This is a genomic window from Paraburkholderia sp. (assembly GCF_004298475.1).
GTDB lineage: Bacteria > Pseudomonadota > Gammaproteobacteria > Burkholderiales > Burkholderiaceae > Paraburkholderia > Paraburkholderia denitrificans.
Genome location: NZ_SCRP01000029.1, coordinates 1 through 57,096, shown reverse-complemented (window position 1 = coordinate 57,096; position 57,096 = coordinate 1). Strand labels below are relative to the sequence as shown.

Annotated in this window: 48 protein-coding genes and 2 pseudogenes (1 of these 50 only partly in view); 28 read left to right on the top strand and 22 right to left on the bottom strand. The window is 64.7% G+C overall.

The annotated features are described in order from the left end of the window. From prpC to prpF, 3 genes are all read left to right on the top strand, one after another. On the top strand, positions 1 to 1,052 hold the 3' portion of the coding sequence (gene prpC / locus EPN59_RS14490) for a 2-methylcitrate synthase (protein WP_293046268.1). The gene continues 115 nt to the left of window position 1, outside the view; only the last 1,052 of its 1,167 coding nucleotides appear in the window; the start codon falls outside the window, past its left edge; it ends in the stop codon at positions 1,050 to 1,052. A 115-nt stretch (positions 1,053 to 1,167) separates the two neighbouring features. Next, positions 1,168 to 3,765 carry a Fe/S-dependent 2-methylisocitrate dehydratase AcnD gene (acnD, locus tag EPN59_RS14485; protein ID WP_293036376.1) on the top strand — a complete coding sequence of 866 codons (2,598 nt, stop codon included), beginning with the start codon at positions 1,168 to 1,170 and terminating at the stop codon, positions 3,763 to 3,765. A gap of 82 nt (positions 3,766 to 3,847) precedes the next feature. After that, positions 3,848 to 5,032, top strand: a complete 1,185-nt coding sequence (gene prpF / locus EPN59_RS14480; protein WP_293036378.1) for a 2-methylaconitate cis-trans isomerase PrpF — start codon at positions 3,848 to 3,850, stop codon at positions 5,030 to 5,032. Positions 5,033 to 5,176: 144 nt separating this feature from the next. Here prpF and EPN59_RS14475 read toward each other — a convergent pair whose 3' ends face one another. Further along, a complete protein-coding gene (locus EPN59_RS14475) occupies positions 5,177 to 6,073 on the bottom strand; it encodes a peptidoglycan DD-metalloendopeptidase family protein (RefSeq protein WP_293046266.1) in 897 nt (298 codons plus the stop codon). A 654-nt stretch (positions 6,074 to 6,727) separates the two neighbouring features. Between EPN59_RS14475 and opgC the strand changes: the two genes are divergently transcribed. From opgC to EPN59_RS14460, 3 genes are all read left to right on the top strand, one after another. Continuing rightward, positions 6,728 to 7,825: an OpgC domain-containing protein gene (opgC, locus tag EPN59_RS14470; RefSeq protein WP_293034607.1), complete on the top strand. Its 1,098-nt coding sequence runs from the start codon at positions 6,728 to 6,730 to the stop codon at positions 7,823 to 7,825. 105 nt (positions 7,826 to 7,930) lie between these two features. Further along, positions 7,931 to 8,767, top strand: a complete 837-nt coding sequence (locus EPN59_RS14465; RefSeq protein WP_293034608.1) for an alpha/beta hydrolase-fold protein — start codon at positions 7,931 to 7,933, stop codon at positions 8,765 to 8,767. A 387-nt stretch (positions 8,768 to 9,154) separates the two neighbouring features. Next, positions 9,155 to 9,442: a DUF3331 domain-containing protein gene (locus EPN59_RS14460; RefSeq protein ID WP_293046264.1), complete on the top strand. Its 288-nt coding sequence runs from the start codon at positions 9,155 to 9,157 to the stop codon at positions 9,440 to 9,442. A 30-nt stretch (positions 9,443 to 9,472) separates the two neighbouring features. Here the strand turns inward: EPN59_RS14460 and EPN59_RS14455 are convergent, their stop codons facing one another. Next, positions 9,473 to 9,976 carry a thioesterase family protein gene (locus tag EPN59_RS14455; protein WP_293046262.1) on the bottom strand — a complete coding sequence of 168 codons (504 nt, stop codon included), beginning with the start codon at positions 9,974 to 9,976 and terminating at the stop codon, positions 9,473 to 9,475. A 243-nt stretch (positions 9,977 to 10,219) separates the two neighbouring features. Here EPN59_RS14455 and EPN59_RS14450 point away from each other — a divergent pair, with 243 nt between their 5' ends. The 3 genes from EPN59_RS14450 (at position 10,220) to EPN59_RS14440 (ending at position 14,792) form a co-directional block, all read left to right on the top strand. Beyond that, positions 10,220 to 12,802 (top strand): adenosylcobalamin-dependent ribonucleoside-diphosphate reductase, encoded by a 2,583-nt coding sequence (locus tag EPN59_RS14450; protein ID WP_293034184.1) that lies wholly within the window; start codon positions 10,220 to 10,222, stop codon positions 12,800 to 12,802. Positions 12,803 to 13,107: 305 nt separating this feature from the next. Continuing rightward, positions 13,108 to 13,839, top strand: coding sequence for a type IV toxin-antitoxin system AbiEi family antitoxin domain-containing protein (locus tag EPN59_RS14445; RefSeq protein WP_293034183.1), 732 nt, complete (start codon positions 13,108 to 13,110; stop codon positions 13,837 to 13,839). Then, positions 13,836 to 14,792 (top strand): nucleotidyl transferase AbiEii/AbiGii toxin family protein, encoded by a 957-nt coding sequence (locus tag EPN59_RS14440; RefSeq protein WP_293034182.1) that lies wholly within the window; start codon positions 13,836 to 13,838, stop codon positions 14,790 to 14,792. Before EPN59_RS14445 ends, EPN59_RS14440 begins: the two co-directional genes overlap by 4 nt. A 57-nt stretch (positions 14,793 to 14,849) precedes the next feature. Here EPN59_RS14440 and EPN59_RS14435 read toward each other — a convergent pair whose 3' ends face one another. Further along, positions 14,850 to 16,889: an EAL domain-containing protein gene (locus EPN59_RS14435; RefSeq protein WP_293034181.1), complete on the bottom strand. Its 2,040-nt coding sequence runs from the start codon at positions 16,887 to 16,889 to the stop codon at positions 14,850 to 14,852. Between the two features lie 215 nt (positions 16,890 to 17,104). Continuing rightward, the gene (locus EPN59_RS14430) at positions 17,105 to 18,028 is read right to left on the bottom strand and encodes an AraC family transcriptional regulator (RefSeq protein WP_293034186.1); all 924 of its coding nucleotides are present in this window, start codon (positions 18,026 to 18,028) and stop codon (positions 17,105 to 17,107) included. A 307-nt stretch (positions 18,029 to 18,335) separates the two neighbouring features. On the opposite strand from EPN59_RS14430, the gene EPN59_RS14425 reads away from it, so the two are divergent. Both EPN59_RS14425 and EPN59_RS14420 read left to right on the top strand, forming a co-directional pair. Next, positions 18,336 to 19,397 (top strand): NAD(P)-dependent alcohol dehydrogenase, encoded by a 1,062-nt coding sequence (locus EPN59_RS14425; protein ID WP_293034180.1) that lies wholly within the window; start codon positions 18,336 to 18,338, stop codon positions 19,395 to 19,397. A 461-nt stretch (positions 19,398 to 19,858) separates the two neighbouring features. Then, positions 19,859 to 20,713 (top strand): helix-turn-helix domain-containing protein, encoded by an 855-nt coding sequence (locus tag EPN59_RS14420; RefSeq protein ID WP_293034179.1) that lies wholly within the window; start codon positions 19,859 to 19,861, stop codon positions 20,711 to 20,713. A gap of 33 nt (positions 20,714 to 20,746) precedes the next feature. Here the strand turns inward: EPN59_RS14420 and EPN59_RS14415 are convergent, their stop codons facing one another. Both EPN59_RS14415 and EPN59_RS14410 read right to left on the bottom strand, forming a co-directional pair. Further along, positions 20,747 to 22,567 (bottom strand): ATP-binding protein, encoded by a 1,821-nt coding sequence (locus EPN59_RS14415; RefSeq protein WP_293034178.1) that lies wholly within the window; start codon positions 22,565 to 22,567, stop codon positions 20,747 to 20,749. Beyond that, positions 22,567 to 22,788 (bottom strand): hypothetical protein, encoded by a 222-nt coding sequence (locus EPN59_RS14410; protein ID WP_293046260.1) that lies wholly within the window; start codon positions 22,786 to 22,788, stop codon positions 22,567 to 22,569. Before EPN59_RS14410 ends, EPN59_RS14415 begins: the two co-directional genes overlap by 1 nt. Before the next feature lie 255 nt (positions 22,789 to 23,043). Between EPN59_RS14410 and EPN59_RS14405 the strand changes: the two genes are divergently transcribed. The 3 genes from EPN59_RS14405 to EPN59_RS14395 all read left to right on the top strand — a co-directional run bounded on the left by EPN59_RS14405 (position 23,044) and on the right by EPN59_RS14395 (position 25,337). Beyond that, positions 23,044 to 23,991 (top strand): phosphoribosyltransferase, encoded by a 948-nt coding sequence (locus EPN59_RS14405; protein WP_293034185.1) that lies wholly within the window; start codon positions 23,044 to 23,046, stop codon positions 23,989 to 23,991. A gap of 71 nt (positions 23,992 to 24,062) precedes the next feature. Next, positions 24,063 to 24,689, top strand: coding sequence for a glutathione S-transferase N-terminal domain-containing protein (locus tag EPN59_RS14400; protein WP_293034176.1), 627 nt, complete (start codon positions 24,063 to 24,065; stop codon positions 24,687 to 24,689). A 57-nt stretch (positions 24,690 to 24,746) separates the two neighbouring features. Continuing rightward, a complete protein-coding gene (locus EPN59_RS14395) occupies positions 24,747 to 25,337 on the top strand; it encodes a Fur family transcriptional regulator (RefSeq protein WP_293034175.1) in 591 nt (196 codons plus the stop codon). Positions 25,338 to 25,453: 116 nt separating this feature from the next. Here the strand turns inward: EPN59_RS14395 and EPN59_RS14390 are convergent, their stop codons facing one another. The 3 genes and pseudogenes from EPN59_RS14390 to EPN59_RS14380 form a co-directional block, all read right to left on the bottom strand. Next, positions 25,454 to 25,861, bottom strand: a complete 408-nt coding sequence (locus EPN59_RS14390; protein WP_293034174.1) for a response regulator — start codon at positions 25,859 to 25,861, stop codon at positions 25,454 to 25,456. Then, the gene (locus EPN59_RS14385; RefSeq protein WP_293034173.1) at positions 25,858 to 26,382 is read right to left on the bottom strand and encodes a hypothetical protein; all 525 of its coding nucleotides are present in this window, start codon (positions 26,380 to 26,382) and stop codon (positions 25,858 to 25,860) included. Before EPN59_RS14385 ends, EPN59_RS14390 begins: the two co-directional genes overlap by 4 nt. After that, positions 26,369 to 26,860: pseudogene (locus tag EPN59_RS14380) on the bottom strand (TetR/AcrR family transcriptional regulator); the annotation flags it as partial. The pseudogene EPN59_RS14380 and the gene EPN59_RS14385, both read right to left, overlap by 14 nt. A 6-nt stretch (positions 26,861 to 26,866) precedes the next feature. Here EPN59_RS14380 and EPN59_RS14375 point away from each other — a divergent pair. The 6 genes and pseudogenes from EPN59_RS14375 to EPN59_RS14350 all read left to right on the top strand — a co-directional run. Continuing rightward, positions 26,867 to 26,962: pseudogene (locus tag EPN59_RS14375) on the top strand (EamA/RhaT family transporter); the annotation flags it as partial. A gap of 238 nt (positions 26,963 to 27,200) precedes the next feature. Beyond that, positions 27,201 to 28,037 carry a mechanosensitive ion channel family protein gene (locus EPN59_RS14370; RefSeq protein WP_293046258.1) on the top strand — a complete coding sequence of 279 codons (837 nt, stop codon included), beginning with the start codon at positions 27,201 to 27,203 and terminating at the stop codon, positions 28,035 to 28,037. Between the two features lie 251 nt (positions 28,038 to 28,288). Continuing rightward, positions 28,289 to 29,497: a voltage-gated potassium channel protein gene (gene kch / locus EPN59_RS14365; RefSeq protein WP_293035534.1), complete on the top strand. Its 1,209-nt coding sequence runs from the start codon at positions 28,289 to 28,291 to the stop codon at positions 29,495 to 29,497. Between the two features lie 394 nt (positions 29,498 to 29,891). After that, complete coding sequence (locus EPN59_RS14360) at positions 29,892 to 30,395, top strand: hypothetical protein (RefSeq protein WP_293035533.1); 504 nt, start codon at positions 29,892 to 29,894, stop codon at positions 30,393 to 30,395. Positions 30,396 to 30,428: 33 nt separating this feature from the next. Beyond that, positions 30,429 to 31,433 carry a cytochrome d ubiquinol oxidase subunit II gene (gene cydB, locus EPN59_RS14355; protein WP_293035532.1) on the top strand — a complete coding sequence of 335 codons (1,005 nt, stop codon included), beginning with the start codon at positions 30,429 to 30,431 and terminating at the stop codon, positions 31,431 to 31,433. A gap of 196 nt (positions 31,434 to 31,629) precedes the next feature. Further along, the gene (locus EPN59_RS14350) at positions 31,630 to 32,409 is read left to right on the top strand and encodes a hypothetical protein (protein ID WP_293035531.1); all 780 of its coding nucleotides are present in this window, start codon (positions 31,630 to 31,632) and stop codon (positions 32,407 to 32,409) included. Between the two features lie 28 nt (positions 32,410 to 32,437). Here EPN59_RS14350 and EPN59_RS14345 read toward each other — a convergent pair whose 3' ends face one another. Further along, on the bottom strand, positions 32,438 to 33,115 hold the full coding sequence (locus tag EPN59_RS14345) for an isoprenylcysteine carboxylmethyltransferase family protein (protein WP_293035530.1): 678 nt from the start codon (positions 33,113 to 33,115) through the stop codon (positions 32,438 to 32,440). Positions 33,116 to 33,416: 301 nt separating this feature from the next. Here EPN59_RS14345 and EPN59_RS14340 point away from each other — a divergent pair, with 301 nt between their 5' ends. Next, positions 33,417 to 34,898 carry a carbohydrate porin gene (locus tag EPN59_RS14340; protein WP_293035529.1) on the top strand — a complete coding sequence of 494 codons (1,482 nt, stop codon included), beginning with the start codon at positions 33,417 to 33,419 and terminating at the stop codon, positions 34,896 to 34,898. 43 nt (positions 34,899 to 34,941) lie between these two features. Here the strand turns inward: EPN59_RS14340 and EPN59_RS14335 are convergent, their stop codons facing one another. Further along, on the bottom strand, positions 34,942 to 35,811 hold the full coding sequence (locus tag EPN59_RS14335; protein WP_293035528.1) for a LysR family transcriptional regulator: 870 nt from the start codon (positions 35,809 to 35,811) through the stop codon (positions 34,942 to 34,944). 133 nt (positions 35,812 to 35,944) lie between these two features. Here EPN59_RS14335 and EPN59_RS14330 point away from each other — a divergent pair, with 133 nt between their 5' ends. Then, entirely contained in the window at positions 35,945 to 36,871 is a 927-nt protein-coding gene (locus EPN59_RS14330; protein ID WP_293035527.1) for a DMT family transporter, read from the top strand. Positions 36,872 to 36,916: 45 nt separating this feature from the next. Continuing rightward, positions 36,917 to 37,306, top strand: coding sequence for a hypothetical protein (locus EPN59_RS14325; protein ID WP_293046255.1), 390 nt, complete (start codon positions 36,917 to 36,919; stop codon positions 37,304 to 37,306). A 91-nt stretch (positions 37,307 to 37,397) separates the two neighbouring features. Here EPN59_RS14325 and EPN59_RS14320 read toward each other — a convergent pair whose 3' ends face one another. Both EPN59_RS14320 and EPN59_RS14315 read right to left on the bottom strand, forming a co-directional pair. Further along, positions 37,398 to 37,994: an alpha-ketoglutarate-dependent dioxygenase AlkB gene (locus EPN59_RS14320; RefSeq protein WP_293035525.1), complete on the bottom strand. Its 597-nt coding sequence runs from the start codon at positions 37,992 to 37,994 to the stop codon at positions 37,398 to 37,400. 95 nt (positions 37,995 to 38,089) lie between these two features. Further along, positions 38,090 to 38,407 carry a hypothetical protein gene (locus EPN59_RS14315; RefSeq protein WP_293035524.1) on the bottom strand — a complete coding sequence of 106 codons (318 nt, stop codon included), beginning with the start codon at positions 38,405 to 38,407 and terminating at the stop codon, positions 38,090 to 38,092. Between the two features lie 410 nt (positions 38,408 to 38,817). Here EPN59_RS14315 and EPN59_RS14310 point away from each other — a divergent pair, with 410 nt between their 5' ends. Next, on the top strand, positions 38,818 to 39,975 hold the full coding sequence (locus tag EPN59_RS14310) for a metallophosphoesterase (protein WP_293035523.1): 1,158 nt from the start codon (positions 38,818 to 38,820) through the stop codon (positions 39,973 to 39,975). A 140-nt stretch (positions 39,976 to 40,115) separates the two neighbouring features. Further along, positions 40,116 to 41,219, top strand: coding sequence for an AI-2E family transporter (locus tag EPN59_RS14305; RefSeq protein ID WP_293035522.1), 1,104 nt, complete (start codon positions 40,116 to 40,118; stop codon positions 41,217 to 41,219). 64 nt (positions 41,220 to 41,283) lie between these two features. On the opposite strand, the gene EPN59_RS14300 is transcribed toward EPN59_RS14305, so the two are convergent. Genes EPN59_RS14300 through EPN59_RS14280 form a run of 5 tightly spaced genes read right to left on the bottom strand, consistent with a single transcriptional unit; the run spans position 41,284 to position 49,643 of the window. Next, positions 41,284 to 42,723, bottom strand: a complete 1,440-nt coding sequence (locus tag EPN59_RS14300; RefSeq protein ID WP_293035521.1) for a heavy metal sensor histidine kinase — start codon at positions 42,721 to 42,723, stop codon at positions 41,284 to 41,286. Then, positions 42,720 to 43,409: a heavy metal response regulator transcription factor gene (locus tag EPN59_RS14295; protein WP_293035520.1), complete on the bottom strand. Its 690-nt coding sequence runs from the start codon at positions 43,407 to 43,409 to the stop codon at positions 42,720 to 42,722. Before EPN59_RS14295 ends, EPN59_RS14300 begins: the two co-directional genes overlap by 4 nt. A 49-nt stretch (positions 43,410 to 43,458) precedes the next feature. Beyond that, positions 43,459 to 45,051 (bottom strand): efflux transporter outer membrane subunit, encoded by a 1,593-nt coding sequence (locus EPN59_RS14290; RefSeq protein ID WP_293035536.1) that lies wholly within the window; start codon positions 45,049 to 45,051, stop codon positions 43,459 to 43,461. Positions 45,052 to 45,095: 44 nt separating this feature from the next. Continuing rightward, positions 45,096 to 46,361, bottom strand: a complete 1,266-nt coding sequence (locus EPN59_RS14285; protein ID WP_293035519.1) for an efflux RND transporter periplasmic adaptor subunit — start codon at positions 46,359 to 46,361, stop codon at positions 45,096 to 45,098. A gap of 45 nt (positions 46,362 to 46,406) precedes the next feature. Then, the gene (locus EPN59_RS14280) at positions 46,407 to 49,643 is read right to left on the bottom strand and encodes an efflux RND transporter permease subunit (RefSeq protein ID WP_293035518.1); all 3,237 of its coding nucleotides are present in this window, start codon (positions 49,641 to 49,643) and stop codon (positions 46,407 to 46,409) included. Positions 49,644 to 50,139: 496 nt separating this feature from the next. On the opposite strand from EPN59_RS14280, the gene EPN59_RS14275 reads away from it, so the two are divergent. Next, positions 50,140 to 50,847 carry an MgtC/SapB family protein gene (locus EPN59_RS14275; RefSeq protein WP_293035517.1) on the top strand — a complete coding sequence of 236 codons (708 nt, stop codon included), beginning with the start codon at positions 50,140 to 50,142 and terminating at the stop codon, positions 50,845 to 50,847. Positions 50,848 to 51,043: 196 nt separating this feature from the next. Beyond that, the gene (locus EPN59_RS14270) at positions 51,044 to 51,295 is read left to right on the top strand and encodes a GlsB/YeaQ/YmgE family stress response membrane protein (RefSeq protein ID WP_293035516.1); all 252 of its coding nucleotides are present in this window, start codon (positions 51,044 to 51,046) and stop codon (positions 51,293 to 51,295) included. 113 nt (positions 51,296 to 51,408) lie between these two features. On the opposite strand, the gene EPN59_RS14265 is transcribed toward EPN59_RS14270, so the two are convergent. The 3 genes from EPN59_RS14265 to EPN59_RS14255 form a co-directional block, all read right to left on the bottom strand. Then, positions 51,409 to 52,935, bottom strand: coding sequence for an acetyl-CoA hydrolase/transferase family protein (locus EPN59_RS14265; protein ID WP_293046252.1), 1,527 nt, complete (start codon positions 52,933 to 52,935; stop codon positions 51,409 to 51,411). A gap of 163 nt (positions 52,936 to 53,098) precedes the next feature. Next, positions 53,099 to 53,317: a hypothetical protein gene (locus EPN59_RS14260; protein ID WP_293046249.1), complete on the bottom strand. Its 219-nt coding sequence runs from the start codon at positions 53,315 to 53,317 to the stop codon at positions 53,099 to 53,101. 148 nt (positions 53,318 to 53,465) lie between these two features. After that, a complete protein-coding gene (locus EPN59_RS14255; RefSeq protein WP_293046246.1) occupies positions 53,466 to 55,655 on the bottom strand; it encodes an FUSC family protein in 2,190 nt (729 codons plus the stop codon). 190 nt (positions 55,656 to 55,845) lie between these two features. On the opposite strand from EPN59_RS14255, the gene EPN59_RS14250 reads away from it, so the two are divergent. Further along, on the top strand, positions 55,846 to 56,853 hold the full coding sequence (locus tag EPN59_RS14250) for a LysR family transcriptional regulator (protein ID WP_293039147.1): 1,008 nt from the start codon (positions 55,846 to 55,848) through the stop codon (positions 56,851 to 56,853). Here the strand turns inward: EPN59_RS14250 and EPN59_RS14245 are convergent. After that, positions 56,850 to 57,096 (bottom strand): hypothetical protein (locus tag EPN59_RS14245; protein WP_293039144.1); only part of this gene is annotated, 247 nt, incomplete at its 5' end. The two genes, EPN59_RS14250 and EPN59_RS14245, sit on opposite strands and share 4 nt — an antisense overlap.

Here is a 57,096-nt window from a genome sequence, read left to right as displayed (position 1 = left end):
GCAATGACCTGCACTACCGCGGCTACGACATTCTCGATCTCGCCACCGCATGCGAGTTCGAAGAAGTCGCGTACCTGCTCGTGCACGGCAAGCTGCCGAACGCAGCCGAACTCGCCGGCTACAAGGCGAAGCTCAAGGCCCTGCGCGGCCTGCCCGCCAACGTGAAGGCCGCGCTCGAATGGGTGCCCGCGTCGGCGCATCCGATGGACGTGATGCGCACCGGCGTCTCGGTGCTCGGCACCGTGCTGCCCGAGAAGGACGATCACAACCTGCCCGGCGCACGCGATATCGCCGACCGCCTGATGGCTTCGCTCGGCTCGATGCTGCTGTACTGGTATCACTACTCGCACAACGGCCGCCGCATCGAAGTGGAAACCGACGACGATTCGATCGGCGGGCACTTCCTGCATCTGCTGCACGGCCGCGCGCCGTCGAAGTCGTGGGTCGAAGCGATGCACGTCTCGCTGAATCTCTACGCGGAGCACGAGTTCAACGCTTCGACGTTCACGGGCCGCGTCATCGCGGGCACGGGCTCGGACATGTATTCGTCCATCACCGGCGCAATCGGCGCGCTGCGCGGGCCGAAGCACGGCGGCGCGAACGAAGTCGCATTCGAAATCCAGTCGCGCTACGTCAATCCTGACGAAGCGGAAGCCGATATCCGCCGCCGCGTGGAAGCGAAGGAAGTCGTGATCGGCTTCGGCCATCCGGTCTACACGATCTCGGATCCGCGCAACAAGGTGATCAAGGAAGTCGCGCGCATGCTGTCGAAAGAGCAGTCGAACCTGAAGCTCTTCGACATCGCCGAGCGCCTCGAAACCGTCATGTGGGACGTCAAGAAGATGTTCCCGAACCTCGACTGGTTCAGCGCCGTGTCGTATCACATGATGGGCGTGCCCACGGCGATGTTCACGCCGCTCTTCGTGATCGCCCGCACCGCAGGCTGGAGCGCGCACATCATCGAGCAGCGCGTCGACAACAAGATCATCCGCCCGAGCGCCAACTATACCGGCCCGGAAAACCTGAAGTTCGCGCCGATCGCCAAGCGCTGATCGCCCCGATGGCCGGACGGCCTATCAGCCGTCCGGCCAGCTGTGACCCGCCGCAAAGCTGTAATAAAGTGGCGCCGTTGCCTCCCCGATCCCTATTCCATTTGCACCCCACGCCGTGAACACTGCCTACCGCAAGCCTCTTCCGGGCACCCGGCTCGATTACTTCGACGCGCGTGAAGCCGTCGAGGCAATCCAGCCCGGCGCCTATGACACGTTGCCCTACACCTCCCGCGTGCTCGCCGAAAACCTCGTGCGCCGCTGCGATCCGGCTACGCTCACCGCCTCGCTCAAGCAGCTCGTCGAACGCAAGCGCGACCTCGACTTCCCGTGGTTCCCCGCGCGCGTGGTGTGCCACGACATCCTCGGGCAAACCGCGCTCGTCGACCTCGCGGGCCTGCGCGACGCCATCGCCGACCAGGGCGGCGATCCCGCGCAAGTGAATCCGGTCGTGCCGGTGCAGCTGATCGTCGATCACTCGCTCGCCGTGGAATGCGGCGGCTTCGATCCGGATGCGTTCACGAAGAACCGCGCGATCGAAGACCGGCGCAACGAAGACCGCTTCGATTTCATCAACTGGACGAAGAAGGCGTTCAAGAACGTCGACGTGATCCCGCCCGGCAACGGCATCATGCACCAGATCAATCTGGAGAAAATGTCGCCCGTGGTCGGCGTCGCCCACGGTGTCGCCTACCCCGACACCTGCGTCGGCACGGACAGCCACACGCCGCACGTCGATGCGCTCGGCGTGATCGCCGTCGGCGTGGGCGGCCTCGAAGCCGAGAACGTCATGCTCGGCCGCGCATCGTGGATGCGGCTGCCCGATATCGTCGGCGTGGAGCTGACCGGCAAGCGCCAGCCCGGCATCACCGCCACCGACGTCGTGCTCGCGCTCACCGAATTCCTGCGCAAGGAAAAAGTGGTCGGCGCGTATCTGGAGTTTCGCGGCGCAGGCGCCGCGAGCCTCACGCTCGGCGACCGCGCAACGATTTCGAACATGGCGCCCGAATACGGCGCAACGGCCGCGATGTTCTTCATCGACGGCCAGACGCTCGACTATCTGCGTCTCACGGGCCGCGACGAAGAACAGGTGAAGCTCGTCGAGACCTACGCGAAAACCGCCGGCCTCTGGGCCGATACGCTCGCGCATGCGCAATACGAGCGCACGCTCACGTTCGACCTGTCGAGCGTCGTGCGCAACATGGCCGGTCCGTCGAATCCGCACAAGCGCCTGCCCACGTCCGATCTGGCCGTGCGCGGCATCGCGGGCAAGTGGGAAGAAGTGCCGGGCCAGATGCCGGACGGCGCGGTCGTCATTGCCGCGATCACGAGCTGCACGAACACCAGCAATCCGCGCAACGTCATCGCGGCGGCGCTGATCGCGCGCAATGCGAACGCACGCGGCCTCACGCGCAAGCCGTGGGTGAAGTCGTCGCTCGCGCCGGGCTCGAAAGCGGTCGAACTCTATCTGGAAGATGCGAAGCTGCTGCCCGACCTCGAAAAGCTCGGCTTCGGCATCGTCGGGTTCGCGTGCACCACCTGTAACGGCATGTCGGGCGCGCTCGATCCGAAGATCCAGCAGGAAATCATCGACCGCGATCTGTACGCCACGGCCGTGCTCTCGGGCAACCGCAACTTCGACGGCCGCATCCACCCGTACGCGAAGCAGGCGTTCCTCGCCTCGCCGCCGCTCGTCGTGGCCTACGCGATTGCCGGCACGATCCGCTTCGACATCGAAAAAGACGCGCTCGGCACGGACAAGGACGGCAAGCCGGTCTACCTGAAGGACATCTGGCCGACCGACGAGGAAATCGACGCGATCGTCGCGCAAAGCGTGAAGCCCGAGCAGTTCCGCAGGGTGTATGAGCCGATGTTCACGACCACCGCCGCGAGCGGCGAGACGACCGATCCGCTCTACGACTGGCGCGCGCAGAGCACGTATATCCGCCGTCCGCCGTACTGGGAAGGCGCACTCGCGGGCGAGCGCACGCTCAAGGGCCTGCGTCCGCTCGCCGTGCTCGGCGACAACATCACGACCGACCACCTCTCGCCCTCGAACGCGATTCTGCCGAACAGCGCGGCAGGCGAGTACCTGGCGAAGATGGGCTTGCCCGAAGAGGACTTCAACTCGTACGCGACGCACCGCGGCGATCACCTCACGGCACAGCGCGCAACCTTCGCGAACCCGACGCTCATCAACGAGATGGCCGTCGTGGACGGCGCGGTGAAGAAGGGTTCGCTTGCGCGCATCGAGCCGGAAGGCAAGGTCACGCGCATGTGGGAAGCCATCGAAACCTACATGGACCGCAAGCAGCCGCTCATCATCGTCGCGGGTGCGGACTACGGCCAGGGTTCGTCGCGCGACTGGGCCGCCAAGGGCGTGCGTCTCGCAGGCGTGGAAGTGATCGTCGCGGAAGGCTTCGAGCGCATTCACCGCACGAACCTGCTCGGCATGGGCGTGCTGCCGCTCGAATTCAAGGCGGGCACGAACCGCACGACGCTCGGCATCGACGGCACCGAAACGTTCGATGTGATCGGCGAGCGCACGCCGCGCGCCGACCTCACGCTCGTGATTCACCGCAAGAACGGCGAGCGCATCGAAGTCCCGGTGACCTGCCGCCTCGATACGGCTGAAGAGGTCTCGATCTACGAAGCGGGCGGCGTGCTGCAGCGCTTCGCGCAGGACTTCCTCGAATCGTCGCAGAAGGCCGCGTGAGCGCGAGCTGATCCGGCAACGCAATGAACGGGCTGAACGGGCGGTATGGAAACATACCGCCCCGCCCATTTCAGGATTCGACATGGCACACCTTCCCCAGATCAAAATCCCCGCCACCTATATTCGCGGCGGCACCAGCAAAGGCGTGTTCTTTCGTCTGCAAGACCTGCCCGCAGCGGCACAGCAGCCGGGCGAGGCGCGCGACAGGCTGCTCATGCGCGTGATCGGCAGCCCCGATCCGTACGGCAAGCAGATCGACGGCATGGGCGGCGCGACTTCGAGCACGAGCAAGACCGTGATCGTCGCGAAGAGCAGCCGTCCCGGGCACGACGTCGACTATCTGTTCGGCCAGGTGGCCATCGAGCGCGCATTCGTCGACTGGAGCGGCAACTGCGGCAATCTCTCGGCGGCGGTCGGCCCGTTTGCGATCGGCGCAGGCCTCGTCGACCCGGACCGCGTGCCCGATAACGGCGTTGCAGTCGTGCGCATCTGGCAGGCGAACATCGGCAAGACGATCATCGCGCACGTGCCGATGACGAACGGCCAGGTGCAGGAGACGGGCGACTTCGAACTCGACGGCGTGACCTTCCCGGCAGCCGAAGTGAAGCTCGAATTCATGGACCCCGCCGCCGAAGAAGAAGGCGCAGGCGGCGCGATGTTCCCCACCGGCCATCTCGTGGACGACCTCGAGGTGCCGGGCGTCGGCACGCTCAAGGCCACGATGATCAACGCGGGCATCCCGACGATCTTCGTCAACGCCGAGGCGATCGGCTACACCGGCACCGAGCTTCAGGACGCGATCAACGGCGACGCCGCCGCGCTCAAGAAGTTCGAGACGATCCGCGCGTACGGCGCATTGCGCATGGGCCTCATCAAGCAACTCGACGAGATCGCCACGCGCCAGCACACGCCGAAAATCGCGTTTGTCGCGAAACCGCAGGCCTATACGTCGTCGAGCGGCAAGCAAGTCGGCGCGGAAGACGCCGATCTGCTCGTGCGCGCGATGTCGATGGGCAAGCTCCACCACGCGATGATGGGCACGGCGGCTGTGGCAATCGGCACGGCGGCGGCCATTCCAGGCACCCTCGTCAATCTCGCGGCAGGCGGCGGCGAGCGCAACGAGGTGCGCTTCGGCCATCCTTCGGGCACGCTGCGCGTGGGCGCCGAGGCGAGCGAAGAAAACGGCGCATGGATCGTCAAGAAAGCCATCATGAGCCGCAGCGCGCGCGTGCTGATGGAAGGCTGGGTGCGCGTCCCGCAAGACTGATTGCTTTCCAGGCACCTTCAGGGCGCTGCTGATGCAAAAACGCCGTCCCCGCATTGGCTCGCGGGGACGGCGTTTTCAGATGCCGGACCAGAAATCCGGGCGGCGGGCGGCGGGCGGCGGGAATCAGGCCCCGGCGCTGTGCGCTCAGCTTTTCGGCGGAAGATACGGCATCGGATCGACCGGCTTGCCGTCGCGGCGCACCTCGAACAGCACGGCCACGCGGTCGTTCTTTTCGCTGCCCATCTCCGCGATCTGCTGCCCCTGGTGCACGGTGTCGCCGATCTTGACCAGCAGGCGGCGGTTATGGGAGTACGCGGTCAGGAAGTCCTTGTTGTGCTGGACGATGATCAGGCTGCCGTACTCGTTGAGGCCCGTGCCGGCGTACATCACCTTGCCGTCGGCGGCGGCGCGCACCGGGTCGCCCGCCTTGCCCGCGATCTCGATACCGCGCGTCTCGCCAGCCTGGAACGCCTCGACCACCGGCCCCAGCGCGGGCCAGACAAGCGCGACGCTGCGCGCATGCCGTGCAACCTCGGCGGCTACCGCCCGGTTTCCAGCCGTGTTTCCGGCCGTGTTTCCAGCCGTGTTTCCGGCTGCGTTCGCCGCCGCGTTTGTACCCGTTATGCCTGAACCGGCCGCCTGCACGGTGATGGTCTGCTTCGAGACGATCTTCAGCGACTGGCCGGTACGTAAACGGCCCGTCTTGCCACGATTCCAGGCCTGCAGATCCTTCACGGAACAGCCGTGAAGCTTCGCGATCCGCGCCAGCGTATCGCCGCGCCGCACGCGAACCCAGGTCGTCTTTGTCACGACCTTCGTGACCGGCGCAGCCGCGGGTGCGGGCGCAGTCGCCTGTGCGGACGCCGCTGCGGCGTCGGAAGCCGGCGCTGCACCGGACGCCGCAGCCTGATCCGGCTCCGGCGCGCCCGGCTGTTGCTGCTGGCCGAAGTTGGCACAGCCGCCCAGCAGGGCGACGAGTCCGACTCCGGCCCAAAAGCGCTTCAGACGGTCGATACGCTGGCCGCTACCTTCTTTAAGCATGTACGCCTCCTGCTCTAGTCGCGGTGGACAGTGTGCGATGCACGCGGCAAGCGCGGCGCGGTGTGCGGCGTCTGGCGCGCTCCCGGCGTCGTGCGGCTCCGGCGTTTCACCTCACCCGGCCCGCATCGATCCACATCTATCTGAGCCCCTTCTTCCGACAAAAGGCTCCTTTCACCACTTAACCGCCCGCATTAAGCGGACGATCGCAATCAAGAAATCGACTTGGCATTGTAAAGCGCATTCGCGGCGTTCTGGCCGCCCGGAACACTCTGATACAAAAGCTTACAAGCGCGATCCGGCACTCGTAACAGCCCTTGGCGCAACACAGGTGCAATATCGCGGCGCATGCCGGCCTTAAACGCTTATCGGCACACGCGTGCGCGAACTTGAACGGGCGTGCGGCTCGCGATGAAGGCAACAAGAAATTAAGAGAATATTTACCTGAATCAAGCGACTGACTTCATGGCAGGGAACCTGAATGTCACAATCCGGTCTTTCCCTTGCCTGTTTGTTGTCCGGCCAGACGGGACACTTCATCCCGAGCGGCGGCGCCTCGCGCCCCACGGCCTCATTCCATCGCCGATTGACACAGCCGCCCGATACCCGCGCGCATCCTGCGTTGCAGGGCGTCGCCGCGGCCTGTTAGCAAGACCCATGTCACAACCATCCAGCCGTCTCGTCGAACTCGATTTTTTCCGCGGTCTCGTCCTCCTCGTCATCGTTGTCGATCACATCGGCGGCAGCATCCTCTCGCGCTTCACCCTGCACACCTATGCCCTGTGCGACGCGGCCGAGGTCTTCGTCTTTCTGGGCGGCTACGCGAGCGCCACTGCGTGGGCCGCGCTCTGCGCGCGCCGCACGGAAGCCGCCGCGCGTCAGCGCTTCATCCGGCGCGCGTTCGAGATCTACCGCGCCTTTGTCGTCACGGCGCTCTTGATGCTGCTCGTCTCCGCGATCCTGCTCGCGTGCGACATCACCGCGCCCAACCTCACCGTCACCGACCTCGACGACCTCGCGCTCGCCCCCACCGCCGCCTTGAGCGATATCGTGCTGCTGCGCCGCCAGCCCTATCTGGCGGGCGTGCTGCCGATGTACGCCTGGTTCGCGCTCACCGCACCGCTGGCGCTGCCGCTCGCGCACAAGAAGCCTTGGTGGCTGCTTGCGCTCAGTCTCGCGCTGTGGGGGCTCGCGCCGCTCGCCACCCCCTGGCTGCCGCACGCCGCAGGCACGCAGTGGGACTTCAATCCGCTCGGCTGGCAGTTGATGTTCGTGTTCGGCGTCATCGCGCGCGCACAGCCGGTCTTTCAGCGCGTGAGCGCACACCGGCTCGGCTGGATCGTCACGCTCGCCGCGCTCGCCGTCGTCGTGGCGTGCGCCGCCTGGCGGCTTTCTCCCGGCAACGCGGTATTCGACAGCGATCTCAAGCGCAACCTCGCCTGGTTCCGCGCCCTGAACTTCCTCGGCATCGCGTGGCTCACGGCGCATGCGGTCCGGCTCGGCTGGACGAAGCGGCTTGCCTGCGCGCTGCCGTGGATCGGACTCATCGGCCGCAAAGGGCTGCTCTCGTTCGTGGCGGGCGCAGTCATCTCGCTCGTCATCGATTCGCTGCTCTACTGGTACACGGACGGTTATCTGGACGTGCCGCTCGGTCTGGCCGCCGATGCGCTCGCACTCGGCAGCCTGCTGCTCGTCGTGTGCCTGTCCGGCCCGCTCGAACGCCTGCTGCCCGCAAAGGTCAAGGTCTCCGCCTGAAACGGCGCTGGCACGCCACACGGTGCGGCAGCCAGGATGATGACCCGCGCCATGGGCGCGATCCGCCAGTTATCATCCCGTTCCGTCGTGTTCCGTTTTGCCGCCATGCGCAGACTCCTCCAGACAGCGCTGCTTGTGCTCAGCGCCGCGCTCGCCGTGCCCGCCTCGGCCAGCACGATCGCCGTGCACATGTTTCGTTCGGCCGCGCTTGGCCGCGCCTGGCCGTACGTCGTCTATCTGCCGGCCGGCTATCGCGCCGACGGCCCACGCTATCCGGTGCTCTATCTCCTGCATGGCAACAACGGCGACCCGATGGACTGGATCACCCAGGGCGACCTGCAAATCGCGGCCGACGCGCTGATTGCGCGCCACGAGATCGCGCCGGTCGTGATCGTGATGCCGCAGGGCGGCATCGACTGGTACGTCGATCGGCGGGAGAAGATGGAGACGGCGTTCTTCGGCGACCTGATCCCCGAGATCGAAACGCACTTCGCGGTGGAGAGCCAGCGCAGCGGACGGGCGATTGGCGGCGTTTCGATGGGCGGCTTCGGCGCGCTGCGCTACGCGCTCGAGCACCCCGATGAATTTTGCGGCGCCCTGCTGCTTTCGCCCGCGATCTATTCGAACGACCCGCCGCCCGCTTCGGCTGCACGGTACGTCGGCGTCTTCGGCGAGCACCAGTTCGATCCGCGCGTCTGGCACGAACTCAACTATCCGGCGCTGTGGAACGCGTATTTCGCGCAGCCCGCGCGCGTATCGTTCTTTATCGCCTCGGGCGACGACGACCTCGTGATCCAGGCCGAATCATCGCTGCTCTACACGCGGCTGCGCGAGGCGGGCAACGCAGCGGCGCTGCACATCGTCGATGGCGGCCACGTGTGGCCCGTCTGGCGCGAGGTGCTGCCCGCCGCGCTGAAGTACGCGCTGGCCTGCGTGCGCTGACGTACGCCGCAGCGGCTGCGTGCTGGCGTTCGTACCCGGTTGCCGGGTTCGGAGCAGACGGGCGGCGAATCAGGTAATCTGCCATGCCTTGACGGATCGACGCCCGCTCCCCGCGCGAAACGCATCCGCATCCTGCCCCGGTTCCCACGGATCTCAGGCGTTCCGCCCCTCTTCCGAGCGCCCATTTCGTGTCACGCTCCTGACAACACTGCGTTGCACAAATCCGTGTAGTTGACGCAGATCCCCCGCAAAGCCCCATTCCTTCGTCATTTGCGACCTATCGCCTAGAGATTGTTGCGATTACTGGAATGGTGTTTCAACTGAGACACAATGGCACTTGCTGTCGGACAGGAATAAATTCCTGGCACCCCACCTACGGAGCCGACAATGAAATCCAAAGCGTGTCTCGCGCTAGACGGTGCCAACGGCGAGCGCATCGAAGTGCTCGAACAGAGCGATGGCGCGCTCGTGATCCGCTGGGTCGAGCCGGGGCGCTGTCACTATGGCGAGCAGCGCTGGCGCCGGCGCTCGGCGCATACGTCGGGCACCTGCGCCGTGTCGCGCCGCAAGATCCGCCGCGGCGACGCCGTGTTCAAACCGGCTGAACGCCCCGCTCCGCTCAACGCATCGGTGATGATCGCCGCAGAAGTGTTCGGCGAGCTCGGCAACAAATAATCCCCACCACACTCGCCGCATTCACAGCATTCACCGCGCACGCCGCGGCGCGAGCCCGATGGCGCGCGCCGGGTGACGCGGTTCGAACCCCGCATCGGCGGCCCGCAGCGCGGTCATGCGCGCGAGCACGTCGGCATCGAACGGCGCTGCGCGCGGTCCCGAGTGATCGACATGCAGCAACAATTGCTCGCTCGCCGATACAGGCTCCGGAGCGTTGTCTGCATACATCTCCAGATACAGGTGAACGCGCTTCGCGTCGTGTTCGAGCACGCGCACATCGACGCGCACGCGCGCACCTTCCTTGATTTCGCGCAAATAAATCAAATGCGCTTCGAGCGTGTACATCGAGCGCCCGCGCGCGTCCCGCTGCGCTGAATCAAGTCCGATTGCATCGAGCAAAACGTCGGTCGCGTAGCTGTAAATCAGCATGTAAAATGCGTCGCGCAGATGGCCGTTGTAGTCGACCCACTCCGCACGCACAGTGTCCTGGTACACGACACTCGCCTCCCCATCCGCCCGCTTCTGGTGCGTCATCCCGCCTCCTTCGTTTTGCCGAGAGTGTAACTTTCAGGGCATCTTTTACGCGGGTTATTATTGGGATGGGGCAAGCACCCGCCCAGGGGATGCGGCAAGCACCCGCCCAAGGGACGGGGCGAACGCCCGCCCAGGGGATGGGGGTGAGCCCGTGTCCAGGCATGCGGTGTCCGGCACGGTCGGCTACCTCTGCCCGTTAACCGCCGCGCGACGTTCGCGCGGCGCAACCCAAGGACCAGGTACATGGCCGAGAACGAGCCTCCAATTCCGCTCGCGGTTGCCCCGCAGCAATTCTCCCTCGACGTGATGCTCGAGAAATACGCCAAAGGCGACGAGCGCACCGCAGACGACATCTACCTGCGCGTCGCGCGCGGCGTCGCAATGGCGGAGCCGCCCGAACTGCGCTCCGAAATCGAGGCGCGTTTCGTCGACAACCTGCGCCACGGCGCACTCGGCGCCGGGCGCATCATGAGCGCGGCGGGCAGCGGCATCGCGGCCACGCTCATCAACTGCTTCGTGCAGCCCGTCGGCGACAGCATCCAGGGCTTCGACGACCAGGGCCGTCCGGGCATCTACGTCGCGCTTCTGCAGGCCGCTGAAACGATGCGGCGCGGCGGCGGCGTGGGCTACAACTTCTCGGCCATCCGTCCGCGCGGCGCGCACGTTCATTCGACCGGTTCGTGCGCCTCCGGGCCGTGCGGCTATATCGACGTGTTCGACGCTTCGTGCCGCACGGTCGAAAGCGCAGGCGCACGGCGCGGCGCGCAGATGGCGGTGCTCGATTGCGATCACCCCGATCTGCCCGAATTCATCGAGGCCAAGCACTCGAAGGGACGCTGGAACAACTTCAACGTCTCCGTCGCCGTGACCGATGCGTTCATGCGCGCCGTCGAAAACGACGAGATGTGGCAGCTCGTGCACCCCGCCGAGCCGTCGCCCGCGCTGCGCGCCGCAGAAGATCTGCAGCAGCGCGAAGACGGCATGTGGATCTACGACGAACGACGCGCCCGCGACCTGTGGGACACGATCATGCGCTCGACCTACGACATCGCGGAACCCGGCGTCGTGTTCATCTCGCGCATGAACGAGGACAACAACCTGCGCGCGAAGGAAACCATTCGCGCGACGAACCCGTGCGGCGAGCAACCGCTGCCGGCGTACGGCTGCTGCAATCTCGGGCCGCTCGATCTCACGCGCTTCGTCATCGATCCGTTCGCGCAGCTGAAGGGCGGCACGCCGGAATTCGACTGGGACGCGCTGGCCGAACGCACGGCGACGCAAGTGCGTTTCCTCGACGACGTGCTCGACGTGACCATCTGGCCGCTCCCGGAACAGGGCGCCGAAGCCGCGGCAAAGCGCCGGATCGGCGTGGGCTTCACCGGGCTCGGCGATACGCTCGTCATGCTCGGCATCCGCTACAACACGGAACAGGGTTGCGAATTCGGCGCGCGCGTGGCGTGCACGATGCGCGACGCAGCCTATCGCGCGTCGGTCGAACTCGCGCGCGAGCGCGGCGCGTTCCCGCTCTTCGAGGCGGAAACCTATCTCGAGGAAGGCACCTTCGCTTCGCGCCTGCCCGACGACATCAAGGACGCGATCCGCACGCACGGAATCCGCAACAGCCATCTGCTGTCGATCGCACCGACGGGCACCGTGAGCCTCGCGTTCGCCGACAACGCCTCGAACGGCATCGAACCCGCGTTCTCGTGGAGCTACCAGCGTACGCGCCGCATGAACGACGGCAGCAGCGAGACCTTCATGGTCGAGGACCACGCGTGGCGCCTCTATCGCACGCTCGGCGGCAACGTGAATGCACTGCCCGCCTACTTCGTGAGCGCGCTGGAGATGAGCGCGCAGGATCACATCGCGATGATGGCGGCGGTGCAGCCGTTCGTCGACACGTCGATCTCGAAGACCGTCAACGTGCCGGCCGACTACCCGTTCGAAGCGTTCGAAGGGCTCTATCTCGACGCGTGGCGGCGCGGCCTCAAGGGGCTCGCCACGTACCGGCCGAACGAGACGCTCGGCGCCGTGCTGCAGACGCTGCCCACCGCTGCCGCCGCTGCTGCCGCAGCAGAGGACACGCTCAACGACACGCAGCAGGACCCGCTGCGCGTGGCGATCGATCACCGGCCGAAGGGCCAGTTGCCGGCGGTGATCGAAAAGATCGAGTACCGCACGCAGGCCGGCAAGGTGTCGCTTTACGTGGCGGTGTCGTTCCTCGAAGTGACGGGCCAGGTCGGCGGCGAATCGTTGACGATCGAGCGGCCCATCGAGTTCTTCATTCCGGTTGGGCAGCGCGACGAATCGCAGCAATGGATCACGGCGACCATGCGCTCGCTGTCGCTCGCGGCGCGCGGCGGCTTCATCGCACGCAATCTGCAGGATCTGCGCAAGGTATCGTGGGATCGCGGGCAGGTGCGCTATGGCGAAACGCAGCGCCTCGACGGACACCGCACGCCGATGTGGCACGACTCCGAAGTGGCGGCAATCGCCTACGCGATTCAGCAGATCCTGCATCGCCGCGGCTTCCTCGATGCCGAAGGACGCCAGGTGCCGTCGCGTCTGCTCGCGCAACTGCGCAACGAGCATCGGCGCGCCGCCGGTTCATCGCAGGATCAGACGGCGGCTGGCGCGCATGACGCGTCGGCGCATTCCGGCGACCGGGCGCACGACAACGCCAATGCCGCCCCGTCCGATACGAAGCACGGCACACTGCACGTGATGCTCGGCCGCAAGTGCGGATCGTGCGGCGCCAATGCGGTCATCCGCAAGGACGGCTGCGATTTCTGCACGGCGTGCGGCGAAGTCGGGGCGTGCGGCTAAGCGCTGTAGCAGGCGTCTGAAGTACGGGTGCGAACCACGAAGCCTGCCATCTCATGGATGGCAGGCTTCTTTTTTTGCTGTCAGGGGGACGTCTCGTCGGCAGAGGGGCCTGATGTATCCGCCCTCGCCAATTGGCGTTATTTACGTGCAAAAAATCAACTATCCTCCGTGGTTTTAGTATGCAAACAACGCGGGAACCACGAGATCACACCGGCTCGTCAAATTATCGGTGACGTTAAAAATTTGCAGATAATTCAAAATATCCTATATATACTGCAATCAAATAACGCAACCGGATGGCGTCGATGAGTAACAAAACAGTCCAGCGGCTGATGCAGGAGAGTCGGCGCGGTCATCCTGTCGATTCCGGCATGCTCAGGAACATGGGGATCAGCGCCGCGCTCGCGGCGCAGATGGTCAAATCCGGGTGGCTGCAACGGCTCTCGCAGGGCGCATACCTTTTGACCGGCGACACTCCGACAAGGGACGGTTCGATCGCATACCTGACGCGACACATTGCCGGTCTTCACGTCGGGGGGAAAACAGCTCTTTCGTGGCAGGGCGTCCGTCACAACATCGCGTTTCGGGAAAAAGTTGTGCTATGGGGCCAAAAGCCATATCGCATCCCCTCCTGGGTAGGCCAGCACCTGACCTACTCATTTCAGACCACCGCCCTTTTCGACGACGATCTGCCCTACGAAAAGGGCCTGAAACCGCTCCCTGCGGGCGACCCGGAGGTCAAGGTGTCCGTGCCTGAGCGCGCGATTCTGGAACTGGCCAGCGACATCGGGAAAGGCCAGTCGCTTGAGGAAGCGAGCAACCTGATGGTGAGCCTGCGTAACCTGCGCGCCGACGTGCTGGACGAGTTTTTGAGCCACTGCCACCGCGTGAAAGTTGTCAGGCTTGTGCGTAACCTCGGGTTTGAGGCCGATTTTCCGTGGGCTCAGGGAATTCAGAAGCATGTGGACCGTCTCGGCGCCGGGAAAAGATGGTCGAATCAGACAAAAAATGGCCGGATCACGCTCAAACCAGAATGAACGAGATTTACGTGGACACGGTCCGGCTGATGCTGGGCATCGCACCGATCATTTTCGACACGCCTCTTTTCGCGATGAAAGGTGGAACCGCGTTGAATCTGTTCTTGCAGGAAATGCCTCGCCTCTCTGTTGACATCGATGTCGTGGTGACGGACCCAAAACTCGACCGTGACGAAGCGATCACCGCGATCAGCAAAGAGATCGAACGCGCCAGAGCACGTATCGAGACCGAGGGACATGCCACGAAGTTTTCGGCGGCCACCACCTCCGGTAAGGCCAAGGGCGATGAAGTGAAGCTCATCGTGATCTCAGGCGAAACCTCGGTCAAGGTGGAAGTCAACTACGTGTTCAGAGGCACATTGCTGGAGCCGGTCCCGCGCCCTCTCGTGAAATCCGCAGAAGAACTGTTCAACACCCGTATCGTCGTGCCCACCCTCCACGAAGCCGAACTCTACGGGAGCAAGCTCGTCGCGGCGCTGGACCGCCAGCACCCACGTGACCTGTTTGACGCGATGCACATGTTCTCGGCCTTCGGTCTGCGTGCCGATATCGTGGATGCCTTCGTGGCTTACCTCGCGGGGCACAACCGGCCGATTCACGAAGTGTTGTTTAACCACAAGCGTTCGATGGCGGGCGCCTACGAGAGTGACTTCGTCGGGATGACGAAAGAGATCGTCGGCCTCGATGTACTCGAAGCGATGCAGGAACGTCTGCATCGGGAGCTGCCGGTCGCCCTGACCGATCAACACCGCCAGTTCCTGATTTCCCTCGTTCGCGCCGCCCCCGACTGGTCCCTGATGCCTTACAGGCACTTGAGCGAACTGCCAGCCATAAGGTGGAAGCTCATCAATCTCGAAAAGCTCAGAAAGGGAAATCCGGCACTGTTCGAGAAGCAGGAAGCTTCGCTGCGCGAGGGCTTTGCGGCACATCTCCCGACGGAAAATCGCGGTTGAGTCCGTTATGCGCGGCTCTTGGTCATGCAGGCAACTTCCGTCTGCGCAAGTCTGCAATCACACAGAAGCAGCATGCCCGATGGCCGTCATCAACTGCCGCACCGCCGAACGGTAGGCGCCGCTGTTGCGGCCCTCGGTCAACAGCGTGCGCAGCAACGCCTGCCGTACCGCATCATGGCCGTTTCCAGACGGCAGAATGTCGTCGAATTCGGTGAGCGACCGGGCAAACTCATCGACGGCGGGATCATCCGTTCTCCGCCCGTGCGGCGCGTCAAGCAGACGCTGCCCCGCGCCGGGCACCGCTGAAATCAACGCTACGCGCTCCTCCCACAGCACGAAGCGCGCGAGACGCGCAAGCACGCTCTCGCTGCGCGGCGCGACCGGCCAGGACGGTTGATTCGCCATCCATTCGCGCATGCGTCCGGCCTCCATTGGCCGTGCAATCACGTAGCCCTGCGCGCCGTCGACGCCGAGTATCGACAACGCGTGCACGAGCTCGATCGTATCGATCCCCTCCGCAAGCACCAGCTTGCCCAGCGCATGTCCGAGGTGCGTGAGCTGAAAGATGAAGCGCAGCACGTCGAGTGCGCCGTCACCGTCGATGCGCACGATTTCCCGATCGATCTTGATCCAGTCGAACGGCAGCTCGCGCAGTCGCGCAAGCCCGCTGTGACCCGAGCCGAGGTCGTCCTGCGCAAGCAGCACGCCGAGCCCGCGAAAGCGATCGAGAATCGCGCACTGCCCCTGGCTCAACGACAAGGATTCGTTCTCCAGAACTTCAAGCGTGAGTTTCGTCGGCGCACACGCGTGCGCCGCCAGCGCGGAACTCGTCGCTTCGAAATAGCGGATATCGTTGAGCGCCGCGGGCGGCAAATTGATCGAGATTTCCAGATCGAGGTTATCGCGCAGCCACTGCTTGCGATCCGTGAGCGCCTCGTCGAGGCCGTGCGTATACAGCGCGAGCAGATCGTCCGAGGCAAGGGAGGAAAGGAACGCATCCGGCGTGAGCACGCGCCCGCCGTCGTGCAGCCGCGCGAGCGCTTCGGCTTTGCCCACTTGCCACGTGCGCAGGTTCAGAAGCGGCTGATAGTACATCTCCAGCCCATCCGTGCGCACGAGCGCGGCCCAGTGCTGCCGCACGCTCACCGGGACCGCGTGGCTCTTGCCGTCCTGGGTTTGCAGGCGCATCGCGGCGCAGCCGAGCAAGGTCTGCAGCAGTTCGATGAACGCCACCTGGTGCGGACCGATGAAACCGCCCGGCAATGCGCTGAAGAGCACGAGGATCGCCATCGGCGACTGGCCCTGAGCCGCGATCGGGATCGCCACCGCCGAGCGCAATCCTTCGCGGCGCGCGAGTTCGCGCCACCGTTCGACGAGCGGATCGGTCTGGTAGTTGAGCACGCGTTCAGCCTTGCCGTTGCGCCACGCGCGTCCCACTGCGCTCTGCCCCAGCGGATTGTCGGCGCGTACGCTGATGGGCCGGCTCTCGTCGGTCAGCGCCTCGAGCAGCCCGACGCGCGCGTGGGCGCCGGCGCCTGCCTCGAAGTGAAAGAAGCCGTGCTCATCGGGACGCCCGATGATGCTGGCCGCGATCTCGTCATGGGCCGAAAGCACTTCGACCAGGTCGTCGATGAAATTCGTATAGCTGCCCGCTTCCCACACGAGACGCGTGACGCGCAGCAGGACTTCCTGCTGCGAATCCTGCACGTTCTGATACGCCTTGAGCTGCCAGGCGAGATCGGTCGTGAGGCGGCTCGCGTAAAGCGAAAGGGATTCGCCGCTCACCCGCTTGCTGATGAGCTTGAAAAGCAGTTCCTGGAGAATGCCGCGGCTGCGCACCAGCTCTTCCTTGTCGAGCCCCACGATGGCGTGAATGCGGCCGATGCGCAGCGCCATCTCGGCGTGGCCGTCCGCGGTCAGGTCGGGGTCCGAGAGGGCGAGAAGATTCTGGATCTGCTTCGATTTCAGATGAACGACTTCATCCGGCGACAACATTTCCAGAATGAGCCGGGATTTGGGTAATCGTGACAGCTCCTCATAGAACTGATTCACGACGAGGACCGCACACTGGTTTAGCGCCTCGATCAATGTTTGCATTCTTCGATTCCGCCGAGGCGCCTCTGAAGGTGAAGCGGCACGTCAGTCCGTGCCGCACACAACGACTCTACACGACTCGGGTGAAATAAGAAGACACGACGCCAACCCGCCCGCGCCATGCCGAAGCGGCAAGCGGCAAGCGGAATCCACGCCGCCTGGCCTGATCGTTTCGCCGTTGATTCGACATACGACTGATCCAGGTTTTTTGACGCGAGTTAAACCGCCGTCACATAACGCGGCGCAGCCGGCGCGACGCGCGGCGCCGCGACCTCGGCCTGGGCCTCTCCGCGCGCACGCCGCATTTCGTCGGCCGGACTCAGGCCGAACAGGCGCTTGAACTCGCGGCTGAACTGCGACGCGCTCTCATATCCCACGCGCGCCGCCGCAGCACTCACATTGAGCCCGTCATGCGCAATCAATAACCGCGCGTGATGCAGGCGCGTGGTCTTCACGTATTGCATCGGCGACGTGGACGTCACGGTCTTGAAGTGCGCATGGAAGACCGCGAGGCTCATGCCCGCCTCGTTCGCGAGCATGTCGACGTCGAGGCCGGTGCAATAGTCGGCGTGGATGCGGCGCAGCGCCTTCGCAATGCGGCCGAAGTGGTGCTGGTGCGCGAGCGCCGCGCGAATCGCGTCGCCCTGCACGCCGGTCAGCACGCGGTAGAGGATCTCGCGCACGATCGACGGCCCGAGAATGCGAGCGTCGCACGGCGAAGCGAGCGCGTCGAGCAGGCGCAAGACGGCGTTGGAGAGCGGTGCGTCGAGCTGCGTGGCGTAGATGCCGCGCGGCTCCGAAACCGTGCTGCCGCGCGACTCGTTCAGCGCCATCAACAGTTCGGCGACCATCGTCAGATCGACGCGAATCGAAATGCCGAGCAGCGGTTCCTCCGGGCTCGCTTCGGTTTCGCATTCGAACGGCAGCGGAACCGAAAGCACCAGATATTGCTGCGCGTCGTAGACGAACACCTGATCGCCGAGAAAGCCGCGCTTGCGGCCCTGGCAGACGATGAAAATGCTCGGCTCGTACATGACCGGCGTGCGCGGACGCGCAACGCTCGCGCGCATGAGGCTCACGCACTCGAGCGCGGAAGGATTGACGCCGTCCTGGCGCGTAAGTTGCGTGAGCAGTTCGACCATGCGGCGCTGCGTGTAGCCGCCCTCGTCGATCGGGCCGCCTTCGTGGCTGGCCTTATGGCTGGCCGATGTGGCAGGAGCAGGAATGTGTGTCATGTCGTATGTGCCCCAAATGCAAACACATTGCAGAGAAACAGGCTTGGAAATCTATCACCGATCCCTCCGGCGTGCCCGCACCCAGGAGAATCAGGCAAGTCTTCGATAGATTCAGGTATTCCCCGGCCACGGCCCGGTCCTTACGATGGGAACCCTGCCGCGAGACCCAACCTCGCTACCCTCGCCAACCTCGCCGGTCACAACAGGAGTCAACATGTACCCGACTTACGGCTATGCCGCCCGTGACGCAAGCACGCCGCTCGCACCGTTCGAATTTCAGCGCCGCGCCCTGCGCGAATACGATGTGCGCATCGACGTGCAGTATTGCGGCGTGTGCCACTCCGACCTGCACCAGGCGCGCAACGAATGGCACAACACGATGTACCCGGTCGTGCCGGGCCACGAAATCGTCGGACGCGTGGCCGAAACCGGTCCGGGCGTCACGCGTTACCGGGTCGGCCAGCTCGTCGGCGTGGGCTGTCTCGTCGATTCGTGCCGCACCTGTGCAAGCTGCGCCGAAGGCCTCGAACAGTATTGCGAGAACGGTTTCGTCGGCACCTATAACGGCATCGACCGCGTGAGCGGCGAGACCACCTTCGGCGGCTATTCCACGCAGCTCGTCGTCGACGAAGCCTTCGTGCTGCGCGTGCCGGAAAACCTCGACCCCGCAAGCGCCGCGCCGCTCCTGTGCGCCGGCATCACCACCTACTCGCCGCTGCGCACCTGGGGCGCGGGCCCGGGCAAGAAAGTCGGCATCGTGGGCCTCGGCGGACTCGGTCACATGGGCGTGAAGCTCGCGCACGCGATGGGCGCCCACGTCGTGCTGTTCACCACGTCGCAGTCGAAGATCGAGGACGGCAAGCGTCTCGGCGCCAACGAGGTCGTGATATCGAAGGACCCGGAGCAGATGAAGGCGCACGCCAACAGCTTCGATCTGATCGTCAACACGGTCGCCGCGCAACACGACCTGAACCCGTTCATCCAGCTCTTGCGGCGCGACGGCACGATGGTGCTCGTGGGCGCGCCCGAACACGATCACCCGTCGCCGCAGGTGTTCAACCTGATTTTCAAGCGGCGGCGCATCGCGGGCTCGCTGATCGGCGGCATCGAAGAAACGCAGGAAATGCTGGACTTCTGCGGGCAGCACGGCATCACGTCGGACATCGAGATGATCAAGATGCAGGACATCAACACGGCTTACGCGCGCATGCTCAAGAGCGATGTGAAGTACCGCTTCGTGATCGATATCGACACGCTGCGCGAGGCCGCGCGCTAAGACACCGACACCTCCCGCCCCACCGGGCCGCCGGTTCCCGACGGCCCGCCAGCCTGCCACCACGCGCCGTCTTTCGCGCACCTCTTGCCGTCTTTCGCTCACGCCCGAGCGCGCCTGCACGCCTAGCTACAAAGCAGTCCATCAAGCGGACTACTAAACGGACCACGGATGCGCCCGGCGACGGCGCCGATAATCGCCCGCGCACCGCTTCGCCCGCCCATGGATTGACCGCAGCCGCGTCTGAAAACCAGCAAGTCTGTCAGAAATAAAGATAACGTCAGGCAAACGTTCTCCGGCCCCCAATTTAGTCATATAAAAACCAGGTTGCCGATAATTGATGCGTTTAGAATAATGCGCGCCGCCTGCTCCCGGGACGATCTGTACGTGATCCGACCGTGGCAAGCGAGCGGCCGCACACCACCCCTGGTCAAAAAAACTGAGTCATCGAGCTCGCAGGCAGGATGTCAAACGTAGCACACACAACCGATCCGGCCACGGTCGCGGAGCGCGTGCGCGCGCTGATGAGCCGTCGTGGCATCGGCAAGCGCCAACAGACGACCGAGCTCTGCCGGATCCTCGAACTGAGCTTTTCGCAAGGGCACCGCAAGCTGCGCGGCGAAAGCCCATGGACGCTCGCGCAGATCACGAAGGTCGCCGCCGCGTTCGGCGAGCCGGCCGGGCATCTCTTCGGCACGCAACTGCCCGATCCGTACGTGGCGGGCGCGAGCGCGCATGAAGCGCGGCTGTACGTGAACGCTGCCGTGCTGCCGTGCGTCGCGTGGATCGGCACGCCAGTCGAGCCGGGCTGCCGGCCTGAATTCATCGCGTATGAAACGCAGGGACAGTGGCGCGTCGTGCGCCCCGACGGCACGCACTACCAGGACGCGCGCGAAGTCCTCAAGATCGAGATTTCTCCGCGCCGCGCCGAGGCCGACAAGCCGCTGGTCGCCGTCGTCGACGACGACCGCGCCTCCGCCGACAACCTGCGCGACTACCTCGAACAAAACGGCTATGCGGCCACGGCCCATTACGGCCTCGCCGCCTTCGAAGGCGCGCTCGCGAACCAGGTGTACGACGCCGTGGTGATCGACTGGCTGTTCGGCGCCCAGACCGCAGGTGACGCGATCCGGCTCGTGCGCGCGTCCGAGAATCCCGACGCGCCGATCTTCGTGCTGACCGGCGAACTGCTGACCGGCAAGGCGAGCGAATCGGAGATCAGCGAGGTCGTGCGCCACTACGACGTCGCGTGCTATGAGAAGCCGGCGCGCATGGCGATTCTCGTCGCCGATCTTTCGAAGCGGCTCAACCGCGGCTGACGCGCACTCGGCGGGCCGCGCCTCAAGTCCTGGTTAGCCCGCCTCATTCTCCCGAGCCGCACGCGGCACCGACAACGCGCGCTGCAACGCGGCGCGCAGCACCTCATAGCGGACCGGCTTGGCCAGGCATTCGAAGAACGGCCCGCCCTCGCATGCTGCGTTGAGCGCCGCGACATCCGCGCTCACGGCAATCACCCGCGGACGCGGCCCCGCCGTTCCGCCCGCTTCCAGCCCCGCGAGAAACGCGTAGCCGTCGCGGCCAGGCATATGCAGGTCGAGCAGCACCACATCGCAACGGTGCGTGGCGAGACGCGCGAGCGCGCCATCGACGGCGCTGTCCGCGAGCGCGGCGTAGCCCATGTGCTCGGCCATCTCGCAGAGCGACTCGCGCACGAGCGGATTGTCGTCGACCACGAGCACCCGCGCACGCGCGAACTTGCCGCCGGTCTGCTGCGTTGCGCCGCCCGTCGCGCGCGCGTCGACACGCGCAACCGGCACGGTGACGGTAAATTTCGTGCCCTCGCCCACCCGGCTGTCGGTCTCGATCGTTCCGCCGAACAGATCGACCAGGCCGCGCACGATGGCGAGGCCCATGCCCGCACCTTCGTAGCGGCGCGAGCGCAACGTGTCGAGTTGCGTGAACTCCTTGAAAATCAGCGGAATCTGCGACGGCGGCACGCCCGGCCCGGTATCGCCGACGATGATCGACAGCGTCCGCGCGCCGAGCGCAAATTCGATACGCACCGAGCCCTGCTCGGTGTAGCGGATCGCGTTCGTGACGAGATTGTTCGCGATCTGGCGGATCCGGTGCGGATCGGCGACAACCGGATGCCGGCCGCCGTGCCACGCATGCTCGAACGCAAGCCCGCGCGCCGTCGCGACGGATTCGTTCTCGTCGACGATCGACTGCAGCAATTCCAGCGGATCGAACTGCTGGTGACGCAATTCGAGCTTGCCTGCACCGAGCCGCGCGTAGTCGGTGAGATCCTTCATCTGCGCTTCGAGCTGGCGCGCGGCGGTTTCGAGGCGCTGGATCACCTTGCGGTCGGACGCGGAATGCGAGTTGAAGCCGAGCAGCTCGATCGACGAAACAATCGCGTGCAGCGGCGTGCGCAGTTCGTGGCTGATCATGCCGAGAAACGCGTCCTTCGCCGTGCCCGCTTCGCGCGCGGCGCGGCTCGCCTCGTGCTCGGCTTCGAGCAGCGCCCGCTGCTGGTGGATGAGACGCGTGCGCCGGTAGCCGTTCATGACGAGCAATACCATCGCCGCCGCCGAGAGCATCAGCAGAAAGATCGCCGCCGCGAACAGTTCGCGGCGCTTCGCCATGAAGTCGTGACGGATGGCATCGCGCTCGGTGATGTCGGCGAAATGGCGGCTCAGCGAGAGATCGACGACCTGCGGCCAGTGCGCGCGCAGCACGCGCACCATCGACAAGGCGCGCCGAGGATCGGCTGCGAGCGTCGGGAGCTGCGCCTCGAACGGCGCAATCGCCGCTTCCAGCACGGCGAGATCGTCCTGTTCACGCTTCATGAGGTGCGGCCGTGCGCCGAGCGCTTGCGTCGTGAAGTTCGCGACGTTGAGCTTCGCGCGCAGCACCGTATAGCGCAACTGCAGTTCGTCGAGGTCGCGGTCGGCGCCGTCCGCGTAGATCAGCAACTGGCTCTCGAAGCGCGCGTACGCGTTCTGGAGCTGCGCGGCATCCCAGTAAAGACCGTTGTAAGTGCCGGTGAGGCGATCGATGACGCGCGGATCGAGCAGATTGGCGTAGAGCAGATAGCCGACCGCCGCCACGGGCGGCATCAGCGCGACAATCCAGATCAGAACGTGAACGAACCTGCGTAGCGGACGAGGCATCAGCGGCCACCCGCGTTCGGCGCGCGCATCTCGCCATCGTTATCGCCATCGTTATCGCCGCCGTTATCACCGCCGTTATCACCGCCGTTATCACCGCCGTTATCGCCTTCGATATCGCGCGCCCGCAGCGTACGCGGCACGGCGCGCGCCGCAATCGCCCGCGCGGCCACGGCCACGGCAACTACAGCGGCCCCGCGCCGCCAGCCGGCAGGTTCCTGCATGACTTCCCATTCCCTCACGCTTTGAATCCCTGAATCCCTGAATCCCTGAATCTTCGAATCTTCGCTTCTTCGATTCGTTGTTGTCGAAGGCGCGGCGCAGACCTGTGCATCCGCTGTCGGCCACGCCCAGCGGTCCAGCAGGGCCGCACGAGCAAAGGCATAATATCGCCAAACATTCGTCCTACAGTAGCCGTCGTTGTCGCGCGCCGTGCACGTGCCCACCATTTTTGCGTCGCTATGTCCGTTTCCGACCCGATGAACAAACCCGTCGTCCCGCTCACTTACGAACAACTCGATCAGTGGGTCGAGTCGCTTCAGCCGGTGCTGGCCCTGGAGGCGTTCGCCGCCGTGATCGGCATTCTGCGCGGCGGCGCGCCGCTCGCGCTGATGGTGTCGCATGCAACCGGCGCGGACGTCGCGTTCCTGCGCTACGGGCGCGCCACCCGTGAAGTCCGCTGGGATTCGTCGCTGCCGCTGCCCGAGCCCGGCTCGAAAGTGCTGCTGTGCGAGGACATTGCGGGGCGCGGCAACACGCTTACCGACTGCATCGCGTTCCTGCGCGAACATGGCCTGATCGTGCGCACGCTCACGGGCGCCTACGACGATTTCTCGCGCCTGCAGCCCGACTATTCGATCGACGCGAGCGGCTATTTCACGCTGTTCCCATGGGAGCGCCAGGCCTACACGGACCGCTACCGCGCCGACTGGTCGCGTGAAGGCGCGCGGCAAGGTTCGCTGATGGCCGACGACCACGAGTACACCGTCTACGCGATCGACCTCGACGGCGTGCTGCTGCCCGATCTGCCACTCGAACGCTACGAGCAGGATCTCGACGCGGCGCTCGCCGAGCGCGATGCGCTCACGCCGTTCGAGCGCATTCCGGGCATCGACATGAAGCGTGCGCGCGCCATTATCACTGGACGGCCCGAGATGGACCGCGCACGCACGCGGGCATGGCTCGAACGCTACGGCTTCGGGCATCTGGATCTCGTGATGCGCGCATCCGACGAGCACGACGACACGCCTTCGGGCGCCGCCGCGCACAAGGCCGCGGCGGCGATCCGCTGCGGCGTCACGCATTTCATCGAAAGCGACCCGGTTCAGGCGATCCTCATCGCGCGTCTCGCACCGCTCCTGCGCGTGATCTGGTGGAACGCGCACACGCGCACCGGCACGCTGATCGGAGCCTCTGTCTGGAGCTAGGACCGGTTCCTCAGGCCGCCTGCCCGTCCCCCAACACGCCCTTTTTTACAACGTCAAGGAGAGTGCGCCTGATGATCACCATCTGGGGACGCGCCAATTCGGTGAACGTCCAGAAAGTCCTGTGGTGCTGCGACGAACTGGTGCTGCCGTTCGAGCGCATCGACGCAGGACTGCAATACGGCCGGCTCGACGAACCCGCCTTCCTCGCCATGAATCCGAACGGGAAAGTGCCGACGCTCGTCGACGGCACGTTCACGCTGTGGGAATCGAACGCGATCCTGCGCTACCTGGCCATGCAATACGGCTCGTCGAGCCAGCTCTATCCCGCCGATCCCAAAGTGCGCGCGCTGATCGAGCGCTGGCTCGACTGGTCGCTCAGCACGCTCGCGCCCGCCGAACGCCCGGTCTTCGCCACGCTCGTGCGCACGCCCGTCGAACAGCGCGACATGACGAAACTCACCGCCGATTTCGAAGCCGTCGGCGCGCTGTGGAAACGGGTCGATCGTCATCTGCAAGGCCGCTTTTTCCTCGAAAACGAGCGCTTTTCGCTCGCCGACATCGTGATCGGCGCGTTCGCGCGGCGCTGGTTCGGCCTCGAAGGCGTCGAGCGTCCGCCGCTGCCGAATCTCGCGCGCTGGTATCAGCGCCTCGCGCATCGCGAAGGCTTTCGCAAGTACGTCGACGTGCCGCTCACCTGATCGATCCCCGTCATGCGGGGCCCGGCGCGCCGCCGACGCGCCCCGTATAATCGCGGGATGAACACAGCAAAACCGTCCCCGGATATGGCGGCCCCGCACGATCACGATCACGACGGCGATCACGCGCACCTCCACGACGGCGCGCAGGCCCGTTCACCCGCGCGGCCCGCATCGCCCGCGTCGCTGGACGCCGCACTCGCGATGGCCGAGGCGTACTGCCGCGAACGCGGCGAAAAGCTCACGCCGCTGCGCCGCAAGGTGCTGGAATTGCTGCTCACCTCGGGCCGGGCCACCAAGGCCTATTCGTTGCTCGACGAAATGCGCCAGATCCATCCAGGATCGGCGCCGCCCACCGTCTATCGCGCGCTCGATTTCCTGCTTGCGGCGGGGCTCATTCACCGCATCGAATCGATTAACGCATTCGCGGTGTGCCACGACCTCACGCAGTGCCAGCACGGCATCCTCGTCGTGTGCCAGCAATGCGGCAACATCACCGAACTGCACGAGCCGAAACTGCGCCAGGCGCTCGTCGCCCAGATCGAGGCGGCAGGTTACCGGCTCGCGGGCGACGGGATCGAGCTAAAAGGGGTCTGTGCGCAATGCCAGGCCGCCGAGCCGGCGCCGGCCGAAGCCGCCGCGCAGTCCTGAAGCGACAGCCACGCAGCGTCGCGCGCGCTCAGGCACGCGTTTAAGGACGCTCAGGCACGTTTAGTCACGCTCAGTCGCGCTCAGTCGCGCCGATGCACACTCAGGCACGCCGATGCTTACATGTGCCGCGAATCGATCGCGTCGCTCAATAGCGTCACGAGTTCATCGGGGCGGGCGGGTTTCGTCATGAAGTGCTGAAAACCTTCGCCGATGCTGCGCAGGCGCCAGCTTTCGTCGGTGTGTCCGGTCAGGGCGACGGCAATGGCGGGCGCGTGATCGCCGCGGATTTCGTGATCGCGCAAGCGCTGGATCAGATAGAAACCGTCCATTGCCGGCAGATCGAGATCGCAGACCACCGCGTCGGGCAGCAATTCCAGCGCCGCTTCGACACCGGTCTCGGCGTCCTCCACCGCTACGACATGCGCCCCCTCCGATTCGAGCAACGAAGTCAGCGATGCCCTGGAGAGCGGGTCGTCTTCGACGAGGACAATGGTCGTCCGGTCGAGTCTGTGTACTGCGTTCATTGTGTTTGCTTGAATGCCGTTCTGTCTGTTTGGCAAGCCGCGCCATGCGCGAACGCCGTCGCGGGCCGCCGTAGATGCGCAATATTAATGCCACCACATGAAGCGCGCTGTGGGCGGCGCATGGATTGGCACATGACGCGCCGCGCACGATAGCCCGCCATTAAGACAAGCCGATGAAACGCGTCAGCGGTGCTTCGCCGCGCTGCCGGTCGAAGCGTGTTTGACGGCCGGTTGCGTGCGGTCGTTCCCGGATACGCGCCTGCTGCTTCGAAATGCTGCACCCTGAAACGCCACAATTGACGGATCGGCGCGGTGAACCTGCGTGTGCGTTCCGGCACCGATTGCGGCACGCCAACGTGTTGCACCATAAGCAATATCGAATTGCAGCGCCGTAACCGCGCTGCGACATCGGCGCACGCGGCGCACGCGGCGCTCAAATAACCGCTGGAATCGCGCGGCTTCGAGGTGCAGATGCGATGGCAGGACATACCGGCACGATTTGCAAAATCATCCACGCTCATGCGTGCCGTGCGCCGGTCCGACGCCCTGCGTGATGAGCGCCACCGCGTGCCGTCCAATGTCGCGCGCACTCAGTTCGCGGCGCGCCGGATCGTTGCACCAGACGCGCGACGTCGCAAGCGGCAGCAGCGTCAGGCCGAGCAGCGACTGGAACAGCAGAGACGGTTCCAGCGCCGCATTGAGGCGCCCCTCGCGCTGCCAGCGCGCAATCGCGGCCTGAGCCGCCAGCTGATGCGACTGGCCGAAACGCGCATGCATGCGCTGACGCAGCAGTCCACCTTCGCTGATCACCTCGCGCACCCACAGCGGCGCAAACCACGGATAGCGTTCGCCGATCTCCGCAAAGCGCTCGGTGAGCAACGTGAGCGCGGCGACGGGATCGTCGGGATGCGCCTCGAAGATGCCGCCCATTCCGGCGCGCAGCGGCAGGAAACACTCCTCGATCAGCACGTCGATCAGCTGATCGCGCGTCTTGAAGTAGCCTTCGTGCTGCACGAGGCCGTGCCGCCCGCGATGATCGGCGTGACCGCTGTCGTAATCGCCTGCGTGGCCGGTGCGCGCCGCTTCGGGCGCGCCGCGCCCGTCGCCGTGTCGCGTGCCCGAGCACCGGGACGTCAGATCTCGTCTGACACCGATCCAGCATATCGACGTGTGTTGAACGCGGCGGCGGCTCCGTCGCCCGAGGCGCGAACTGCGCGCACATCGCCTGAGCCGGGCCTCCGGCCCTTAGAATGGTCCCTTACGTCTCGTGCCGGCCACCCGCCGGCACGCTCCCGCCCCAGTACGCCTCCACGCGAGCGCCGACGAAAAGGACACCTCAATGCAATCCCTCCTGGCACACATTCATCCATCCAACTGGAGCTTCCTGTGGAATGCGCTCAGCGACTTCGCACTGCGCCTCGCCGCAGCCGCAGCCATCCTGTGGATCGGCTGGTGGATCGCGCGCCGCGCGGGGCGCTGGCTCGCCGGGCAGACCAGCATCGAACCGACGCTGCGCCCGATCGCCCGCGACTCCGCCGTGTGGACCGTGCGGATCATCGCGCTGATCGGCGCGCTCTCGCAGATCGGCATCCAGACCGCCAGCATCGTCGCGGTGCTCGGCGCAGCCGGTCTCGCGATCGGCCTCGCGCTGCAAGGCACGCTGCAGAACATCGCGGCCGGCATCATGTTGCTGCTGCTGCGGCCGTTCAAGGTGGGCGACTTCATCGACGGCGGCGGCAACGTCACGGGCACGGTCGAGGAGATCAACCTCTTCACGACGCGGCTTACGAAACCCGACGGCATCTGCGAGTTCGTGCCGAACAGCGCGCTCTGGAGCAACTCGCTCCGCAATTTCAGCCGCAATCCCACGCGCCGCCTCGACCTCGAAGTGGAAGTCTCGGTGCGCGACGACGTGAACCGCGCCATCGACGCACTGCTCGCGCTCGTCGAATCCGATGAGCGCGTGCTGCGCTCGCCCGCGCCGCAAGTGATGGTGAGCCGCTTCGACGACAGCACCGCCGTGCTCAACGTCCGCGTCTGGTCGAACACGAGCACGTTCTGGGACCTGCGCTGGGCGCTCTCGCGCCAGGTGCGGCAGACGCTGAACGACGCGCAGTGCGCGCTGCCGCTGCGCACGCGCGAGCTGCATATCGTGCAGACGCAACAAACGAACTGACTCGCCACTGATAACCAGGCGCTGTGCGGCGACCTCACGCGACCTTGCGCAAGCACCCGTTGCATGGCCGCGCCAGCGGTATCGGGCCGGGCTGCTAATATCGCGTGAGCCTGGTGCGAGTGCATGCGCGCCGAATCGACAAACTCGCAACATACCCACGATAAGCCCGCACCCGTCCCGTTCATGAAGCCGCCCACTTCGCCGCGCCGTCCGGACACGCTGCCGTCAGCGGCACAGACAATACCGCAGCGATGAACGCCGTCGTCCGCCGCCTGCGCCACTTCGCCATACAGATCGTGCCGCACGGCTATCTGGCGGTGCTGATCGTGATCGACGGGCTGATGCTGCTGCGCCCGATCGCCGAAAAGGCGCTGCGGCACACACGCGGCGGCTGGATCCACGACTGGATCGCGCTCATCGACAAAGTCGGCCTGCTCGCGCTACCACAGGCCGTAATCGCCACGGGCCTCGCGACGATGGCAATCGGCATCGCACTGCGCGCACGCGTGGCGTGGGTGCTTTCGCTCCTGCTGCTGGCCGCCGCGGCCTTCATCAGCGTGTGGGGCGGATATCGCAGCATCCCGCTTTTCGCCTTCACCCTCGCGCTCGCCGCCGCGCTGCTCTACTACTGGCGCCATTTCAACCGCACAAGCCTTGCCGCTGGCACATTGTTCGCGATCCTCAGCATCGGCTCGCTGATGATTTACGCGGTGTTCGGCTCGCTCTACCTCGGCGACGGTTTCTCGCCGCCGATCCGCAACCTGCTCACGGCGTTCTACTTCTCGATCGTGTCGATGGCCACGGTCGGCTACGGCGATATCACGCCGCACTCGGACACGGCACGGCTCTTCACGGTATCGGTCATCGTGCTCGGCATCACCGTGTTCGCGACGTCGATCAGCGCCGTGATCGGCCCCGTGATCGGCGGCAAGCTCAAGCACATTGTGAAGGGAGGGATTTCAAACGTGTCCCGCAAGAACCACTACCTGATCGTCGGCGCCTCGCCGCTCGCGCACAACGTCTACGCGGGGCTGCGCAAGCGCGGCTACGCCGTCACGGTGATCGTCGCGCCGAACGCGCCGCATGCGTACCCGGAAAACGCCGATCTCGTCATCGGCGATTCGAGCGACACCGCGACGCTGCACACCGCGGGTGCGGAAACCGCGCTTGCGGTACTCGCGCTGCGCGCCGACGACGCCGAGAACGCCTTCGTGATCCTCGCCATCAAGGACCTCGCGCCGAAGATGCGGACCGTGGTGCTCGTGAACGACAGCCGCAATCTGCAGCGGCTGCGGCTGCTGCAGCCCGACATGGTGTTCTCGCCGCAACTGCTCGCGGGCGAGCTGCTCGCGCGTACGCTCAACAACGAAACCATCGACAACGATCTCATCGAGCATCTGCTGTTCGGCAAGGCTCATGCGAGCGCAGCTTCGCCGATGCCGCCTTCGGCTCCCATCTGAGAAAGCGCGCGGGAGAGTCGATCGGCGTCGATGCACACCTCGTCGCCTCTCAATTCGCATACAACGTATTCCGTCAGCGCTTAATTCATCGGCGCGCGCACGGCATCCAGGCAGATTGACGCACCGCCGCGGCGCGGTCTATTGGCGCAGCACCGGCTTCGCTGCGCGCGTCTGCCGCACGTTGAATTCTCACCAAAAATTCAATATTATCAATGGGTTAAAGCATCACAACGCGATCTAACGATCGCGTGTGCGACAAGCTGGCGCAGGTTGGCGTCGCACCAAACGTCCGCCATTCCCCTACCCTTGAGGGCATCCCCATAACGCGTCGCTCAAGCTCCCGGCTCACATTGCCGTGCGAGAGGCTCCGTGCACGCAAGCTTCAGGCACATAAATGCACAGTTCACTCCGGGCTTTCGGCCCGACCCGGCTGCAATTGGCCTTTGCCGCTCCCTGGCGCAGATTTGTTTCTGTGCACGCGTGGAAGCCGGCGGGCGTCGTTACTTTGCTGGCCGGCTGGATCATGACCCGGGCCGTACGCCAGCTATGGGTGGTCCATGACGTATCGCGTAGACCGCAGGCCGTAATGCGTAGACCGCAGGCCGTATCACATGCAGTAACACATGCAGTAACACAAGCCCTGACACAAGCCGTAGCGCAGTCTGTAACGCAAGCCGTTTTGCAGGACGTAAAGGACGCCGTGAAGCAGGCCATAACGCCGCGCGCGGCGCAGCAGGCGGGCGTACCGGCGACGGCGCTGGCCGCCGTCTGTTTTCTCGCGTCCGCGGGCCTGTCCGCCGTCCTCAAGTTGATGAGCACGGCGCCGCCCGCATACCGGATCGCACATCGAACCGCACATCGACAGCTTTGCGCCGCCGATCAGCGGATCAACGTCTGACTCTCCCCTCCATCCGTAAAGAGGCAAGCCAACATGCATGTCACCGTCATCTGGGCTGCGATCATCGCACTCGGCGTGTTCATGTATCTCGTGCTGGACGGCTACGATCTGGGGATCGGCATCGTGCTCCCGTTTTTCCCCGACGACCACGAACGCGATCTCATCATGACCAACGTTGCCCCCGTCTGGGACGGCAACGAAGCCTGGCTCCTGCTGGGCGGCGCGGCGCTGTTCGCCGCGTTCCCTGTCGTGTACTCGACCGTCCTTTCCACGCTTTATCTGCCACTCGCGTTCGTGCTCGGGTGCCTTGTGCTGCGCGGCGTCGCGTTCGGGCGCCGCACGAAGAACGATTCCATGAGAAAGCAGTGGGACCTCGCGTTCATCGCCGGTTCGGCGGGCGCGGCGTTCTTCCAGGGCGTCGCGCTCGGCGCGTTCCTGCAAGGCATGCCCATCCAGTCGCACCTGAACGCCGACCATGCCATGCGCTGGCTCACGCCGTTCAGCGTGCTTTCGGGGCTCGGGCTCGTCGCCACTTATGCGCTGCTTGGCGCGTGCTGGCTCGTCGCCAGAACGTGGGGCGATCTGCAGCGCCGCCTGCACCGGCTCGTCTGGCCGCTCACCATGGGGCTGCTCGGCTTCATCGTGCTCGTGAGCGTGTGGCGGCCGCTGCAGGACGTGACGATGGCGGCGCGCTGGTTCGACGCGCGGCTCTTCGCGAGGCTCGTGCCGGTCCCGCCGCTCGTGCTCGCGTGCGCGTACTGGATGCACCGCGCCATGCGCGCGCGCCGTCGCACCACGCCGTTTCTCGCGGCGCTCAGCCTCGTGTCGCTCGCCTATCTGGGACTCTTCGCCAGCCTGTGGCCGTATGCGATTCCGCAAAGCGTCACGCTCTGGCAAGCTGCCGCCCCGCGTTCGAGCCATCTCTCCACGCTGGCCTGCGCGGCCATCGTTCTCCCGCTCATCCTCGCTTACACGGCGATGAGCCATCGGCTCTTCCGCGGCCGGATACGCACTGTCGGCTCGCATCCGTATCGCTAGCCGGCGCGCGCCGCACGGCTGGCCGGTTGGATGACCGGCTGGCTGGCGCGGCGCAGCGGTGCAGTGCGGTGCGGACATGCGCCCGGCGCACTCGCGAGCACGGGCCTGTTCATCAAGAAACGAGCGGCAGGCCTCACCCGGCGCTGCCGCACGCACGCTAGACTGTTGGCCGTCCATCACTCGTGCGCCAACAACCATGCAACAGATGACCTTCAACGAATCCGTGAAGCGCGCGTGGGCCAGCGCCTGGGATGCTGCCACGCAGATGCCGCACCTCACGCTCGGCGCCTTCATCGCCTATGCGGCGCTCAGCTGCGTGGCGTTCGCCGGGCGGCCCGTGCCCGGCGCGGGCGAAACGCCCTCGGGCGCGCTCGTGTTCGCGGCGAATCTCGCGACCCTGCTGACCTGGATCGTCGATCTCGGATTCATCATCAAGATCCATCGCTTCGTGCTGCTGCGCGAAGGCACGACGCCGCTGCTTCCGCTCGGCGGCAAGCCGCTCGCCCGCACGTTCGTCCTCGGGATCGTCATCACGCTCGGGCTGATCGCGAGCGCGCTCCTCCTCTACGCCATCCTGCGGCCACGGTACGAGAGCGGCAGCGCATTATTCGGCGCCATCGTCAGCGTCGTCTGGATCTTCATCGCAGTTCGGGTCAGCCTGCTCTTTCCCGCAATCTCCACCGGCAGCCGCATCGATCTGCGCGGCGCATGGCACGACAGCCGCGGCCACTTCTGGAACCTCTTCGGCGTGCCGTTCGTCGCCCTGCTGCCGCTCATCGGCTGTGCGCTCGTCGCGCTGATCATCATCGGCGCAGCCGGCATCACGCCCGCGGCCATCGCCTCGCCCACGTGGCTCGTGCTGCTCGCCACCGGTCAGGCCGCGGCGAACATCGCGTTCACGCTCATCTCGTCGGCCTCGCTCGCGTGGCTGTACCGGCGCTACGCCAGCCGGCTGCCCGTGCCGCCCGAAGCTTGACGCACGCGGCTAACGCGATGCAGCCGCACTACCAGATCCACGGCACGAAGCGATACCGCACGCGCTGCACATACTCGCGATAGCCGGGCAATCCATCGACGAGCGTGCGCTCCTCCTTCACCGCGCGCCAGCCGATGCCGGCCACCATGAGCGGCACGCACGCGAGCCCCCACCACGAACCCAGCATCAGCGGCGTGCCGGCCAGCAGGAGGATCGCGTACGCATACATCGGATGCCGAACGTACGCATACGGTCCGGTATCGCTCAACGTGTGGCCGCGCTCGCGCTGGATCGCGACGACCGGCGATGCGTAGCGGTTCGCCGCGAACACGCCGCGTGTGAAGTAGATATCGAGAAACACCCCGGCCGCGCCGGCCACACGCAGCCAGAGCGGCACGTGCGACCAGCCGAAGCGCACGGCGTCGATGCCCATGAGGCACAGCCACGCGCACCAGGCGACGGTCACCGCCACCATGAACACGCGGTCCCACCGGCTCTGCCCGCGCGGCGCAAAGGGCGCGAGGCGTTCGGCGAGCAGCCCCCGGTCGACACGCCAGAGCCACACGCCGATCCAGGTGCCGCACGCGGCCCATTCGAGCAGCCAGAGCCACGCAGCGACCCAGGCGAGCGTGCCCGCCGAGCCGAACAGCAACGCACCCATCCACGCGAACCAGACCACCGTCAGCCAGATCATCCGTCCAATCATCGCGTCCTCCCTGATGGCCTGTCGCGCGCGCATCGGCGGAATTGGCTGCCATTTCCGCCCGCACGGCCGCCATCTGAGTCACTGTACGCCCGTTCTGACAGGGGAATCACTGCGCGCCATTCCCCTACGATATAAACCAGTATTTGCGAATCATTCTCATTTGCATTGACTATTACTGAGATGGGACGTAGGATTCGTCTGATTCGCAGCCCGAACGCCGCGCAACAACCGAGAGCCAGGCGCGCTCTCGCGCGGCGATCCAGCCATCAACCATCTCGACAAAATCAAAACAAGGACCTCGATGAAGTTTGCCCAATCGGTTCATCACGCCGCGTTGCGCGGGCACGAAACCCCGCGCCGTCTGCCCGCCTTGCGCAGTCTTGCGATATCGGTCGCGGTCGCGTGTGCCGCGCTGGCGAGCGGCGTTGTAGAGGCGCAGTCGAATCCCGGCGCGCCCGAAACCGACCTCGCCATCAAGGCGCAGCCCGCCGACTTCTGGACCGACTTCTGGACCCGCGAAACCATGCTCGGCGACATGGGCGGCCTGCGGCCGTGGCTCGGCAAGTACGGGGTTTCGTTCCAGCTGACCGAGACGAGCGAATATCTGGCGAACCTGCGCGGCGGCCTCCAGCGCGGCGGCGCCTATGACGGCGTCACCACGGCGACAGTCCAGGTCGACACGAGCAAGGCGCTCGGCATTCCGGGCGGACTCTTCAATATCAGCGCGCTGCAGATTCACGGTTCCAACCTGAGCACGTCGCATCTCGGCACGCTGAACACCGCGAGCGGCATCGAAACACAGGCAACCACGCGCCTGTGGGAGATGTGGTACCAGCAGTCGTTCCTCGACGACCGGGTCGACGTGAGGGTCGGCCAGCAGAGCATCGACCAGGAATTCCTTACGAGCCAGTACTCCGCGCTCTTCGTCAACACGATGTTCGGCTGGCCCGCACTGCCCTCGTACAACATGCCGTCCGGCGGCCCGGCCTATCCGCTCGCCAGTCTTGGCGTGCGCGCACGCGCCAAGATCACGCCTTCGCTGACCGGCCTCATCGGCGTGTTCGACGGCGATCCGCTCGGCAACGATCCGGCCAACCTGAGCGGCACGAACTTCAACCTTCACAACGGCACCATGGTGATCGGCGAGCTGCAGTACACGATCAACCAGCCTGCCGAGGGCGACCTCGCGAAGACGGCAGGCCGCGGCCTGCCGGGGACCTACAAGGTCGGGTTCTGGTACAACAACAGCACGTTTGCCGATCAGCGCTTCGACAACACCGGTCTCTCGCTCGCCAATCCCGCAACGACCGGCATCCCTGCGCGGCACCATGGCAACTACAGCATCTACGCCGTCGCCGACCAGACAGTGTGGCGCCAGGGCGACGACGGCCCGCGCAGCATCGGCGTGTTCGCGCGCGTCATGGGCGGGCCCGGCGACCGCAACCTCGTCGATTTCGCTGCGAACGCGGGCGTCGTGCTGAAGGCGCCGTTTGCCGGACGCGACAACGACAGCGTCGGTCTCGCCGCCACCTATATCAAGGTCGGCGACCACGTCCACGATCTCGATCTCGACAACCGCTTCTTCCTGAACAGCCCGTACGGCGTCCGCACCCAGGAAACGGCGCTCGAAGCGACCTATCAGTACCAGGTCACGCCGTGGTGGCAGTTGCAGGCCGACGCGCAGTACACGTTCAACGCGGGCGCGGGCCAGAACCCGCAAGACCCGCGGGCGCCGCTGCGCAATACGTTCGTGATCGGCATGCGCACCAACATCACGTTCTGATCGCCCCCGCCGATGCAGCTTGTCGGCCAACCGTCCGGCTGATCTACCCGCGCTGACGCGGCACCGAGAGATCCTGCAACATCTGCTGCGCGAAGTAATCGCAGGTGGGCCGGTTGGACTTCACGCTGCGCGCGACGACGATGTCGAGCGGTTCGATCTTCGGCAGCCCTTGCGCCTCGCCGAATATCGCGACGCCCGGCGGCACGCTGCAACGCGTGAGCGCCACCACGGCGATGCCCGCCTCCACCGTTGCCAGCAGGCCCGTGAGGCTCGCGCTGGTATAGGCCGCGCGATAGCGGATGCGCGCCGCGTCGAGCGCGGCCACGGTATGCGCGCGCGCCACGCTGCCGTGCTCGTAGAGCCCCACCGGCAGCGGCGACATCGCAACGGTCGCGGGATCGTTCGCGGAACCCACCCACACCATGTCCTCGCTGCGCACGAATTCGCCGCGCAGCTTGCGGTCGCGCGTCACGAACGCGAGATCGATCTTGTTGTCCGCCAGCATCGGCCCGAGCGCGACGCTCTGCGCACAGACGATTTCGATCTCCACATGCGGATAAAGCATCGAAAAGCGCCGCAATACCGGTGATAGCAGCGCCGCCATGTAATCGTCGGGCGCGCCGAGCACCACGCGCCCGGTCACCTCCGGACGCACCAGCGCCGACCACGCCTCCTCCTGCAGATCGAGCGCGCGCCGCGCAAATTCGAGCAGCGTATTGCCCGGCCGCGTGAGCGCGAGATTGCGCGTATCGCGCGTGAAAAGCGTCGTGCCGAGCATCTGTTCGAGCCGCTTGATCTGCATGCTTACCGCCGCCTGCGAGCGGTGCACCGTGACTGCGGCCCGCGTGAAGCTGCCCGCGTCGGCCACCGCAACGAAAGTGCGCAGCAGATCGAGATCGAATTCAGGGTTCATGCGGGTTCCTGCGGGGTTCGCGATTTATCAGCGGCGTTGATGGAATTTTTCAATTTAATTCGTTTGCTGACGGTCCGCAACTGACGAATACTGGCGCGGTCCCCACTGCTTTCTTTCGCCACGGATCCCACGCATGCACGCCGATCACCACGCCAGCCAGAAACAAGGCGTCCTCATGCTCGCCAGCGGCGGGCTGCTGATGGGCACCATCGGCATCTTCGTCGAGGAAGCGCGGCTCGGCGCGATGACGCTCGTGTTTTTCCGCTGCCTCTTCGGCATGCTCGCGCTTGCCGCGTATTGCCAGTACAAGGGCTGGCTTTCGCCGCGCCAGTTCACGCGCCGCACGTTCGCGCTCGCGCTCGTTTCAGGCGTGCTGATGGTCACGCAGTGGGTGGGATTCTTCGATTCGATCCATCGCACGAGCATCGCCGTCGCAACGGTCGTGTTCCATGTGCAGCCGTTCTGGGTCGTGCTGATCGGCGCGGCGCTCTTCAAAGAAAAGCTGGGCGCGGATCGCCTCGGGTGGATCGGCATCGCCTTTGTCGGGCTCGTGCTCGCTTCCGGCGTGCTCGCGCAAGACAACCTGCAAGGCCATCCGCGCTATCTGATCGGCGTCGCCGAGGCGCTGGGCGGATCGGTGCTCTATGCGAGCGTCACGCTGATCGCCAAGCACCTGGGCGATTGCCGCCCGCATCTGCTCGCGCTCGTGCAATGCGCGGTCGGCACGCTGTGCCTGCCGCTCATCGCACCGTTGTTCGCCCCGCTCGAACTCGCGCACATTTCCGCCGCGCAGTGGGGCTGGCTCGTCGGCATGGGCGTGCTGCATACGGGCCTTTCGTACGTGCTGATTTACGGCGCCCTGCCCAGGCTCACGACGCCCGTGATCGCGGTCCTGCTGTTCGTCTATCCGCTCACGGCGATTGCCGTCGATGCGCTCGTCTATGGCCGCGCGCTCAGCGTGGCGCAGCTTGCAGGCATGGTGCTGATCGTGGCCGCGAGCCTCGGCGTCAACCTCGGCTGGCGTCTGTTTCCGCCGATGCTCGCAAGAATGCGGCGCTAGACGCCTGCGCCCAGCGCCGCGTTGCGTCGCGTCACGGCGTTTAAGTTGGGCAGCACTTTGCCCTTCGTTTCCGTTGCAACCGTGTCGGTAGGCGCGTATCCGGCAGCCGTGTGTTGTGGTTCGGTCAGGTTCGGCGATGCACTGCGCATGGTTACGAAGCGCACCGAATTCATGGAAACCGCGTGGCCTTCAGGATACGGCGTGGCTGCGGTCTCCGGTTTCAGCGAGACGCCGATCGAAACACTCGCGGATGAACAGGTCAAGGAAGGAGGCGAGCGCAAGGCACAACATCTCGCCATCGCCGTCATTTCGCATTACGAATTATTGGAAGACGCAGCCGATCAACTCATGCCCTGGTCGCGCGATATCCCCTTTCACACGCCGCACGGCGTCTATATCGACAATTACGCGTTTATGCGCATAAAATTTTTTTAATTTTTTTAGCGCTAGAGCGACGTGCTCGTACCGAATCGGTGAATTTCGTCAATCATCGGTTAATTCACGCCAATTTCAGCCAAATAGAGCGCTATTTCCGCAAACCCGGCGTGATGACACGAAATGTCAGATTGACCCGCTCACCGCTCACGGCGGGTTCCTTCGGCACGCGATGACGCCACTGCGCCTGGGTTTGACCGCGCATTACGAGCAGGCTGCCGCCCGTGAGCCGAAACGAACGCACGACGCCGGTCGCGTTGTGGCGCAGGTCGAAGCGCCGCGTCGCACCGAGGCTCACCGACGCAATCACCGGCTCCGCGCCCAGCTCAGGTTCGCGATCGGCATGCCAGCCCATGCTGTCGATCCCCGTCCGGTAGCGGTTCAGCAGGACGCTGTTGAAACGCACGTCACAGAGCGCGTCGACGGCATCGCGCAGTTCGGCCACCGCGGGCGTCCACGGCTGCGGCACATTGCGAATACCCGAGTAGACATAGACGGCATCCGGCTCGCCAAGCCACGCGGTAAGCCGTGGCTGATCGACCCAGCCGCCGGGCGTGCGGATACGCTCCTGCCGCCAGCGGGTTTCGGCAACGATGCGCGCGAGCATGATCGTCGCCTCTTCAGGCGAAAGCCATACGGGATACCAGGCGACGTCGGGTTGCGGTGCGTCGTCGAAGAGATCGAACATGGGAAGTTGTGACGCGAGCGCTGTCAGGGAAGTGGGTGCAGTGTCGCACGTCGCCGCACGGCTCGCTCACTCGCCAGGCTCTCCGCGCGCGGCGCTCAGAAAAAGAGCGCGATATAGAACACCACTGCGCCGATCAGCGCGCCGACAAAGCAGAAACCCTCGGGCGTGGCATCGGTCGTGCGTGAGCGCAGCCAGCCGCCCACGAAGCCGAAAAGACCCGCGATGCCCAGCGCGACGAACACCATCACGACGTAAAACAGCGCGCTGCGGCCAAGCTCCAGGATATCGGCGCGTCTCACGCCGAAATACAGCACCAGCGCCATGACCGAAAGCACGACGAGCGGCAGCATGACGTGGCTGCTTTCATAACCCACACGATGATGTTCGTGCACAACAGGCTTCGTGACTTTCATGACCTGTCTCCCCCGAGAGCGCCCGACACTGCGCGGACGCCAATTCGAGGATAGTTCATGGACAGGTGCCGTTCAATGGGCGTTTAACAGGACGTTTAATAGTCCGATGTACCGTAACGCCACCCGATGCTGCATTGCACGCACCGCGCTGCGCTGCCGATCGATTCACCGCCGATGTGTGATGCAGGCGGCAAGCGCGCTGGACAGTTAGTTGCGATTCAAAGCGCGGTCCTCGCCGCTCCGCCAGCCCGCCGTTTGTCTCGCGCCGGGCTCCGGCAGGCGTCGGCGCTTATCGGTAAAATGCTTCGCAGCCCGCACGCCGGGCGTTTCGCGGCGCCTGCCCTCGCGACTGTCCTTGCGTCCGCTTTTGTGTCCGCCTTTGCGTCCGCCTTTGTGTCCTTTGGCCTGCCATGCCACGACTCCGATTCCTCATCCGCTTCATCCTCATTGGCGTATTGCTGCACGTCTACGTCGGCCTGCGGCTGATCCCCGATCTGCCTGTGCCCGCAGCGGGCAAATGGCTCACGGCGCTGTGGCTCGTGCTGTCGTGTCTCTTGATCCCGCCTGGCATGCTCTCGCGCGCGATCAAGCACCAGTGGCTCGGCGACCGCCTCGCGTGGGCCGGCATGCTTGCCATGGGCTTCTTCTCTTCGCTCCTCATGCTCACCATCGCGCGCGACGTCGTGCTGGCCTCGCTGATGACATTCGACGCGCTGTGGCCGCACCTCGCGGATCTCGCGCACTGGCGCACCGGCAGTTCGGCTGCGGTAATCGGGCTCGCACTGCTGTCGAGCGCGTTCGGATTCTTCAACGCGCGGCGGCGTGCGCCGGTACGCGCCGTCGACGTGCCGATCCGCGGCTTGCCCGCCGCACTCGACGGCCTCACGATCGTCCAGCTGAGCGACATTCACGTCGGATCGACGATCAAGCACGATTACGTCGAAGCGATCGTGCGTGCCGTGAACCAGCTCGAACCGGATATCGTCGCGATCACGGGCGACGTGGTGGACGGCAGCGTCGCGCGGCTCGCAAGCGACACGGCGCCGCTCGGCAGGCTGGCCGCGCATCATGGCGTCTACGTGGTTACGGGCAATCACGAGTACTACTCCGGCGCCGATGCGTGGATTGCCGAATTCCGCCGCATCGGCCTCACGGTGCTGATGAACCAGCACGTCGTGATCGAGCATCGCGGCGCGCGCCTCGTGCTCGCGGGCGTGACGGACTACACCGCAGACCATTTCGATCCCGCGCAGCGCAGCGACCCGGCAGGCGCACTGGCGGGCGCACCAGCCGATGTCGATACGCGCGTGCTGCTCGCGCACCAGCCGCGCTCGGCCCACGCCGCCGCCGATGCAGGCTTTACGCTGCAACTCTCCGGTCACACCCACGGCGGCCAGATCTTTCCGTGGAATTTCCTCGTGCGGCTCCAGCAGCCGTTCACGGCGGGCCTCTCGAAGCTCGGCAGCCTGTGGGTCTATACGAGCCGCGGCACGGGCTATTGGGGGCCGCCGAAGCGGCTTGGCGCGCCTTCGGAGATCACCCAGGTACGCCTTGTCGGCGCGCACTGAATAACTTCACGGGCGAACTTCACGGGCGCGCGCGGCGCGCACGGGGTGCACATGCCCGGCGGCCCGGGGAGGACTCGCCGGTATCATGAGCGGCAGCACCCCCTTTCCCCTTCGTCCCGCCCCAGAGGAATCCACCACCCATGGACGGCAACCGGTATCTGCACCAGACGTCGTTCTACTTGCTGTTGCTCGCGGTTTCCATCGCGCTCTGCTTCGTCCTCGCGCCGTTCTTCAGCGCCGTCCTGTGGGGCGCCATCCTCGCCCTGATCTTCCAGCCCGTGCAGCGCTGGCTCGTCGCGAGGCTGCGCCACCGCAACCTCGCCGCGCTCATCAGCCTCGCGATCTGCGTCCTGATCGTGATCCTGCCGCTCATGCTCGTCGCGGCCACGCTGGTCCAGCAGATCACTTACGCCTATGGCCAGATAAGGTCGGGCAGCCTCGATATCGGCGTGTTCTTCAACCATGTCGTCCAGGCGCTGCCGCAGTCGGCGCAGAATCTGCTCGCGCAGTACGACATGATGGAACTGCGCGGCCTGCGGCAACATCTTTCGGCAGGCGCCGCAAAAATCAGCCAGTTCGTCGCCACGCGTGCGCTGAGCGTCGGCCAGATCACCGTGCAGGTCGTCGTGAGCTTTGGCGTGATGCTCTATCTATTCTTTTTTCTCGTACGCGACGGGCGCGATATTTCGAAGCTGGTGCGCGACGCCATCCCGCTCGACGAAGGGCACAAGCGGCATCTGATCTGCAAGCTCACCACGGTGATCCGCGCCACGGTGAAAGGCAACTTCGCCGTGGCGTTCGTTCAGGGCGCGCTGGGCGGCATTGCGTTGTGGGTGGTGGGAATTCAAGGCGCCCTGCTCTGGGGCTTCGTGATGATGCTGCTCTCGCTGCTGCCCGCCGTGGGCGCCGCGCTCGTCTGGGGACCTGCCGCGATCTACCTCATTTCCAGCGGCGCGCTCGCGAAAGGGATCGGACTCGCGATCTTCGGCATGCTCGTGATCGGCACCATCGACAACGTGCTGCGCCCCGTTCTCGTGGGCAAGGACACGCGCCTGCCCGACTGGGTGGTGCTGATCTCGACGCTCGGCGGCATGTCGCTCATCGGCATCAACGGCTTCGTGATCGGGCCGCTCATTGCCGCGCTTTTCATTAGCTGCTGGGACCTGCTGCGGCGCGACCAGCGAAGTCACCACAGCCACGACAACCACGACAGCCCCGTCACTGCCGACGACCCGCCCCGCTGAATCGTCGGCTCACCGCAGCGGCCAACGGCGGCGGGCTGCGTACATCAAGGTGCATTAGGGTGCATCAGGGCGAGACGTGCACCGGCAGCCCCGCGCGCCCCTGGCGCTGCGAATCCTGCGCACGCGCGGCGCTCTCTCGCGCGCAGTCGATGGCCAGCGAAAAGCCAAACGTATTGACGCCGTTTGCACTACGCACGAACACCGAGCCGGCATGCATTTCGGCCACCGCCTTCACGATGGACAAGCCGAGCCCGTGATTCTCGTGACTGTTCGAGCGCGCCTCCTGGATGCGGTAAAAGCGGTCGAAGATATGCTCGCGCACCACCGGATCGAGCGGCTCGCCCGGGTTCGATACCGCAATTTCCACATGACCGTCCAGCGGTGCAATAGACGCCTGCAGCGTCATGCCCGGCACCGAATGCTGAATCGCATTGACGAGAAGATTGCTCACCGCGCGCCCGATCAGCGAGGTATTTACCCAGGCGGTGGCGTTGCCGTGCACCTCGACGCGCAACTGCGCCTCTTCGAGCGGCATCTCCAGAAACTCCAGCATGCGCTCCACTTCGGCCCGCAGCGAGACTTCGGAGAGGTCCGTCGCGCGCTCTCCGCGATCACTGCGCGACAGGAACAGCATGTCGTTGACGATCACGCGCAACCGTTCGAATTCTTCCAGATTCGATTGCAGCGTCTGACGCAATTGCAGCACCGAGCGATCACGCGTGAGTGCAACCTGGGTTTGTCCGATCAGAATGCTGACCGGCGTGCGCAGTTCGTGCGCGACGTCGGCATTGAACGATTCGAGTCGCCCATAGGCCCTGTCGAGCCGCTCAAGCGCGCCGTTGAACGAAGTCGCCAGTTCGTGCAGTTCCTCCGGCAATGCGTCGGCACGCAGACGTTGACGTCGATTCGACGGGCTCAATTGCGCCGCCTCGCGCGAGAGCCGCGTGAGCGGTTCGAGGCCGAAGCGCGTGGCCGCACGGCTGAGCAGTGCGACCGCAATCGTGGACGCTGCAATCAATGCGCCGAGCACAATGCCGAAGCGCCGGAGCATCAGCTCCGTGCGTTCGCTGTCGCTTGCGACCACGAGCTTCACCATGGGCCGGTCGCCGCTCGCGGGCACCATGAAGCTCGTCATGAGCACGTCGTAATCGCTGCCGCGCGGCCGCACGAGCTGGTGATCCGAACCCATGGTGTCCTTCACCTCGCCGTCGATCGGCTTGCCGAAACGAAAGCGCGGATCGGGTCCTTCGACGTAGTAGTGCATGCGGCTGTCGGCCGGAGACAGATCGTTCAGCTTCTCCTGCACGAACGCCCATTTCTTCACGTCGGGTGCATGCTCCACGATCAGGCGTGCAATGCGCGCGCGCGTGTCGAGCGTCTCGCGCGCTTCGTTGAAGAGCTGTGTTCTCATCAGCAGGAACAGGCCTGTCCCCGTGAGCGTGAACACGACGAGCGATACCGCTGCGAACATCGCCGAAAGTCGCAGCGAGATCGAGCGTTTCATGATGTCTGGCCTCCGTCCTCGCGCACTTCGAGTACGTAACCCATGCCGCGAATGGTGTGCAGGAGTTTCGCCGCGTACGGGCCGTCAAGTTTCGCGCGCAACCGTTTGATCGCAGTTTCGACGACGTTGGCGTTGCTTTCGAAGTTCACGTCCCAGACGAGTTCGGTGATGAGCGTCTTCGAGAGAATTTCGCCGCGCCGCCGTGCGAGCACGGACAGCAATTGAAATTCCTTCGCCGTGAGATCGAGCCGCACGCCGTCGCGCGTCGCGCGTCGGCTGATCAGATCCACCTGCAGATCGCCCACCGAGATCAAGGTCGATTCCTGCACGCGTGCGCGGCGTGTGAGCGCGCGCAGCCGCTCCACGAGTTCGAGGAACGAGAACGGCTTCGTCAGATAGTCGTCGGCGCCGTCGCGCAGACCGAGCACGCGGTCATCGACGCGATCACGCGCCGTCAGCATGATCACCGGCGTGTCCTTCTTCGCGCGCAATGCGCGCAGCACGCCGAAGCCGTCGAGCTTCGGCAGCATCACATCGAGCACGATCACATCGAAGTCGTATTCGATGGCCATCCACGCGCCTTCCTCGCCGTCCATCGCGACGTCGACGACCCATCCCTGCTCGCTCAGCCCGCTACGCAAGTAGTCCACGACCTTGCGCTCGTCTTCGATCACCAATACCTTCATGCCCGTTCCTCCTCTTCGCGGGGCCTGCCAGGCCCGCGCGTGCGCGCGACTAGCGCGCCTGGCTCTTCCCGGCCGCCAACGCCTGCGCGGCGTCGCGTATGACGCCGCCCGCTGTATTGCCCGTCCCTGCCTGGGTGCGTGCATCGTGCACATCGTTCACCCCGGCTCTCGCCGTCTCGCGGCAGGTGCCCGCACTGCACGCCAGATCGCGGTCCCCGGCGCTCCATCCGCCGCCCAGTGCTTTCGCGAGATACACCACCGTGGCCACCTGCTGACCATGAATCTGCACTTCCTGGCGCTCGCTTGCAAGGCGTTGCTGCTCGGCGTTCAGCACGTCGATGAACGCAACGAGCCCGCCCTGATAGCGCGCGTTCGCAAGTTCGAACGACTGACGCGCGTCGTCCACGGCGGCCTGCCCTTCACCCGAGGCGCGGTCGAGCACCGAGAGGCCCGTTACCGCATTTTGCACCTCCTGGAACGCTGTCAATACGGTCTGCCGATAGGTGGCCCGCGACGATTCGTAGCCCGCCTTTGCATAATCGACGCCCGCCGCGCGCTTGCCGCCGTCGAACAGCACTTCGCTCGCGCTCGATCCAAGCGACCACATGAGGCTCGGCACGCTGAAGAGCGTGGCAAAGCGCGTCGACTCCCAGCCGATGCCGGGCGTGAGCGTGAGGTCTGGAAAATACGCGGAACGCGCCACGCCGATCTGCGCGTTGGCCGCCGCCATGGCGCGCTCGGCCGAGGCGACGTCCGGGCGGCGCTGCAGCAGTTCGCTCGGCAGCCCGGCGGGCAGCGCCGGGACCGGCAGCGGCGTCACCTTCGGCGCGAGCGAGAATTCGGGCGCGGGCTTGCCGACCAGCACTGCGATGGCGTGTTCGTCCTGCTGGCGCTGGTTCGTCAGCAACTGCACCTGGGTTCGCGCGGAAGCCAGTTGCGCCTTCTGCTGAAGCACTTCGAGACCCGACACCGCACCGAGATCGTGTTGCGCGTTGACGAAATCGAGCGCCTTTTGCTGCAACGCGACGGAGCGGTTCACGACGTCGATTTCGTCGTCCAGTTCGCGCAGTGCGAAGTAATCGGTGGCGAGTTCGGCGGTGAGGACGAGGCGCGCGTTCGCGAGATCGTCGCCGGCCTGCTGTGTCGATGCCGTCGCCGACTCGACCGTGCGGCGGATGCGGCCGAACAGATCCAGCTCGTAGCTGATGGACGGGCCGATGTTCAGATCGTTCTGCACCGTCGACGTATTCGCCGTCGCATAGCTCATTTGCGGCCGGTTCGCGGAGACGCGCGCACGCGCCGCGCCTGCATCGAGCGTGACTTGCGGCGATTGTTGCGAGGACACCGAAGCCAGCGTCGCGCGCGACTGCGCATAGTGCGCGGCGGCAACGCGCAGCGTCTGGTTTCCGGCGAGCGCCTGCTGCTCGAGTTCATTCAGTTCCGTGTTTTCGAATGCACGCCACCACTGCGGATCGAGCGGCGCATGCGACGGCTGCGCGGCGTGCCAATACGAATCGGCAGGATCGACGCGCCACGCGGCGGGACTTTTCGTCTGCGGCGCGTGATAGTCGGGACCCACCGTGCAAGCCGCGAGACACGTCGTGCCGAGGACCGCAAGTCCCCTGTACGCGCGCCCGCTCAAGCGCGTCTTTGCCGCCTTTGCCGCCGTTGCATTACGCTGGGACTTCACGTCGTACTCCGCTTCGCCGACGCGGCGGCACCGCCTGCGCCGCTTGCAACTTTCCCGGCTGGCGCAACGACGGTAACGCTGTCGCCGTCCGCAATCGAGTCGCTCGGATTCAGCACCACGCGATCGTTCGCGTCGAGCCCATGCCCGATCACGAGCGTCTGACCGAGATCCTGCGCAATTTCGACGGGCTTGAGCTGCACTTTTCCATCTGCGCCCACAACGGCGAGATGCGGCCCTTCCGCGCGAAACAGGAGCGCGTTGCCCGGCACGGTCAGCATGCCCTTCGAATCGGTCTGCAGCGCTGCCTGCACGTAAGCGCCCGGCAGGAGCTTGCCGTCGGGATTCGGCAGCGTGATTTCGGCCTGCAACGTGCGCGTCGCGACATCGATTGCCTGCGACGTGCGCGTCACCTTGCCCTTGAACGTCACGCCCGGCATCTCCTGTTGCGTGACGCTCACCTGCTGTCCCACGGCAACATCTTGCGCGTAGGTCTGCGGCACGTCGACGTACAGCCGCAGCGTATCCGTCTGAGCAATGGAAAAGAGCGCATGCCCCGCGCCGCCGTTGCCCGCATTCACGAGATCGCCGATATCGACGTTGCGCTGCGTGATGACGCCCGTGATCGGCGCGACGATCCGCTGAAAGCCCTTCATTTGCACGAGCTTGCGCACGTTGGCGTCGGCGGCAGCGAGATTCGCCACGTCCTGGCTGTACGCGCCATGGCGATCGTCGAGTTCCTGCTGCGAGACCGCATCGCGCTGCCGCAATTGCTCCGCGCGGTCAAACGATGTCCTGGCGAGCGAAAGTGTCGAAGCCGCCTGATCGCGCTGCGCCTGCGCCTGCGCCAGTTCCTGATCGATCTCTGGCGTATCGATCTGCGCCAGCAACTGGCCTTGCTGCACATGTGCGCCGATATCGGCATACCAGTGCAGCACATAACCGTTTGCACGCGAATAAATCGGCGCCTCGACAAAACCGCGCAAAGTGCCTGGCAGCACGATGCGTCCGTCCGCGCCGGCGGCAACCGGATGCACGACGCTCACGTATTGCGTCGCGTTGCGCTTCGTGACATCGGCGAGACGATGCGTGTTTTGCAGGTTCGCGACGATCGTGCGGGTCGCGCCCGCCGCCAGCAGCAGCGCGATGACGATCACCGCGAGCTTCGCACGCTTGCCTGCCTGATGGCGCGCGGGCAGATCCATGCCGTGCTGGCCTGCACCGACGGCGATATCGAGGGATGAGTGTGGATGAGGTTCGTTCATTTCATCGACCAGAATTTACGTAACCGGATTGCTTAATATCCCGCTTCAATGGCGGCCATGCCGCGCTTCACGTTGCGACTCACGTTCGCGCTTCGCGGCCGCTCGGCGCGCGAGGCGGCCGTGCACGGTCGCGAACATCATCGGGACGAACAGCAGAGTGGAAACCGTGGCGAACAGCAGACCGCCGATCACCGCGCGGCCGAGCGGCGCGTTCTGTTCAGCGCCCTCGCCGAGACCGAGCGCCATCGGCAGCATGCCGATCATCATGGCGAACGCGGTCATGAGCACGGGGCGGATGCGCGTCGCGCCCGCTTCGAGCGCTGCGGCGAGCGGCGTGACACCGGCCATCAGCCGCTGCCGCGCGAACGACACGACGAGAATACTGTTCGCCGTCGCGACGCCAACGGTCATGATCGCGCCGGTCAGCGCAGGCACGCTCAGGTGCGTGCCCGTGATGAACAGCATCCACGCGATGCCGGCGAGCGCCGCAGGCAGCGCGCTGATGATGATGAGCGGGTCGGCCCATGACTGGAAGTTCACGACGATCAGCAGATAGACGAGCACGACGGCCATCGCGATACCCACGCCGAGGCCGACGTACGACGAGCGCATCGTGTCGATCTGGCCGCGCATCGCGATGGTCGTGCCGCGCGGCGCGCTCGCCTGGGCCGTCTTGATGAGGCCGTCGATGCGCGAGCCCACGGTGCCGAGGTCGCTGCCCTCCACACTCACGAGCAGATCGATCACAGGACGGATGTTGTAGTGCGTGACGATTGCCGGGCCCGTGTGCGGCTGCAGCCGCACGAGGTTGCTCACGAGCTGCAGCGGCGCATTGGGGCGCGCCGCGACCGGTGTGCCCATCACCTCGCTCACGGAGGCTTCACGATACTGCGGCGTCTGCACGGCGAGCGGATACTCGACGCCGTTCTTCGGATTCACCCAGAACGCAGGCGAGGTCTGCGAACTGCCGGACAGCGAAATCAGCACGTTCTGCGCCACGTTTTGCGGGCTCAGATTCAATTGCTGCATGCGCGAGCGGTCCATCTCGAGCCTCAGCGCCGGTTCGTCGTTGCGCTGTTCGATGTGCGCGTCGACGGCGCCCGGCATCTGGCGCACCGCTTTGAGCAACCGGCTCGCGAGCGCCATGTCCTGCCCGATATCTGCGCCCACCACCTGCACGTCGATGGCAGCAGGCTGCCCGAAGTTCAGGATCTGCGTGACGATGTCCGCGGGTTGAAAGAAGAACTCCACGCCCGGGAAACGCTGCGGCAGTAGCGCGCGCAACTTGTCGATGTAAAGGCTGGACGGTTTGTGGTCGGCCTTCAGCGCGATCTGGATTTCGCCGTCGAGCGTGCCCATCGTCCCCGCGTTGCTGTACGAAAGGTTGATGCCGCTATACGGCAAGCCGAGATTGTCGACGATCGTTTCCAGCTGATCCGGCGGCACGACCTCGCGGATGGTCCGCTCGACTTCGTCCGCGAGACGCGCGGTTTCTTCGATGCGGTAACCGGTCGGCGCGCGCATATGCAAACGAATGTTGCCCGCATCGACGGACGGGAAGAAATCTCGGCCTATGAAAAACACCAGCACGAGCGAGAGCAGGCAGAAGCCGAGGAACGCGCTGCCGAACACGCGGCGCCGCGCGAGCAGCAAGCTCAGCAGCGCGATGTAGTTCGCGCGCACGCGCTCGAACCCTTGATTGAACCGGTGATGGATGTGCGCGAAAAGTGAGCGACGCGAGCGCGGCGCGCCGTGCTGCGCGTGGCCGCCGTCGTGGCCGCCATTGGGGCCGCCATTGGGGCCGCCATGCGTGAAGAGCAGCATCGCGAGCGTCGGCACAAGCGTGCGCGAGAGGATGTACGACGCGATCATCGCGAACACCACCGCTTCCGCGAGCGGCACGAACAGGAAGCGTGCAACGCCCGTAAGGAAGAACATCGGCACGAACACGATGCAGATGCACATCGTCGAAACGAGTGCGGGCACCGCGATTTCACCCGCGCCTTCGAGAATGCCCTCGTGCAGGCCCGCGCCCAGATGGAAATGGCGTTCGATGTTCTCGATCGTCACGGTTGCGTCGTCAACGAGAATGCCGACCGCGAGCGCGAGCCCGCCGAGCGTCATGATGTTGATCGTCTCGCCGAGCGCGTAGAGCGCAAGCAGCGACGAGAGAATCGACAGCGGAATCGACACCGCAATGATGAGCGTGCTGCGCCAGTTGCCGAGAAACAACAGGATCATCGCAGCGGTGAGCACGGCGGCGATCAGCGCCTCGCGCACGACGCCCTGCACTGCGGCGGCCACGAAGATCGACTGATCGAAGAGCGGCTTGACGATGAGGTCGGCGGGCAGCGTATCGCGCACTTTCGGCAGCAGCGCCTTCAGGTTGTTCACCACTTGCAGCGTGGACGCATCGCCGCTCTTGAGGATCGAGATCAGCACGCCGCGCGTGCCGTCCTGACGCACGACGTTGGTCTGCGGCGTGAAGCCGTCGCGCACGTGCGCAACATCGCCGAGATACGTCGTTGCGCCGTTGACCGTCTGTACCGGAATGTGGTTCAGGTCCGCAATCGTATCCGGCGCGGCGTTGGTATCGACGCGATACTCGCTCACCCCCATCTTCGCGGTGCCGGTCGGCAGGATCAGGTTCTGCGTATTGACCGCATTGACGATGTCGGCGGGCGTGAGGCCCTTCGCAATCAGCGCGCGCGTATCGATGTCGACCGAAATCACGCGCGTCTTGCCGCCGTACGGATACGGCACCTGTGCGCCCGGAATCGTGATCAGTTGCGGACGCAAGAAGTTCATCGCAATGTCGGCGAGCGCCTGTTCACTCATGGTCTTGCTGGACAGGCCGAGCTGAATCACGGGAATGCTCGACGCCGAGTAGCTGATGACGAGCGGCGGCGTGGCGCCCGGCGGCATCTGCTTGACCTGCGTCTGTTCGGAGGCGACCGTTTGCGCGAGCGCGGTCTGCAGATTCGCGCCCGGCTGCAGGAACAGCTTGATAACGGCGATGCCGGGCAGCGACTGCGATTCGATGTGCCCGATGTTACTGACGGTGGTCGTGAGGCCACGCTCGTTGACCGAGGTGACGCGGTTCGCCATGTCCTTCGCGGACATGCCGGTATACGACCAGATGATGCTGATAACCGGGATATTGATATTCGGCAGCACGTCGGTCGCCATCGACATGAGGGCGAACGGCGTGGCCAGCACGATCATGATGGCCATCACGATGAACGTGTATGGCCGCTTCAGTGCAAGATTGACAATCCACATGTGACTGCTTCAGGCGGGCTTGATGGACTCCTCGTAAGGAGCGGTGATCCAGGATGCATTCCGGGCGGTGCCGCATGATAGGCAAAAGCGGTGGCGCTTTGCTGGCGGCAAGATGGCGAAATTGACAGGCTGGGAATGTTCCTGCTGATATGCGCCGATCAGCGCTGAAATGTGCTTGATACGCGGGCAAATCACTGCAACGCCGCCGCAACCGGGAATCGGCCCATGCAGGCGATTTTCCGGGTGTGACGCGCGTGGGATACCGTTGCAACCGCAACGTCCCGGCCAAACCGGCCATGTCCGTCAGAACAGGGCCAACTTCAGTATGCGGGAAAGGCCGTGGCCAGATGCTGACTTCCAAATGACCGTGCCGACAGCTTGGCGAGCGTGGCCACACCACGTATGATCCTCGGCGCCCCCTTGGCCGCAGCGCACAGCGCATGCCGTGGGTGTGCAACGCACGCTGCATCCGGCCCACCGCTCTCGTGACAGAAAGATGACTTTCGAACTCACCCTACGCCTTTTCGCGGCGTTCGCCTGCGGCGTCGCCATCGGCCTGGAACGCCAGATTCGCCAACGCACGGCGGGCCTGCGCACGGTCACGCTCGTGGCGAGCGGCGCGTGTCTCTTCGTGACGCTCGGCGTGCTGACCGGCAACGGTACATCCGGCATTACGCAGATCGCGGCCTACGTCGTTTCGGGGGTCGGCTTCCTGGGCGGCGGCGTGATCATGCGCGAGAAGGGGTCGATCCAGGGGATCAACACGGCGGCAACGCTGTGGTGCGCCGCGGCGATCGGCGTGTTGTGCGGCGCCGGTCACTACGGCCCGGCGCTCGCGGGCACGGTCATCGTACTGCTCATCAATACGGTGCTGCGCGAGGTGAGCCGCGCGATCAACGCGACTCCGGTCTCGGCTGCCGATCTCGTGCGCGAATATGTGCTCACGGTGGTGTGCCGCGAAGAGGACGAAATCCATATTCGCACCGTGCTTTCCAATTCGATGTATTCGACGCCGCTCTCCTTCCAGAGCCTGACCAGCGAAGATTTGCCCGGCGAGCCTGTGCGACTGCGTGTGACGGCAACGTTGCGGCTGCATCCGAAATACCAGGCGAAACTCGAAGCCATCGCGAGCCGGCTCAGCATGGAAAAAGGTGTGTCGGGCGTAAGCTGGACCGCCGCGGAAACCGAAATCGCACCGGAATGACGCCTGCGATTCCGCGCTTTTGTCTGATCTGATTTCCAGACATCCGAACCGGGTCTGAGCTGTCATGCATCGCCGAACGATGAGACCGGCTATTTAAAAAGCGTCAAGTCCGGCCACATCACCTGGCCTGTCCCTCGTGCGTAGGCTAAGCTGAACTCACCGTGAACCTTTCACGCCAACAAAGGGAGTGCTCAACATGCAACACGGCATCATCGCCTGGCTCATCATCGGCGCAATCGCAGGCTGGATCGCCGGCGTGCTCGTCAAGGGCGGCGGCTTTGGATTGATCGTCGATATCATTGTTGGGATTGTCGGTGCGTTCATCGGCGGCTGGCTGGCAGGGATCCTCGGGATTTCGCTCGGCGGCGGATTCATCAGCTCGATCATCACGGCCATCGTGGGCGCAGTGATTCTGCTCTTCGTCATCCGGCTATTCCGTCGCGCCTAGCAAGCGCGCCGCGCAAAGCAAAACGGGTGTGCCGTTGCCGGCACACCCGTTTTTTCTTGTTCGCTTACGTTGCTTTCGTCGCTTACGTTGCTTTCGTCACGTTAATTGCGGCGTTATGCGTTCGCCACGAGGAGCTCCGAGCTCTCGGGCAGCATCGAACCGGTCTGGTTGTAGCGCACATGCATCTCGAATGCCTTCGTGAGATCGTGCGGCGTCTGACCACCGTGCTTGAGCGCATCGCGGTAGTAGTCGCGCAGCAGGTCGCGATAGAGCGGATGCACACAGCGCTCGATGATGAGCGTGGCGCGCTCGCGCGGTGCGAGACCGCGCAGGTCGGCGAGACCCTGCTCGGTCACGATCACGTCCACGTCGTGCTCGTTGTGGTCGACGTGCGGCACCATCGGCACGATGCTCGAAATGCGGCCGTCCTTGGCGATGGCCTTCGTCGCGAAGATCGCGCACGATGCGTTGCGCGCGAAATCGCCCGAGCCGCCGATGCCGTTCATCATGTGCGTGCCGCCCACGTGCGTCGAATTCACGTTGCCGAAAATATCGCATTCGAGCGCGGTGTTCAGCGCGATCAGGCCGAGACGGCGGATCACTTCCGGATGGTTGCTGACTTCCTGCGGACGCAGCACGAGCTTGTCGCGATAGCGGTCGAGTTCGGCCAGCACCTGTTTCTGACGCCGTGCGGAGAGCGTCATCGACGCGCCCGATGCGAACACCATCTTGCCGGAATCGATGAGGTCGAACGTGGAGTCCTGCAGCACTTCCGAATACATCGTGAGCGCTTCGAACGGCGAATCCACGAAGCCGGACAGCACCGCGTTCGCGATCGTGCCGATGCCGGCCTGCAGCGGCGGTAGTTGCGCATTCATGCGGCCGTGCTTCACTTCGTGCTGAAGGAAATCGATGAGGTGACCGGCGATGCGCGCCGTCTCATCGTCGGCGGGCAGCACGGTCGACGGGCTGTCCGGCTGATCCGTGATGACGATGGCCGCGATCTTTTCGGGCGGAATGTCGATCGTGGGCGTGCCGACGCGGTCTTGCGGACGCACGATCGGCAGCGGGTCGCGATGCGGACGGCGGCCCGGAATCCAGACGTCGTGCAGACCTTCGAGTGCGAGCGGCTGGGCGAGGTTGATTTCGACAATCACCTTTTCCGCAAGGATTGCAAAGCTTGCCGAATTGCCGACCGACGTGGTGGGAACAATACCGCCATCTTCCGTAATCGCAGCGGCCTCGATGATTGCGAGGTCCAGCTTGCCGAGCAGATTGGCGCGCAGCATCTCGACCGTTTCCGAAAGATGCTGGTCGACGAACATCACTTCACCGCGATTGATGGCCTTACGCAGCGTCGAGTCGACCTGGAACGGCAGGCGGCGTTCGAGCACGCCGGCTTCGGTCAACATGCGGTCGACGTCGTGACCGAGCGATGCGCCCGTCATCAGCGTAATGCGCAGGGGTTCCTTTTCTTCGCGCGCCCGGCGAGCCAGCTCGATCGGCACAGCCTTCGTGTCGCCCGCGCGGGTGAAACCGCTTGCGCCAACACGCATGCCATTACGTACAAGCTGTGCCGCTTCAGCGGCCGAAGTGATTTTCCCGCGCAATGCGGCACATCGAATACGGTCTTCGTACATCCTCTATGTCTCCACTCCAATTATTTGGTTCGCCAATATTCCTGGTCTCGCCCAGACGGCACTCGAAGCGGCGCACAACAATTCACAGGGCCGCGAGCCCCGGTTGAAGAGTCGCGGCACCATAATGGGCACGCCACCCCTCACGGACAGCGTGCCGTCAATATCAACTACCGAAATAGGCGATGCAGAAGCCTGCGGGGCCGACACATTCATCGTTCTGTGCCGGCTTCGCGACGTCGTGATGGGCGGGCGCCGCCACGGCCTGCTGGGCTGCGGTCTGCGCGACCTGCTGGGGGACGCCTGATGCCGATGCCGCGTTCTGCGCATAGGCAGCGGAAGCGAACAGCGAACAGGCAACAACAGCAAACTTCAGGATATTCATTTTATCCTCCTTGACTAAAACCTATTGCGTTGCAGTTGCGTGACTATATGACGCATAGCTGATTTGATTAAGAATCCGGGGAGAAACGCATCTTTCCTGTAAATGGAAAGATCGAAAATAAGCCGTCAAATTAGCCTTTTAGCCGTTATTAGCGGCGGCGTTTCTCGTGCGAGAGCGTGCCGAGCGGCTCATCGCGATCGAGCAAAGCACTGCGGATGAAATGGAGATGGCTCAGGAGCCGCTGCGCGTCGTGGCGGCGATCCCGTGTATGAGCGACTGCGCCGAGTGCCTCCTGGGCGACCCATGTCGCCGCACGAACCGATATAAGTGCACGCGCAACCATCTGCGGACCCGGATCGTCGAAAAGCCGCGCAATGGCCGTTTGCACGCGCGCGAGGGACTGTCCCCATCGGGCGTCGAGATCGGACAGCCAGCTTGCGGCGTGAGCCTCACGACGCAGATCGACCATCGCATGCCCGACTTCGAGCGTGACCAGCATCCAGCGCAACGCACGCCGATGCTCACGTTTCCGCCCGCTCAACACGAGACGAAGCTGGTGCATCAGATCATGCGTGCCCGACTGAAATCGCTCGCCGAGTCCAGGCAGCTCGTCGCTGCACGCGATCACGACCTGACCGCGCAGTTCGCCACACATGCGCGCGATCAGCCATTTCATCTGCGGCGGGAACACGACTGCGAACGCGAGCGCCGCGAGCAGCATCGCCGCGACGATCGCCATGCCGTTGTTGATCAGCAGATCGGGCGTGTACGCGATCACGTTGTCCGGTCCCGCAAGTAGGCAGAAGAAAACGGTAAAGCCCACGCCATAGCCTGCAATACGCGGCCGCGTCGCCAGGAATGCCCCGATCGCGAGCACAGGTGCGAGCGTTGCGCAAAGCAGAGGAAAGCCGTCGACGTTGGAGTACACGTGACAGATGAAGAGATAACCGACGATGGTGGCACAGGCGGCGCCTGCCGCCATCTGCACGGCCATGCGCGTGGCATTCGATGCCGACGACGTGAGTGCGCAAGTGAGCGCCGCAGCAATCATCGCCATGCCCCCGCTGGGCCAGTCGGTCTGCACCCAGAACCAGCCGCACGCCGCCACCACGACCGCCGTGCGCACGAACGTGAAGCCCACGACATACCAGCTCGTGCGCGGCACATAGCGCGTCGCGCGCGTCTCCTGCGCGAGCCCGGGCTGCGTGACCGAGGCATAAGTGCGGCTGTAACGAACGATCTCGGTCGTGAAGCGATACACCAGTTCTGACGAGGTATCGAAGTCCTGCAACGCTTCCCGCGACGCCGTTTCGAGTGGTTGCCGCGCTTCACGAACATGGCGCGGCAACGTGCTCTGCCAGGCTTCCAGCGTATCGGCGAGGCGCAGCGCCCAGGCACGATCGCTCTCGCCGACACGCTGGCTCTGTGCGAGCAGCGCTGCAAGCTCGCGGAAATACGGCACGAGCGGCGCAGTCACGATTTCGCTGCGCTGCACGCGCTTGAGCAGCTGGCGCAGCGCGTGCAGACGTGCGCACGCATCCATGAATTCGCTGTTGAGCCGCGCGAGCAGTTGACTGCGCGAGCGCATCACCGGGTCTTCGAAAAACGAGAATGCACGCGTTGCCTCGAAACCGACGACATCGTCGACAAGACCTGCAAAGCGGCCTTCGAATGCGCTGCGCTCCAGCGCGCCCGTCAGCACGCTTGAAGCAAACGCAGTAAAATTGCGATGCCGCGCACGCAACGTTCGCTCAAGCAGCGAGCCGGTCTGCTGGGGCACGATCACAGCGCTGACCATCCCCGAACACAGGATGCCGACTGCAACTTCCGCGCCACGTCCGAGTGCGGCAAGAAAAAGCCCGTTGGGCTGCATGACGAGCGGAATGCCGATCAGCGCCGCAGTGTAGCCCGCGAGCACAAAACCGTACCAACGAAAATGCCGATTCCTCATGGCCGCTGCCGTACAGGCGGCCACCCAAAGCGTCATGCCGACGATGTAAAGCTCCGGTTGCTGCACAAACACGGACCCGAGCACAATTGCCGCGATCATTCCGACGACAGTCCCGACGATCCGGTACACGCTCTTCGCGAACACCATGCCCGAGAGCGGCTGCATCAACACGAACACCGTGGTCATTGCAATGCGCGGTTGCGGCAAGTCGAGCAACATCGCAATGCCCATCGCGAGCAGGCCCGCCGTGACAGTCTTCAGCAGATGCAGCCATATCGCCCCTTCGATGGAATTCCAGTCGCGCAATGCACGCCTTGCTGCACGCCAGATCGCGTAGGCACGCCGACGCATGTCGATCGCGCGATGTATCGCATGCGGGCGGGTCATGGGAATTGCACTTCGTTTGAGCTGTCATTAAGGACGTCGCCTGCGAACGCAGGGACCGAGGCGCCGATTGTAGGCGCGACATTAGGGCGCATTAACGTGACGGATGAAGAACGTCCGTTCCAGATCACTCAACAATGCTGAGTCGTGCGCGGCGTGACAATATCGTTTCTGTTCCAAACTAGAAGGTCTGATGGATACGCTACAAAACATGCGGGTATTCGTCCGCGTCGTCGAAGCTGGTAGCTTCACCGCGGCGGCTCAGTCGCTCGACTCCACGACTGGCGCCATGTCGCGCGCCGTGTCGGAACTGGAGGCGCATTTGCGCACCCGTCTGCTTAATCGTTCGACGCGTCGGCTCGCGCTGACACCCGCCGGTGAACGGTATCTCGAACGTTGTCTGCATATCCTCTCCGATGTCGACAGCGCCGAAGAAGAAGCAAGTTGCGCACGCGAACGGCCTGCTGGCACGCTGCGCATGCACAGCTTCGCAAGCATCGGACAGCAATACGTACTGCCCGCGATTTCGCGCTATCGCGCGCTGCATCCCGAAGTGACTGTCGAACTCACGCTATCGCAACGCATGCCCGATCTGTTCGAGGGCAGTAGCGACGTGTCTGTTGTTGCGGCTTCATCGCTGCCCAACTCGGATCTGGTGTCGCATCAACTGGGAACAACTTACAGCATTCTTTGCGCGTCACCGGGTTATGTGCAGACGCACGGATCGCCGCGCGTGCCCGCGGATCTCGCGCATCATGACTGCCTGATTCTGAAAACTCCGGCGTTTCCGGCGCACGAATGGACGCTCGAGGGAGCGGATGGAAATGTCGAGATGCAGGTCGACGGCCCGGTGCAGGTGAACATTGCGGAATCGCTTGCAGTGGCGATTCGCGAAGACATGGGTATCGGCATTTTGCCGGTGTATGCGGCTATCGAAGGGCTGCGCAACGGGTCGCTCGTGCGCGTGCTTCCGCAACATAAATTGCAGAAAACGAACGTCTACGCGCTCTATCCGTCGCGTAAATTCGTCGATGCCAAAACGAAGACGTGGGTCGAATTCCTGCGCACGCATCTGCCGGAGGTCATCGCCCGCGACTTGGCCCTGCTCGAAGAATTGACACAGGAGCGGTTTACCGGGGCAGCGCGGGATTTGTCGATGCTGAATGCTGCGCCGGCTGGCGTCGACGAAACCGCACACTAATTTTTTGCTGTAGTCCGAAGTTTGAATATGCAAAAGCCGTCCTCCGGGACGGCTTTTGCATGCGTGTTGCTGTTTTGACAGTTAACTTTGAGCGGTTCGCTTTGAGTGACAGCTTTGACCGCTGCCGTGCAGCCCCGCCCGTTCCAGAGCGAAGGCACAAACGCAAAAACCCCGGCTTTTGAGGGCCGGGGTTTTGCTGGATAAGGAGCCTGACGATTACCTACTTTCACACGGGCAATCCGC

Excerpts from the sequence above, each read along its gene's own strand:
- prpF (WP_293036378.1), top strand. The coding sequence starts at position 3,848 with ATGGCACACCTTCCCCAGATCAAAATCCCCGCCACCTATATTCGCGGC.
- EPN59_RS14475 (WP_293046266.1), bottom strand. The coding sequence starts at position 6,073 with ATGCTTAAAGAAGGTAGCGGCCAGCGTATCGACCGTCTGAAGCGCTTT.
- opgC (WP_293034607.1), top strand. The coding sequence starts at position 6,728 with ATGTCACAACCATCCAGCCGTCTCGTCGAACTCGATTTTTTCCGCGGT.
- EPN59_RS14465 (WP_293034608.1), top strand. The coding sequence starts at position 7,931 with ATGCGCAGACTCCTCCAGACAGCGCTGCTTGTGCTCAGCGCCGCGCTC.
- EPN59_RS14460 (WP_293046264.1), top strand. The coding sequence starts at position 9,155 with ATGAAATCCAAAGCGTGTCTCGCGCTAGACGGTGCCAACGGCGAGCGC.
- EPN59_RS14455 (WP_293046262.1), bottom strand. The coding sequence starts at position 9,976 with ATGACGCACCAGAAGCGGGCGGATGGGGAGGCGAGTGTCGTGTACCAG.
- EPN59_RS14450 (WP_293034184.1), top strand. The coding sequence starts at position 10,220 with ATGGCCGAGAACGAGCCTCCAATTCCGCTCGCGGTTGCCCCGCAGCAA.
- EPN59_RS14445 (WP_293034183.1), top strand. The coding sequence starts at position 13,108 with ATGAGTAACAAAACAGTCCAGCGGCTGATGCAGGAGAGTCGGCGCGGT.
- EPN59_RS14440 (WP_293034182.1), top strand. The coding sequence starts at position 13,836 with ATGAACGAGATTTACGTGGACACGGTCCGGCTGATGCTGGGCATCGCA.
- EPN59_RS14435 (WP_293034181.1), bottom strand. The coding sequence starts at position 16,889 with ATGCAAACATTGATCGAGGCGCTAAACCAGTGTGCGGTCCTCGTCGTG.
- EPN59_RS14430 (WP_293034186.1), bottom strand. The coding sequence starts at position 18,028 with ATGGTCGAACTGCTCACGCAACTTACGCGCCAGGACGGCGTCAATCCT.
- EPN59_RS14425 (WP_293034180.1), top strand. The coding sequence starts at position 18,336 with ATGTACCCGACTTACGGCTATGCCGCCCGTGACGCAAGCACGCCGCTC.
- EPN59_RS14420 (WP_293034179.1), top strand. The coding sequence starts at position 19,859 with ATGTCAAACGTAGCACACACAACCGATCCGGCCACGGTCGCGGAGCGC.
- EPN59_RS14415 (WP_293034178.1), bottom strand. The coding sequence starts at position 22,567 with ATGCCTCGTCCGCTACGCAGGTTCGTTCACGTTCTGATCTGGATTGTC.
- EPN59_RS14410 (WP_293046260.1), bottom strand. The coding sequence starts at position 22,788 with ATGCAGGAACCTGCCGGCTGGCGGCGCGGGGCCGCTGTAGTTGCCGTG.
- EPN59_RS14405 (WP_293034185.1), top strand. The coding sequence starts at position 23,044 with ATGAACAAACCCGTCGTCCCGCTCACTTACGAACAACTCGATCAGTGG.
- EPN59_RS14400 (WP_293034176.1), top strand. The coding sequence starts at position 24,063 with ATGATCACCATCTGGGGACGCGCCAATTCGGTGAACGTCCAGAAAGTC.
- EPN59_RS14395 (WP_293034175.1), top strand. The coding sequence starts at position 24,747 with ATGAACACAGCAAAACCGTCCCCGGATATGGCGGCCCCGCACGATCAC.
- EPN59_RS14390 (WP_293034174.1), bottom strand. The coding sequence starts at position 25,861 with ATGAACGCAGTACACAGACTCGACCGGACGACCATTGTCCTCGTCGAA.
- EPN59_RS14385 (WP_293034173.1), bottom strand. The coding sequence starts at position 26,382 with ATGAGCGTGGATGATTTTGCAAATCGTGCCGGTATGTCCTGCCATCGC.
- EPN59_RS14370 (WP_293046258.1), top strand. The coding sequence starts at position 27,201 with ATGCAATCCCTCCTGGCACACATTCATCCATCCAACTGGAGCTTCCTG.
- kch (WP_293035534.1), top strand. The coding sequence starts at position 28,289 with ATGAACGCCGTCGTCCGCCGCCTGCGCCACTTCGCCATACAGATCGTG.
- EPN59_RS14360 (WP_293035533.1), top strand. The coding sequence starts at position 29,892 with ATGCACAGTTCACTCCGGGCTTTCGGCCCGACCCGGCTGCAATTGGCC.
- cydB (WP_293035532.1), top strand. The coding sequence starts at position 30,429 with ATGCATGTCACCGTCATCTGGGCTGCGATCATCGCACTCGGCGTGTTC.
- EPN59_RS14350 (WP_293035531.1), top strand. The coding sequence starts at position 31,630 with ATGCAACAGATGACCTTCAACGAATCCGTGAAGCGCGCGTGGGCCAGC.
- EPN59_RS14345 (WP_293035530.1), bottom strand. The coding sequence starts at position 33,115 with ATGATTGGACGGATGATCTGGCTGACGGTGGTCTGGTTCGCGTGGATG.
- EPN59_RS14340 (WP_293035529.1), top strand. The coding sequence starts at position 33,417 with ATGAAGTTTGCCCAATCGGTTCATCACGCCGCGTTGCGCGGGCACGAA.
- EPN59_RS14335 (WP_293035528.1), bottom strand. The coding sequence starts at position 35,811 with ATGAACCCTGAATTCGATCTCGATCTGCTGCGCACTTTCGTTGCGGTG.
- EPN59_RS14330 (WP_293035527.1), top strand. The coding sequence starts at position 35,945 with ATGCACGCCGATCACCACGCCAGCCAGAAACAAGGCGTCCTCATGCTC.
- EPN59_RS14320 (WP_293035525.1), bottom strand. The coding sequence starts at position 37,994 with ATGTTCGATCTCTTCGACGACGCACCGCAACCCGACGTCGCCTGGTAT.
- EPN59_RS14315 (WP_293035524.1), bottom strand. The coding sequence starts at position 38,407 with ATGAAAGTCACGAAGCCTGTTGTGCACGAACATCATCGTGTGGGTTAT.
- EPN59_RS14310 (WP_293035523.1), top strand. The coding sequence starts at position 38,818 with ATGCCACGACTCCGATTCCTCATCCGCTTCATCCTCATTGGCGTATTG.
- EPN59_RS14305 (WP_293035522.1), top strand. The coding sequence starts at position 40,116 with ATGGACGGCAACCGGTATCTGCACCAGACGTCGTTCTACTTGCTGTTG.
- EPN59_RS14300 (WP_293035521.1), bottom strand. The coding sequence starts at position 42,723 with ATGAAACGCTCGATCTCGCTGCGACTTTCGGCGATGTTCGCAGCGGTA.
- EPN59_RS14295 (WP_293035520.1), bottom strand. The coding sequence starts at position 43,409 with ATGAAGGTATTGGTGATCGAAGACGAGCGCAAGGTCGTGGACTACTTG.
- EPN59_RS14285 (WP_293035519.1), bottom strand. The coding sequence starts at position 46,361 with ATGAACGAACCTCATCCACACTCATCCCTCGATATCGCCGTCGGTGCA.
- EPN59_RS14280 (WP_293035518.1), bottom strand. The coding sequence starts at position 49,643 with ATGTGGATTGTCAATCTTGCACTGAAGCGGCCATACACGTTCATCGTG.
- EPN59_RS14275 (WP_293035517.1), top strand. The coding sequence starts at position 50,140 with ATGACTTTCGAACTCACCCTACGCCTTTTCGCGGCGTTCGCCTGCGGC.
- EPN59_RS14270 (WP_293035516.1), top strand. The coding sequence starts at position 51,044 with ATGCAACACGGCATCATCGCCTGGCTCATCATCGGCGCAATCGCAGGC.
- EPN59_RS14265 (WP_293046252.1), bottom strand. The coding sequence starts at position 52,935 with ATGTACGAAGACCGTATTCGATGTGCCGCATTGCGCGGGAAAATCACT.
- EPN59_RS14260 (WP_293046249.1), bottom strand. The coding sequence starts at position 53,317 with ATGAATATCCTGAAGTTTGCTGTTGTTGCCTGTTCGCTGTTCGCTTCC.
- EPN59_RS14255 (WP_293046246.1), bottom strand. The coding sequence starts at position 55,655 with ATGACCCGCCCGCATGCGATACATCGCGCGATCGACATGCGTCGGCGT.
- EPN59_RS14250 (WP_293039147.1), top strand. The coding sequence starts at position 55,846 with ATGGATACGCTACAAAACATGCGGGTATTCGTCCGCGTCGTCGAAGCT.